This is a genomic window from Streptomyces sp. NPDC037288, assembly GCF_055603265.1.
The window spans coordinates 55,622-109,666 of sequence record NZ_JBVJVY010000029.1 but is presented as its reverse complement, the minus strand read 5'-3'; the positions used below and the strand labels follow the sequence as shown (position 1 = coordinate 109,666).

56 protein-coding genes and 1 riboswitch (2 of these 57 only partly in view) are annotated in these 54,045 nt (G+C 72.2%); of the genes, 26 read left to right on the top strand and 30 right to left on the bottom strand.

The genetic code is table 11. The annotated features are described in order from the left end of the window. Positions 1-1,077, top strand: the 3' portion of a protein-coding gene (locus tag ACZ7GZ_RS28545; protein WP_471028507.1) for an S-adenosylmethionine:tRNA ribosyltransferase-isomerase. 21 nt of this gene lie to the left of the window's left edge; only the last 1,077 of its 1,098 coding nucleotides appear in the window; its start codon lies beyond the left edge, outside the window; the stop codon is at positions 1,075-1,077. 316 nt (positions 1,078-1,393) lie between these two features. After that, a complete protein-coding gene (locus ACZ7GZ_RS28540; protein WP_471028504.1) occupies positions 1,394-2,140 on the top strand; it encodes a transglycosylase SLT domain-containing protein in 747 nt (248 codons plus the stop codon). Between the two features lie 81 nt (positions 2,141-2,221). On the opposite strand, the gene ACZ7GZ_RS28535 is transcribed toward ACZ7GZ_RS28540, so the two are convergent. Beyond that, complete coding sequence (locus tag ACZ7GZ_RS28535; RefSeq protein ID WP_471028502.1) at positions 2,222-4,828, bottom strand: ABC transporter ATP-binding protein/permease; 2,607 nt, start codon at positions 4,826-4,828, stop codon at positions 2,222-2,224. A gap of 819 nt (positions 4,829-5,647) precedes the next feature. Between ACZ7GZ_RS28535 and ACZ7GZ_RS28530 the strand changes: the two genes are divergently transcribed. Both ACZ7GZ_RS28530 and serB read left to right on the top strand, forming a co-directional pair. Further along, positions 5,648-5,884, top strand: coding sequence for a hypothetical protein (locus ACZ7GZ_RS28530; protein WP_471028500.1), 237 nt, complete (start codon positions 5,648-5,650; stop codon positions 5,882-5,884). Positions 5,885-6,079: 195 nt separating this feature from the next. Then, entirely contained in the window at positions 6,080-7,303 is a 1,224-nt protein-coding gene (gene serB / locus ACZ7GZ_RS28525) for a phosphoserine phosphatase SerB (RefSeq protein WP_471028497.1), read from the top strand. A gap of 72 nt (positions 7,304-7,375) precedes the next feature. Here serB and ACZ7GZ_RS28520 read toward each other — a convergent pair whose 3' ends face one another. The 4 genes from ACZ7GZ_RS28520 to ACZ7GZ_RS28505 form a co-directional block, all read right to left on the bottom strand. Beyond that, positions 7,376-7,894 (bottom strand): SixA phosphatase family protein, encoded by a 519-nt coding sequence (locus ACZ7GZ_RS28520; RefSeq protein ID WP_471028496.1) that lies wholly within the window; start codon positions 7,892-7,894, stop codon positions 7,376-7,378. Between the two features lie 78 nt (positions 7,895-7,972). Then, the gene (locus ACZ7GZ_RS28515; RefSeq protein WP_471028494.1) at positions 7,973-8,179 is read right to left on the bottom strand and encodes a hypothetical protein; all 207 of its coding nucleotides are present in this window, start codon (positions 8,177-8,179) and stop codon (positions 7,973-7,975) included. Positions 8,180-8,372: 193 nt separating this feature from the next. Beyond that, positions 8,373-8,492, bottom strand: coding sequence for an SGM_5486 family transporter-associated protein (locus tag ACZ7GZ_RS28510; protein WP_471028493.1), 120 nt, complete (start codon positions 8,490-8,492; stop codon positions 8,373-8,375). Between the two features lie 44 nt (positions 8,493-8,536). Continuing rightward, on the bottom strand, positions 8,537-9,862 hold the full coding sequence (locus ACZ7GZ_RS28505; protein ID WP_471028492.1) for a CynX/NimT family MFS transporter: 1,326 nt from the start codon (positions 9,860-9,862) through the stop codon (positions 8,537-8,539). A gap of 70 nt (positions 9,863-9,932) precedes the next feature. On the opposite strand from ACZ7GZ_RS28505, the gene ACZ7GZ_RS28500 reads away from it, so the two are divergent. Beyond that, the gene (locus ACZ7GZ_RS28500; protein ID WP_471028491.1) at positions 9,933-10,625 is read left to right on the top strand and encodes a FadR/GntR family transcriptional regulator; all 693 of its coding nucleotides are present in this window, start codon (positions 9,933-9,935) and stop codon (positions 10,623-10,625) included. A 10-nt stretch (positions 10,626-10,635) separates the two neighbouring features. On the opposite strand, the gene ACZ7GZ_RS28495 is transcribed toward ACZ7GZ_RS28500, so the two are convergent. From ACZ7GZ_RS28495 to fabG, 3 genes are all read right to left on the bottom strand, one after another. Next, a complete protein-coding gene (locus ACZ7GZ_RS28495) occupies positions 10,636-10,986 on the bottom strand; it encodes a hypothetical protein (protein ID WP_471028489.1) in 351 nt (116 codons plus the stop codon). 194 nt (positions 10,987-11,180) lie between these two features. Next, entirely contained in the window at positions 11,181-11,948 is a 768-nt protein-coding gene (gene fabI, locus ACZ7GZ_RS28490; protein ID WP_471028487.1) for an enoyl-ACP reductase FabI, read from the bottom strand. 5 nt (positions 11,949-11,953) lie between these two features. Beyond that, complete coding sequence (fabG, locus tag ACZ7GZ_RS28485) at positions 11,954-12,658, bottom strand: 3-oxoacyl-[acyl-carrier-protein] reductase (RefSeq protein WP_471028485.1); 705 nt, start codon at positions 12,656-12,658, stop codon at positions 11,954-11,956. A 240-nt stretch (positions 12,659-12,898) separates the two neighbouring features. Between fabG and ACZ7GZ_RS28480 the strand changes: the two genes are divergently transcribed. From ACZ7GZ_RS28480 to tyrS, 3 genes are all read left to right on the top strand, one after another. Further along, complete coding sequence (locus tag ACZ7GZ_RS28480; protein ID WP_471028484.1) at positions 12,899-14,422, top strand: TldD/PmbA family protein; 1,524 nt, start codon at positions 12,899-12,901, stop codon at positions 14,420-14,422. Beyond that, positions 14,419-15,813, top strand: a complete 1,395-nt coding sequence (locus tag ACZ7GZ_RS28475; protein ID WP_471028482.1) for a metallopeptidase TldD-related protein — start codon at positions 14,419-14,421, stop codon at positions 15,811-15,813. Before ACZ7GZ_RS28480 ends, ACZ7GZ_RS28475 begins: the two co-directional genes overlap by 4 nt. Positions 15,814-15,878: 65 nt before the next feature. Further along, positions 15,879-17,147: a tyrosine--tRNA ligase gene (gene tyrS / locus ACZ7GZ_RS28470; RefSeq protein ID WP_471028481.1), complete on the top strand. Its 1,269-nt coding sequence runs from the start codon at positions 15,879-15,881 to the stop codon at positions 17,145-17,147. Positions 17,148-17,246: 99 nt separating this feature from the next. On the opposite strand, the gene ACZ7GZ_RS28465 is transcribed toward tyrS, so the two are convergent. Further along, the gene (locus tag ACZ7GZ_RS28465; RefSeq protein ID WP_471028479.1) at positions 17,247-17,534 is read right to left on the bottom strand and encodes a GlsB/YeaQ/YmgE family stress response membrane protein; all 288 of its coding nucleotides are present in this window, start codon (positions 17,532-17,534) and stop codon (positions 17,247-17,249) included. A gap of 202 nt (positions 17,535-17,736) precedes the next feature. On the opposite strand from ACZ7GZ_RS28465, the gene ACZ7GZ_RS28460 reads away from it, so the two are divergent. After that, complete coding sequence (locus ACZ7GZ_RS28460) at positions 17,737-18,129, top strand: DUF3099 domain-containing protein (protein WP_471028477.1); 393 nt, start codon at positions 17,737-17,739, stop codon at positions 18,127-18,129. A gap of 226 nt (positions 18,130-18,355) precedes the next feature. After that, positions 18,356-18,574, top strand: a complete 219-nt coding sequence (locus ACZ7GZ_RS28455) for a hypothetical protein (protein WP_471028476.1) — start codon at positions 18,356-18,358, stop codon at positions 18,572-18,574. On the opposite strand, the gene moaA is transcribed toward ACZ7GZ_RS28455, so the two are convergent. The 3 genes from moaA to ACZ7GZ_RS28440 form a co-directional block, all read right to left on the bottom strand. Beyond that, entirely contained in the window at positions 18,571-19,560 is a 990-nt protein-coding gene (gene moaA / locus ACZ7GZ_RS28450; RefSeq protein WP_471028473.1) for a GTP 3',8-cyclase MoaA, read from the bottom strand. The two genes, ACZ7GZ_RS28455 and moaA, sit on opposite strands and share 4 nt — an antisense overlap. 171 nt (positions 19,561-19,731) lie before the next feature. Beyond that, on the bottom strand, positions 19,732-21,357 hold the full coding sequence (locus ACZ7GZ_RS28445; RefSeq protein ID WP_471028471.1) for a solute symporter family protein: 1,626 nt from the start codon (positions 21,355-21,357) through the stop codon (positions 19,732-19,734). Next, positions 21,354-21,710, bottom strand: a complete 357-nt coding sequence (locus ACZ7GZ_RS28440) for a DUF485 domain-containing protein (RefSeq protein ID WP_471028470.1) — start codon at positions 21,708-21,710, stop codon at positions 21,354-21,356. Before ACZ7GZ_RS28440 ends, ACZ7GZ_RS28445 begins: the two co-directional genes overlap by 4 nt. A gap of 260 nt (positions 21,711-21,970) precedes the next feature. Here ACZ7GZ_RS28440 and ACZ7GZ_RS28435 point away from each other — a divergent pair, with 260 nt between their 5' ends. From ACZ7GZ_RS28435 to ACZ7GZ_RS28425, 3 genes are all read left to right on the top strand, one after another. Continuing rightward, on the top strand, positions 21,971-23,500 hold the full coding sequence (locus ACZ7GZ_RS28435) for a S8 family peptidase (protein WP_471028467.1): 1,530 nt from the start codon (positions 21,971-21,973) through the stop codon (positions 23,498-23,500). A 76-nt stretch (positions 23,501-23,576) separates the two neighbouring features. Further along, positions 23,577-24,953, top strand: a complete 1,377-nt coding sequence (locus tag ACZ7GZ_RS28430; RefSeq protein ID WP_471028465.1) for a CoA transferase — start codon at positions 23,577-23,579, stop codon at positions 24,951-24,953. Between the two features lie 100 nt (positions 24,954-25,053). Then, the gene (locus ACZ7GZ_RS28425; protein ID WP_471028464.1) at positions 25,054-26,058 is read left to right on the top strand and encodes a CopD family protein; all 1,005 of its coding nucleotides are present in this window, start codon (positions 25,054-25,056) and stop codon (positions 26,056-26,058) included. 14 nt (positions 26,059-26,072) lie between these two features. Here ACZ7GZ_RS28425 and ACZ7GZ_RS28420 read toward each other — a convergent pair whose 3' ends face one another. The 6 genes from ACZ7GZ_RS28420 to ACZ7GZ_RS28395 all read right to left on the bottom strand — a co-directional run bounded on the left by ACZ7GZ_RS28420 (position 26,073) and on the right by ACZ7GZ_RS28395 (position 32,192). Further along, a complete protein-coding gene (locus ACZ7GZ_RS28420; protein ID WP_471028462.1) occupies positions 26,073-27,122 on the bottom strand; it encodes a zinc-dependent alcohol dehydrogenase family protein in 1,050 nt (349 codons plus the stop codon). Between the two features lie 124 nt (positions 27,123-27,246). Next, the gene (locus tag ACZ7GZ_RS28415) at positions 27,247-27,957 is read right to left on the bottom strand and encodes a VIT1/CCC1 transporter family protein (protein ID WP_471028460.1); all 711 of its coding nucleotides are present in this window, start codon (positions 27,955-27,957) and stop codon (positions 27,247-27,249) included. 25 nt (positions 27,958-27,982) lie between these two features. Beyond that, positions 27,983-29,212 carry an amidohydrolase family protein gene (locus ACZ7GZ_RS28410; protein ID WP_471028459.1) on the bottom strand — a complete coding sequence of 410 codons (1,230 nt, stop codon included), beginning with the start codon at positions 29,210-29,212 and terminating at the stop codon, positions 27,983-27,985. Further along, on the bottom strand, positions 29,209-30,495 hold the full coding sequence (locus tag ACZ7GZ_RS28405) for an amidohydrolase family protein (RefSeq protein WP_471028457.1): 1,287 nt from the start codon (positions 30,493-30,495) through the stop codon (positions 29,209-29,211). Before ACZ7GZ_RS28405 ends, ACZ7GZ_RS28410 begins: the two co-directional genes overlap by 4 nt. Positions 30,496-30,507: 12 nt before the next feature. Next, positions 30,508-31,392 carry an SDR family NAD(P)-dependent oxidoreductase gene (locus ACZ7GZ_RS28400; protein ID WP_471028456.1) on the bottom strand — a complete coding sequence of 295 codons (885 nt, stop codon included), beginning with the start codon at positions 31,390-31,392 and terminating at the stop codon, positions 30,508-30,510. Positions 31,393-31,397: 5 nt separating this feature from the next. Beyond that, a complete protein-coding gene (locus ACZ7GZ_RS28395; RefSeq protein WP_471028454.1) occupies positions 31,398-32,192 on the bottom strand; it encodes an acetoacetate decarboxylase family protein in 795 nt (264 codons plus the stop codon). Positions 32,193-32,295: 103 nt separating this feature from the next. Here ACZ7GZ_RS28395 and ACZ7GZ_RS28390 point away from each other — a divergent pair, with 103 nt between their 5' ends. The 6 genes from ACZ7GZ_RS28390 to ACZ7GZ_RS28365 all read left to right on the top strand — a co-directional run bounded on the left by ACZ7GZ_RS28390 (position 32,296) and on the right by ACZ7GZ_RS28365 (position 38,051). Beyond that, positions 32,296-32,955 (top strand): TetR/AcrR family transcriptional regulator, encoded by a 660-nt coding sequence (locus ACZ7GZ_RS28390; protein WP_471028452.1) that lies wholly within the window; start codon positions 32,296-32,298, stop codon positions 32,953-32,955. Positions 32,956-33,273: 318 nt separating this feature from the next. Then, positions 33,274-34,266, top strand: a complete 993-nt coding sequence (locus ACZ7GZ_RS28385) for a DEDDh family exonuclease (protein ID WP_471028451.1) — start codon at positions 33,274-33,276, stop codon at positions 34,264-34,266. A 79-nt stretch (positions 34,267-34,345) separates the two neighbouring features. Continuing rightward, positions 34,346-34,579 (top strand): hypothetical protein, encoded by a 234-nt coding sequence (locus ACZ7GZ_RS28380; protein WP_471028449.1) that lies wholly within the window; start codon positions 34,346-34,348, stop codon positions 34,577-34,579. 49 nt (positions 34,580-34,628) lie between these two features. Continuing rightward, positions 34,629-35,426, top strand: a complete 798-nt coding sequence (locus ACZ7GZ_RS28375) for an SURF1 family cytochrome oxidase biogenesis protein (protein WP_471028448.1) — start codon at positions 34,629-34,631, stop codon at positions 35,424-35,426. 80 nt (positions 35,427-35,506) lie between these two features. Next, positions 35,507-37,291 (top strand): glycoside hydrolase family 15 protein, encoded by a 1,785-nt coding sequence (locus tag ACZ7GZ_RS28370; protein ID WP_471028447.1) that lies wholly within the window; start codon positions 35,507-35,509, stop codon positions 37,289-37,291. Between the two features lie 4 nt (positions 37,292-37,295). Further along, positions 37,296-38,051, top strand: coding sequence for an SDR family oxidoreductase (locus ACZ7GZ_RS28365; protein WP_471028446.1), 756 nt, complete (start codon positions 37,296-37,298; stop codon positions 38,049-38,051). A 23-nt stretch (positions 38,052-38,074) separates the two neighbouring features. On the opposite strand, the gene amaP is transcribed toward ACZ7GZ_RS28365, so the two are convergent. The 5 genes from amaP to ACZ7GZ_RS28340 are packed head-to-tail and all read right to left on the bottom strand — an operon-like array spanning position 38,075 to position 40,355. Beyond that, on the bottom strand, positions 38,075-38,656 hold the full coding sequence (gene amaP / locus ACZ7GZ_RS28360; RefSeq protein ID WP_471028444.1) for an alkaline shock response membrane anchor protein AmaP: 582 nt from the start codon (positions 38,654-38,656) through the stop codon (positions 38,075-38,077). 5 nt (positions 38,657-38,661) lie between these two features. Continuing rightward, on the bottom strand, positions 38,662-39,276 hold the full coding sequence (locus ACZ7GZ_RS28355; protein WP_471028443.1) for a DUF6286 domain-containing protein: 615 nt from the start codon (positions 39,274-39,276) through the stop codon (positions 38,662-38,664). Further along, on the bottom strand, positions 39,276-39,632 hold the full coding sequence (locus ACZ7GZ_RS28350; protein WP_471028441.1) for an Asp23/Gls24 family envelope stress response protein: 357 nt from the start codon (positions 39,630-39,632) through the stop codon (positions 39,276-39,278). Before ACZ7GZ_RS28350 ends, ACZ7GZ_RS28355 begins: the two co-directional genes overlap by 1 nt. A 6-nt stretch (positions 39,633-39,638) precedes the next feature. After that, positions 39,639-39,833, bottom strand: coding sequence for a hypothetical protein (locus ACZ7GZ_RS28345; protein WP_471028440.1), 195 nt, complete (start codon positions 39,831-39,833; stop codon positions 39,639-39,641). Between the two features lie 48 nt (positions 39,834-39,881). Beyond that, positions 39,882-40,355: an Asp23/Gls24 family envelope stress response protein gene (locus ACZ7GZ_RS28340; protein ID WP_471028439.1), complete on the bottom strand. Its 474-nt coding sequence runs from the start codon at positions 40,353-40,355 to the stop codon at positions 39,882-39,884. A 101-nt stretch (positions 40,356-40,456) separates the two neighbouring features. On the opposite strand from ACZ7GZ_RS28340, the gene ACZ7GZ_RS28335 reads away from it, so the two are divergent. Then, positions 40,457-41,197, top strand: coding sequence for a nucleopolyhedrovirus P10 family protein (locus ACZ7GZ_RS28335; protein ID WP_471028437.1), 741 nt, complete (start codon positions 40,457-40,459; stop codon positions 41,195-41,197). Between the two features lie 56 nt (positions 41,198-41,253). Here the strand turns inward: ACZ7GZ_RS28335 and ACZ7GZ_RS28330 are convergent, their stop codons facing one another. The 4 genes from ACZ7GZ_RS28330 to ACZ7GZ_RS28315 form a co-directional block, all read right to left on the bottom strand. Further along, entirely contained in the window at positions 41,254-42,057 is an 804-nt protein-coding gene (locus ACZ7GZ_RS28330) for an enoyl-CoA hydratase/isomerase family protein (protein WP_471028436.1), read from the bottom strand. A 128-nt stretch (positions 42,058-42,185) separates the two neighbouring features. Further along, complete coding sequence (locus ACZ7GZ_RS28325) at positions 42,186-42,407, bottom strand: helix-turn-helix domain-containing protein (RefSeq protein ID WP_004002281.1); 222 nt, start codon at positions 42,405-42,407, stop codon at positions 42,186-42,188. Positions 42,408-42,730: 323 nt separating this feature from the next. Beyond that, positions 42,731-44,329, bottom strand: a complete 1,599-nt coding sequence (locus ACZ7GZ_RS28320; protein WP_471028434.1) for an ABC-F family ATP-binding cassette domain-containing protein — start codon at positions 44,327-44,329, stop codon at positions 42,731-42,733. 118 nt (positions 44,330-44,447) lie between these two features. Next, positions 44,448-45,104, bottom strand: coding sequence for a PQQ-binding-like beta-propeller repeat protein (locus ACZ7GZ_RS28315; protein WP_471028433.1), 657 nt, complete (start codon positions 45,102-45,104; stop codon positions 44,448-44,450). A gap of 496 nt (positions 45,105-45,600) precedes the next feature. Here ACZ7GZ_RS28315 and ACZ7GZ_RS28310 point away from each other — a divergent pair, with 496 nt between their 5' ends. After that, positions 45,601-46,014 (top strand): VOC family protein, encoded by a 414-nt coding sequence (locus tag ACZ7GZ_RS28310; protein ID WP_471028432.1) that lies wholly within the window; start codon positions 45,601-45,603, stop codon positions 46,012-46,014. 28 nt (positions 46,015-46,042) lie between these two features. Here the strand turns inward: ACZ7GZ_RS28310 and ACZ7GZ_RS28305 are convergent, their stop codons facing one another. The 3 genes from ACZ7GZ_RS28305 to ACZ7GZ_RS28295 form a co-directional block, all read right to left on the bottom strand. Continuing rightward, positions 46,043-47,458 (bottom strand): hypothetical protein, encoded by a 1,416-nt coding sequence (locus tag ACZ7GZ_RS28305; RefSeq protein ID WP_471028430.1) that lies wholly within the window; start codon positions 47,456-47,458, stop codon positions 46,043-46,045. Between the two features lie 339 nt (positions 47,459-47,797). Beyond that, entirely contained in the window at positions 47,798-48,925 is a 1,128-nt protein-coding gene (locus tag ACZ7GZ_RS28300; RefSeq protein ID WP_471028429.1) for an alpha/beta hydrolase, read from the bottom strand. A 223-nt stretch (positions 48,926-49,148) separates the two neighbouring features. Further along, positions 49,149-49,811 (bottom strand): class II aldolase/adducin family protein, encoded by a 663-nt coding sequence (locus ACZ7GZ_RS28295; RefSeq protein WP_471028427.1) that lies wholly within the window; start codon positions 49,809-49,811, stop codon positions 49,149-49,151. Between the two features lie 189 nt (positions 49,812-50,000). Here ACZ7GZ_RS28295 and ACZ7GZ_RS28290 point away from each other — a divergent pair, with 189 nt between their 5' ends. The 5 genes from ACZ7GZ_RS28290 to ACZ7GZ_RS28270 form a co-directional block, all read left to right on the top strand. Next, the gene (locus ACZ7GZ_RS28290; protein ID WP_471028426.1) at positions 50,001-50,753 is read left to right on the top strand and encodes a lysozyme; all 753 of its coding nucleotides are present in this window, start codon (positions 50,001-50,003) and stop codon (positions 50,751-50,753) included. Between the two features lie 143 nt (positions 50,754-50,896). After that, positions 50,897-52,147 carry an inorganic phosphate transporter gene (locus ACZ7GZ_RS28285; RefSeq protein WP_471028424.1) on the top strand — a complete coding sequence of 417 codons (1,251 nt, stop codon included), beginning with the start codon at positions 50,897-50,899 and terminating at the stop codon, positions 52,145-52,147. 32 nt (positions 52,148-52,179) lie between these two features. Then, complete coding sequence (locus ACZ7GZ_RS28280) at positions 52,180-52,407, top strand: hypothetical protein (protein ID WP_471028422.1); 228 nt, start codon at positions 52,180-52,182, stop codon at positions 52,405-52,407. 121 nt (positions 52,408-52,528) lie between these two features. Next, positions 52,529-52,670, top strand: a riboswitch (cobalamin riboswitch). A 104-nt stretch (positions 52,671-52,774) separates the two neighbouring features. Next, positions 52,775-53,728 carry a cobalamin biosynthesis protein gene (locus tag ACZ7GZ_RS28275; RefSeq protein WP_471028421.1) on the top strand — a complete coding sequence of 318 codons (954 nt, stop codon included), beginning with the start codon at positions 52,775-52,777 and terminating at the stop codon, positions 53,726-53,728. Further along, positions 53,725-54,045 carry the beginning of a cobyric acid synthase gene (locus tag ACZ7GZ_RS28270; protein WP_471028420.1) on the top strand. It continues 1,188 nt past the right edge of the window, so the window shows 321 of its 1,509 coding nt (coding positions 1-321); its start codon is at positions 53,725-53,727; its stop codon lies off the right edge, out of view. The genes ACZ7GZ_RS28275 and ACZ7GZ_RS28270 overlap by 4 nt, the downstream gene beginning before the upstream one ends.

The following is a 54,045-nucleotide window of genomic DNA, read 5'->3' as shown; positions in this document are numbered from 1 at the left end:
TCGCGCGAGCCGGGTCGAGCGTGGGGGAAGGTTCCGCCGGAGCTGTCGGCGCGCGTGCCCGCCGAGCAGCGCGGTGCCGGGCTGGACCGGGACGCCGTACGGCTGCTGGTGTCGCGCGGTCCACAGGTGACGCATCACGCCTTCCCGGAGTTGCCGCTGCTGCTGCGGGCCGGGGACGTGCTGCTGGTGAACACCTCCCCCACGCTCGCCGCGGCGGTGGACGGGCGGATCGGGCACGCGCGCGTGGTGGTGCATTTCTCCACGCGCGGGGACGACGGCCGATGGGCGGTCGAGGTGCGGGAACCGGACGGGCGGGGCACTACCCGCACGCGTACGGGCACGCGTGCGGGTACGGAGGTGGTGCTGCCGGAGGCGGGGCGGCTGGTACTGGAGGAGCCGCTCAGTCCGCGTGGGGAGCGGCTGTGGTGGGCCCGGACGGACGGGGACGCCCTGGAGACGCTGCGCGTCTGCGGGCGGCCCATTCGCTACTCCTATACGGAGCGCGACCAGCCGCTGTCGGCGTACCAGACGGTGTTCGCGCTGCCGTCGCCGGACGGGCAGGGCAGTGCGGAGATGCCGAGTGCGGCGCGGCCTTTCACCGCGCGCCTGGTGGTGGAGCTGGTGAGCAGGGGGGTGCGGTTCGCACCGATCACGCTGCACACGGGGGTGGCGTCGGCGGAGGCGCACGAGCCGCCGTATCCGGAGCGGTTCGTGGTGCCGGAGGCGTCGGCGCGGCTGATCAACGCCGTGCGGGCGGGTGAGGGAAGGGTGATCGCGGTCGGTACGACGGCCGTGCGGGCCGTGGAGTCGGCGGCCGGGCCGGACGGGGTGGTGCGGGCGGCCGAGGGGTGGACGGACCTGGTCGTGACGCCCGAGCGCGGGGTACGGGTGGTGGACGGGCTGCTGACCGGGCTGCACGAGCCGGAGGCCTCTCATCTGCTGATGCTGGAGGCGGTCGCGGGCCGCGGGGCGGTCGACCGTGCCTACGACGAGGCGCTGCGGGGGCTCTACCTGTGGCACGAGTTCGGCGACGTGCATCTCATCCTCCCGGAGGAGGGTCCTCACGCAGCGCGTTGAGGTGGCGACTCATGGTGAGACTGTTACGTCTCCGATGTGAGCCCGCGCATAGGGCCCACATCACGTACGAACGGGCATAGGAGATAAACCCCCCCAGATGAACGGGACAGACGGTCCAGTCTGTCCCGTTTTGCCCTTCCCTGATCCACTATCGGGGATCGTACGTCACACCTTTGCCTGGGCATTTTGTGCCCGCTAAGAATTGCTCTCGTCGCTCAGCGCCGCGGCTACCAGCCCGCGGCGTTCGTGCGGGAGGAGCCGATTCCCCCGGCGGACGCAGGAGCGACCTCCGCGCAAACGAAGAGGTCCATCAGCCATGCCCAAGAACATCCTCACCCGTGCTCATAGTCGTGTCCTGACCAAGCAGCACAAGATCGCCGTCGCCGGTGTCGCCGCTCTCGGCACCGCCGCCATCGCTCTCTCCGCCGTACCCGGTCACGCGGACACCGTCACCACCGGCGCCCCGGTCACCACCGCCCAGGTCGCCTCCGCCACCACGCTGAAGAACGTCAAGGGCACGGTCACCGACCAGCTCGCCACCGAGACGGTCAAGCTGGACACGCTCGCCGCGCAGAAGAAGGCCGCCGACGAGGCCGCCGCCAAGCAGCGCGCCGAGGCCGCCGCGAAGAAGGCCGCCGCCGACGCCGCCGCGAAGAAGGCCGCGCAGGACCGCGCCGTCAAGGCCGCCGCGAGCCGCTCCGCGCAGCGCGTCCCGATGCAGCCGGTCGCCGCGAAGACCTACGCGAACAACCTCGACGGCTGGATCCGGCAGGCGCTGGACATCATGAAGCAGCACGACATCCCGGGCTCGTACAGCGGCCTACACCGCAACATCATGCGTGAGTCCTCGGGCAACCCGATGGCCATCAACAACTGGGACATCAACGCCATCAACGGCATCCCGTCCAAGGGCCTGCTGCAGGTGATCCAGCCCACCTTCAACATCTACCACGTGCCGGGCACGTCCTCGAACATCTACAACCCGGTCGCCAACATCACCGCCGCCGCCAACTACGCGGCCCACCGGTACGGCTCGATCGACAACGTCAACAGCGCGTACTGAGGTCGGCGCGGACCTCTCGAAGACGCGAAAGGGCGGCACCCCGTGCGGGGTGCCGCCCTTCGGCGTCCGCGCAGGACGCGGTTACTTCCGCATGACCTCGGGCTCGTGCCGGCGCAGGAAGCGGGCCACGAAGAAGCCGCAGATCACGCCGAGCACGATCAGCGCGATCATGTCCCCGGTCCAGGCCCCCGCCGTGTGGTTCCACAACGGGTCGTTGTCGCCGGCGGTCTCCGGCGGGCTGATCCGGTTGAAGTCCAGCGTGGCGCCGGCCGCGGCGACCGCCCAGCGTGACGGCATCAGGTACGAGAACTCGTTGACGCCGACCGTGCCGTGCAGGGCGAACAGGCAGCCGGTGAAGACGACCTGGATGATCGCGAACATCACCAGCAGCGGCATGGTCTTCTCGGCGGTCTTCACCAGCGAGGAGATGATCAGGCCGAACATCATCGCGGTGAAGCCGAGCCCCATGATCGGCAGGCACAGCTCCAGCAGCGAGGCGTGGCCGAGGATGAGGCCCTGGTCCGGGATCTCGCGCTTGGCGAAGCCGATCACGCCGACCAGCAGCCCCTGGAGAACGGTGATCATGCCGAGCACGAACACCTTCGACATCAGGTACGCCGACCTGGACAGGCCGGTCGCGCGCTCCCGCTCGTAGATCACCCGTTCCTTGATCAGCTCGCGGACGGAGTTGGCGGCACCGGAGAAGCAGGCGCCGACGGCGAGGATCAGCAGCACGGTGGTGGCCGTGCCGTTGGGCACGATCTGCCCGGTCTGCGGATTGGCGCCGTTGGGCAGCAGGCCCCGGTCGGGGTGGATCAGCAGGCTGACCGCGCCGATGACGGCCGGCAGCAGCACCATCAGGGCCAGGAAGCCGCGGTCGGAGACGATGACCGACACATAGCGCCGCACCAGGGTGACGAACTGGGAGAACCAGCCCTGCGGCTTGGGCGGCCTGATCGCCTGCATCGGCGGCATCTGGACCGCCTGCGGGGCGACCGAGTCGACGTCCGCGGCGTACAGCTGGTAGTGCTGCGAGCCCTTCCAGCGGCCCGCCCAGTCGTAGTCGCGGTAGTTCTCGAAGGCGGAGAAGACATCGGCCCAGCTGTCGTAGCCGAAGAAGTTCAGCGCCTCCTCCGGCGGGCCGAAGTAGGCGACCGCCCCGCCCGGCGCCATCACCAGCAGCTTGTCGCACAGGGCCAGCTCGGCCACCGAGTGGGTGACCACGAGGACCGTACGGCCGTCGTCGGCGAGGCCGCGCAGCAGCTGCATGACATCGCGGTCCATGCCCGGGTCGAGACCGGAGGTCGGCTCGTCCAGGAAGATCAGCGACGGCTTGGTGAGCAGCTCCAGGGCCACCGAGACGCGCTTGCGCTGACCGCCGGAGAGGGAGGTGACCTTCTTGTCCTTGTGGATGTCGAGCTTCAGCTCGCGCAGCACCTCGTCGATACGGGCGTCGCGCTCGGCCGCGGTGGTGTCCGCCGGGAAGCGCAACTTGGCCGCGTACTTCAGGGCCTTCTTGACGGTCAGCTCCTTGTGCAGGATGTCGTCCTGCGGGACCAGACCGATGCGCTGGCGCAGCTCGGCGAACTGCTTGTACAGGTTCCGGTTGTCGTACAGCACCTCGCCCTGGTTGGCGGGCCGGTAGCCGGTGAGGGCCTTGAGCAGGGTCGACTTGCCGGAGCCGGACGGGCCGATGACCGCGATCAGCGACTTCTCCGGGACACCGAAGGAGACGTCCCTCAGGATCTGCTTGCCGCCGTCGACCGTGACGGTCAGATGGCGCGCGGAGAAGGAGACCTCACCGGTGTCGACGAACTCCTCGAGGCGGTCGCCGACGACCCGGAAGGTGGAGTGGCCGACGCCGACGATGTCGGCGGGGCCCAGCTGCACCGAGCCGCCCTTGGGGATCGGCTGGCCGTTGACGTAGGTGCCGTTGTGCGAGCCGAGGTCGCGGATCTCCAGACGGCCGTCGGGCGTGGCGTGGAACTCGGCATGGTGCCGGGAGACCTGCAGGTCGGAGACGACCAGCTCGTTCTCCAGGGCACGGCCGATGCGCATCACGCGGTCGAGCGCGAACTGGTGGAACGTGGTCGGGCTGCGGTCGCCGTAGACCGGCGGCGCCCCCGCGCCACCACCGGGTGCCTGCTGCAGGTACTGGTCGGCGGGAGCCGCCTGCTGCTGCGGAAACGCGGGTGCCTGCTGCTGCCAGGCGGGCTGCGGGGCCTGCTGCTGCGCGGGCGCCTGGTGCGGTACGGCCGGCTGGACGGCCGGTGCCTGGGGCTGCGCGGCGCCAGCTTGCGGCTGTGCGGCGGCCTGGTGTTCCGCGCCCGGCTGGGCCCAGCCGGGCGCGCCGGCGCCCTGCGCGGCGTACGGCGCCGACTGCTGCTGTCCGACCGCGGCCCCGGACAGGTTCAGCCGCGGTCCGTCGGTCGCGTTGCCGAGGTGCAGCGACACACCCGGCCCGATCTCCGTCTGCTGGACCCGCCGGCCCTGCACGAACGTGCCGTTGGTGCTGCCGTGGTCCTCGATGACCCAACTGCGGCCGTCGAAGCTGACCGTGGCGTGACGCCAGGACACCCTGGCGTCGTCGAAGACGATGTCACCCTGCGGATCGCGGCCGAGGGTGTAGGGCCTGGACGGGTCCAACGTCCAGGTCCGTCCGTTTGATTCCAGTACGAGTTCCGGCACTCCATGCCCCACTGAGTTGTCCCCCGAGTTTCCCCCATCGCAGGGAGTCTAGGGATGTCGAACATCGTGGGGAACTATTTCAGGCTCAGCCCCGTGACCGAAACCCGGGCCTTGTCACGAGCGCCTGCACGCGCTCCGACTCGCCGCGTTGTCCCGGTTGGCCGGGTTGAAACCGGGCTGGAGAGCGGCAAACCCGACGAGGAGGACAAATAAGTGTGGCCATGGCGGCGTTCGGCGGATGTCGGTCACACCGCCATCGAGATCACGCCACTCGGAGTGAGCCTGGTCGGTGCGCTGCCGCTGTCGTGGTTCCTTCAACGGCCCCTGTCCGCAGCCGGAGTTGCCGTCGCTCCGGCCGAACTCCTCTCCTCCGCGGGCACGGTGACCACGCTCTTCGTGACGATGCCGGGCGGTCCCGTGCCAGCAGGGGCCGCGGCCTGCTCCCCCTGGACACGGCGGTCACGCTGCTCAGCGGGCGCGGACGGTGTGCTGATGGTCCCGTTGATCACCCTGTCCACCTCCCGGCGGCCTCCCCCGCCGCCCGGCCGGGGTCCGCCGTGCACCGAGCGGTACGGCGGCGGGGCCGGCCGTCGTGAGCCGCATCCTGGTGGCCGTGGCGGCGGGGCTCGGCGACAGAGCCGGCCGCCGACATGGCGGCGGGGCCGGCCGCCGAACGCGGACAGGCGTCTAGGCTCGGCCGTCACCGGGGACGAGCGCGAAGAGCAGCGCCATGGTCATGTGATCGGCCGTGCCGCCCTTCGGGTGAGTATGCGGGGCCGGGAAGCGGGAACTGATGGCGTGAGGCGATGGGAGGCAGTGATGGCGAACTTTCTCGACCGGGCCAGGGAACAGGCTCAGAGCGCACTGAACCAGGGCAAGCAGAAGGTGGACGAGCTCCAGCAGCATCGGGCAGGAAACGATCTGCTGAAGCAGCTCGGGGCGGCGTACTACGCCGAGCGGCGCGGTTCCGGTTCGGCGGAGTCCACTCAGCAGGCCCTGTCCGCTTTGGAGGCCCACATCTCCGCTCACGGAGACGGCTTCCTGCGCGGAACCTGAGTCGGCGGGCCCCCGGCCCTGCCCGGCAGGGCATTTCGTGGCACAGTCGAGGTGGAGCCGGGGACTGACGTGTGCGGGGGCAGGGTGTCTCCCGGTGGCAAGGTCCCTGACACCGGTGCGTCATCCATTGTTCCGTGTCCGTCAGGCGGACCTCGGCGGCGGACGGCACTGGGTGCCGGATACGGTGGTGACACCATGAGCGCTTCGCAGACCTCCGCTTCGCAGACCCCCGAGGTCCCTACCCTCCTTGTCAAGATCTTCGGCAAGGACAGGCCGGGCATCACGGCCGGCCTCTTCGACACCCTCGCCGCCTTCCTCGTCGACGTGGTCGACATCGAGCAGGTCGTCACCCGGGGCCGCCTGGTGCTGTGCGCGCTGGTCACCCAGCCGCCGGCCGGCCTGGAGGGTGATCTGAGGGCCACCGTGCACAGCTGGGCCGAGTCCATGAAGATGCAGGCGGAGATCATCTCGGGGCACGGCGACAACCAGCCGCGCGGCCTCGGGCGTTCCCTGGTCACCGTCCTCGGCCATCCGCTGACCTCCGAGTCGACGGCCGCCATCGCCGCCCGGATCGCGAAGGCCGGCGGCAACATCGACCGTATCTTCCGGCTGGCCAAGTACCCGGTGACGGCAGTGGAGTTCGCCGTCTCCGGTGTCGAGACCGAGCCGCTGCGCACGGCCCTGGCCTCCGACGCGGCGGCACTGGGTGTCGACGTCGCGGTGGTCTCGGCCGGTCTGCACCGGCGCGCTCAGCGCCTGGTGGTCATGGACGTGGACTCCACCCTGATCCAGGACGAGGTCATCGAGCTGTTCGCGGCGCACGCAGGCTGCGAGGACAAGGTCGCCGAGGTGACGGCGGCGGCGATGCGCGGGGAGCTGGACTTCGAGCAGTCGCTGCACGCGCGCGTGGCGCTGCTGGAGGGGCTGGACGCCTCCGTGGTGGAGAAGGTGCGCAACGAGGTCCGGCTGACGCCGGGCGCGCGCACCCTGATCCGCACGCTGAAGCGGCTCGGTTACCAGGTCGGTGTCGTCTCCGGTGGCTTCACGCAGGTCACGGACGATCTGAGGGAACGGTTGGGCCTGGACTTCGCGCAGGCCAACACACTGGAGATCGTCGACGGCAGGCTCACCGGCCGGGTCACCGGCGAGATCGTGGACCGCGCCGGCAAGGCGCGGCTGCTGCGCCGGTTCGCCGCGGAGGCCGGGGTGCCGCTGTCGCAGACGGTGGCGATCGGCGACGGCGCCAACGACCTGGACATGCTGAACGCGGCCGGTCTGGGCGTCGCCTTCAACGCCAAGCCGGTGGTCCGCGAGGCCGCGCACACGGCGGTGAACTTCCCCTTCCTCGACACGGTGCTCTACCTGCTGGGCGTCACCCGCGAAGAGGTCGAGGCGGCCGACACGCACGACGAGGGCTGAGCCGGTCCGGCCGGCCCGGATGCGGCAGGGTCCGGCACCGCGCGGGTGCCGGACCCTCGCGTCCGTGTGAGGTCACTCGGCGGGCGCCCAGTAGTCCATGAGGGTGGTCACGCCCGGCTCCAGGGCCTTCCAGTCGCCGTCGAAGGACAGCACCGCGAAACCGGCCGCCGGGAAGCCGCGGCGGTTCATCCGCTCACGGGCGTCGCCCTCGGCCCCGCCGGACAGAATGTCGGCCAAGCCGTGGACGCCCGGGTTGTGGCCGATCAGGATCACGTTCCGCACGTCCTCCGGAGTCTCGTTGAGCACGGCGATCAGTTCGCCGGGCGAGGCCTCGTAGACCCGCTCCTCGTAGACGGTCTTCGGCCGGTGTGCCAGCTCGTGGACGGCGAGCTTCCAGGTCTCGCGGGTCCGGGTCGCGGTGGAGCACAGGGCCAGGTCGAAGGTGATACCGGTGTCGGCCAGCTTGCGTCCGGCGACCACGGCGTCCTTGCGGCCCCGCTCGGCGAGCGGGCGCTCATGGTCGGACACCTGTGGCCAGTCGGCCTTCGCATGCCGGAGGAGGACGATCCTGCGAGGTTCTGCGGCGCTCATGGGAACCAGCTTCGCATGAAACAGGCCAGGGGGCGCAGGGAGTTGACATGGGGATTCACCGCGCGTGGAGGCGCCACGTCAGCGCGTGAGGAGTTGCTGGGCGCGCTCGAAGAGGTGCGTGATCGCCGGGTCGCTGCTCGCCGCGTGCGCGTCCGACGGGTTCAGTATCAGGACGAGGAGGGCGATGAAGGCGAGCGCGGGCAGGGCGAGGGCCCACCAGGGCAGCCGGATGTCGACGCCGCCCGTGGTCGCCGGGTGGGGCCGGGAAGGGGTGCGGGCCGACATGATCGCCTCCGTGGGTCTTCGAGCGGGTCCCTGACCGTGTCGTGCGGTCACCTCTCGAAGCTACGGAATCCAGGGCCGCCAACCCATCCGGACTTCCACCCAGTTGACCCTGACCCTTGCCCCCTAGGGGATGTGGGGCTACCCCCACCATCCGCCGTCGGACGCGGGCCGGGAGACCGCCCGGCCTCGCCCGTTACGGGGAGGCGATGACGGCGATGACGGCGATGACTGCGAAGATGGCGAAGAACGAGCCGAAGACGAGCAGCATCTTCTTCTGACCGTTCTGCGGGTTCGGGTCGAGCACAGGCTGCATGCGCCCAGTCTCGCACTTTTCCTCCGGATCTCCTCCGCGGGGGGTCAGTGCGCGGCGGCCTCGTCCTCGACCGTGCGGTCGCGGCCCGCCAGGAAGCCCACCATGATCTGCGGCACCATCAGGCCCGTCATGAGGGCGATCGGCAGTCCCCAGCCGCCGCTGTGCTGGTAGAGCACGCCGACCAGCAGCGGGCCGGGAATGGAGATCAGATAGCCGGTGCTCTGCGCGAACGCGGACAGCTGGGCCACACCCTGGCCGCTCCTGGCCCGCATGCCGACCATGGTGAGGGCCAGCGGGAAGGCGCAGTTGGAGACGCCGAGCAGCAGCGCCCAGGCCCAGGCTCCGGCCGCCGGCGCGAGGTACAGGCCGGCGTATCCGGCGAGCCCGCACACGCCCAGGACCAGGGCGATCGGTCCCTGGTGGGGCAGCCGGGTGGCGACCCGCGGGATGACGAAGGCCAGCGGCACGCCCATCACCATGGTGACGGCGAGCAGCACGCCCGCGGTGCCCGCCGGGACGCCGGCGTCCCGGAAGATCTGCGGCATCCAGCCCATGGTGACGTAGGCGGCGGTGGCCTGCAGACCGAAGAAGACGGCGAGCGCCCAGGCGGTGCGGCTGCGGGTGATGCGCAGCGGCGCGTGCTGTTCCGCCGCCGCAGGCTCCTGCGGCTGGGCGGGCGCGGTGCCGTGCTCCCGTACGAGCGGCAGCCAGGGCAGGACGGCGGCGCCGGCGATGGCGGCCCACACGGCGAGGCCGGACTGCCAGCTGCCGCCCAAGGCGTCCGTCAGGGGCACGGTGACCGCCGCGGCCAGGGAGGTGCCGAGGGCGAGGGCCATCGAGTACAGGCCGGTCATGGAGCCGACCCGGTCGGGGAACCAGCGCTTGACGATGACCGGCATGAGCACGTTGCTGACGGCGATGCCCATCAGGGCGAGCGCGCTGGCGGCCAGGAAGCCGGCCGTGCTGCCGAGATACGGCCGTATCAGCAGGCCCGCGGTGATGGCGGCCATGCCGGTGCACACCACCGCGGCCGGCCCGAAGCGGCGGGCCAGACGGGGGGCGGTGACACCGAAGACCGCGAAGCACAGCGGGGGCACGGAGGTGAGCAGGCCGGCCACGCTTCCGCTCATCCCGAGCCCGTCGCGGACCTCCTCCAGGAGCGCGCCGAGACTCGTGATGGCCGGACGGAGGTTCAGCGCGGACAGCACGATGCCGACCACGACCAGGCGGGTCGCCCACGCGCGCGTGCGGCCCGCGCCGGGTGGCGTCTCGGGGGTGCTGGTCGCGGCGGCGGTACCGCGTTCGGTCGGGGACATCGCCGTACGGGTCTCCACTGTCCGGGTTTCCTCACATGCCATGAGACTCATCATAGAATCATGGGATGATTGGTTGTCCACTCCCGGGAACTCCGAGCCCGGGACCGTCGTGCGAAGGTGGGCCATGCCCCTGAGCCACCCGCGCCGTTCGGCGCTGTCCGAGCAGGTCATCGCGGAACTGCGCAACCAGATCACTTCCGGTGAGTGGCCGGTCGGCTCGCGCATCCCGACGGAGCCGGAACTGGTCGAGCAGCTCGGCGTCGCCCGCAACACGGTCCGCGAGGCCGTCCGCGCGCTCGCCCACAACGGTCTGCTGGACATCCGGCAGGGCTCCGGCACCTATGTGGTGGCGACGAGCGAGCTGGCCGGCGTGATGCACCGCCGGTTCGCCGGCGCCGACCCCCGGCACATCGCGGAGCTGCGCGCCGCGCTGGAGTCGGCGGCGGCGAGGCTGGCCGCCGAGCGGCGCACCGAGAAGGACCTCAAGCAGCTGGACGCGCTGCTGGAGCGGCGCGAGGCGGCCTGGGAGGCGGGCGAGGCGGAACCCTTCGTCACCGCCGACGCCACCTTCCACCTGGCCGTCGTGGCCGCCTCGCACAACGACGTGATGACGGCGATGTACGCCGATCTGGGCGAGGTGCTGCGGGACTGGCTGCGCGCGGACGTGGGGGCGGAGCTGACACCGGAGACGCACATGGAGCACACACGCCTGGTGGACGCGATCCGCGCCGGGGACGCGGAGGCGGCGGCGGCCGAGGCCGCGAGCTATCCGTTCCTGTGCCGCCCGGGCCGGTTCGGCGCGCCTTCCGGCGGCTGATCCAGCCGGTTCAGCGCTCCCTCTGGTGGCTGATCCAGACCGACCGGACTTCCTTCCAGCACCGGCCGGCGAGCCGTACGGTCATGGCGGGCTCGGTGCCCACCGGTGCGCTGTCGGTGTCGATGTCCCACCAGCGGGCGCACTCGATGTGCAGACGCACGCGATCGGTGTCGACATAGGGGTTGTGGCAGTAGGCCACCACATGGGAGCCGCGGACGGTCGTCCGGCAGACGGCCCCGAAGAGGTTCGGCGCGGGCGGCTTTCCGTCGTCCACGCGCGCGTAGGGCATCGCCTCGTACGGCAGGCAGAGCACGAGGGCCACGGCCACGGTCACCGGGGCCAGGCTGCGGGACAGGCGCACAAGGGGACCTCCTCGGCCGGGCTGCGGAGGGACGCGTGGGTGAACGCGTAATCCAGGGTGCGCCGCCCGGGCCGGTGGTCGCCCGGCCGGTGGGCCGAACGGGTGACACCCCGCGCCCGGTCACGCTACGGCCGAGGCCCGCGCCCCCGAAGGGGTGCGGGCCTCGGCCGTACGTCACGCCGGAGCGGCAGCGGTCACGCGCCGATCGCGTGCAGACCGCCGTCCACGTGGATGATCTCGCCCGTGGTCTTCGGGAACCAGTCGCTCAGCAGCGCGACGACACCCTTGCCGGCCGGCTCCGGGTCCTTCAGGTCCCACTCCAGCGGGGCACGGGTGTCCCACACGGAGGCCAGCTCGGCGAAGCCCGGAATGGACTTGGCGGCCATGGAGCCGATCGGACCCGCCGAGATGAGGTTGCAGCGGATGTTCTGCTTGCCCAGGTCGCGGGCCATGTAGCGGCTGGTCGCCTCCAGGGCGGCCTTGGCCGGACCCATCCAGTCGTACTGCGGCCAGGCGTACTGCGCGTCGAAGGTCAGGCCGACGACCGAGCCGCCGTTCTGCATCAGCGGCAGGCAGGCCATGGTGAGCGACTTCAGGGAGTACGCCGAGACGTGCATGGCCGTGGCGACCGACTCGAACGGCGTGTTGAGGAAGTTGCCGCCGAGCGCGTCCTGCGGGGCGAAACCGATGGAGTGGACGACGCCGTCCAGGCCGCCCAGCTCCTCGCCGACGACGTCGGCCAGCCGCCCGAGGTGCTCGTCGTTGGTGACGTCCAGCTCGATGACCTTGGTGGGCTTGGGCAGCTTCTTGGCGATGCGCTCGGTCAGGGTGGGCCGCGGGAACGCCGTCAGGATGATCTCCGCGCCCTGCTCCTGGGCCAGCTTGGCCGTGTGGAAGGCGATGGAGGACTCCATCAGCACACCGGTGATCAGGACGCGCTTGCCCTCGAGGATTCCGCTCATGGTGATCAGTGACCCATTCCCAGTCCGCCGTCAACGGGGATGACGGCTCCAGTGATGTACGAGGCGTCGTCCGAGGCGAGGAACCGCACCGTCGCGGCGACCTCCTCAGGCTGCGCGTAACGGCCGAGCGGCACCTGCGAGACGATGTTCTGGCGCTGCTCGTCGGTGAGCGCCTTGGTCATGTCGGTGTCGACGAAACCGGGCGCGACGACGTTGAAGGTGAGGTTGCGCGAGCCCAGCTCACGGGCGAGGGAGCGCGCGAAGCCGACCAGGGCGGCCTTGGAGGCGGCGTAGTTCGCCTGGCCCGCCGAGCCGAGCAGGCCGACCACGGACGAGATCAGGATGACGCGGCCCTTCTTGGCGCGCAGCATGCCGCGGTTGGCGCGCTTGACGACGCGGAAGGTGCCGGTGAGATTGGTGTCGATGACCGAGGTGAAGTCCTCCTCGGACATGCGCATCAGGAGCTGGTCCCTGGTCACGCCGGCGTTGGCGATCAGGACCTCGACCGGACCGTGCTGGTCCTCGATCTCCTTGTAGGCCTGCTCCACCTGCTCCGGGTCGGTGATGTCGCACTTGACGGCGAGGAAGCCGGCCGGCGGCTCACCCGAGCGGTACGTGATCGCGACCTTGTCGCCGGCGTCGGCGAACGCGCGGGCGATGGCGAGGCCGATGCCCCGGTTTCCTCCGGTGACGAGAACCGAGCGGCTCAACGGATCACCCTTTCGATAGCGGTCTGCAGATGTCCGACAACCCGCCCGATGACAGGCGGCTTCATCGAAAACCTATCGGTCGCGCCGCGCGCGTGGGCAATCGGGCACCGACAGTGGCGCGGGGGTGTCACTGTCGGATCCCTACAGAACACCCCGGGTCCGGGCCTGAAACATGTGGTCCGCCGGGCCGCTCCCACGACATGATCGGACCCGACAGGCCACGACAGCAGGGAGACCTCCGTGCCCCATTCCATCGACGAAGCCTTCACGGCGCTTCCCCTACGGGCCCTCGCCGACGCCGCCCTGGCACGCGCGCGTGCGCTCGGGGCCGAGCACGCGGACTTCCGTCTCGAGCGAGTGCGCAGCGCGTCCTGGCGGCTGCGCGACGCCAAGCCCGCCGGATCGTCGGACACCACCGATCTCGGGTATGCGGTGCGGGTCGTGCACGGCGGTACGTGGGGCTTCGCGTCCGGGGTGGACCTGACCCTTGACGCGGCGGCCAAGGTCGCCTCGCAGGCGGTGGCGATGGCGAAGCTGTCCGCGCAGGTGATCAGGGCGGCGGGCTCCGACGAGCGCGTGGAACTGGCCGCCGAACCGGTGCACGCCGACAAGACGTGGATCTCGTCGTACGAGATCGACCCGTTCTCCGTGCCCGACGAGGAGAAGGCGGCGCTGCTCACGGAGTGGAGCACACGACTGCTGGCCGCGAACGGCGTCAGTCACGTGGACGCCTCGCTGCTCACCGTGCACGAGAACAAGTTCTACGCCGACACCGCCGGGACCGTGACGACCCAGCAGCGGGTGCGGCTGCATCCGGAGCTGACCGCCGTGTCGGTCGACGAGTCGAGCGGGGAGTTCGACTCCATGCGGACCGTCGCCCCGCCCGTGGGGCGCGGCTGGGAGTACCTGACCGGCACCGGCTGGGACTGGGACGCCGAGCTGGAGCGGATCCCGGAGCTGCTCGCCGAGAAGATGCGGGCGCCGAGTGTGGAGCCGGGCCTGTACGACCTGGTGGTCGACCCGTCCAACCTGTGGCTGACCATCCACGAGTCCATCGGCCACGCCACCGAACTGGACCGCGCGCTCGGCTACGAGGCCGCCTACGCCGGCACCTCGTTCGCCACCTTCGACCAGCTGGGCAAGCTGAGGTACGGCTCCGAGCTGATGAACGTCACCGGGGACCGCACCGCCGAGCACGGACTCGCGACCATCGGGTACGACGACGAGGGCGTCGCGGCGCAGTCCTGGGACCTGGTGAAGGACGGCACGCTGGTCGGCTACCAGCTGGACCGGCGGATCGCGCGGCTCACCGGCTTCGACCGGTCCAACGGGTGCGCGTTCGCCGACTCCCCCGCCCATGTGCCGGTGCAGCGCATGGCCAACGTGTCCCTGCAGCCGGACCCGGCCGGGTTGTCCACGGAGGACCTGATCGGGGGTGTCGACCGGGGCATCTACGTCGTCGGCGACCGGTCCTGGTCGATCGACATGCAGCGGTACAACTTCCAGTTCACCGGACAGCGCTTCTTCAAGATCGAGAACGGGCGGATCACCGGGCAGCTGAAGGACGTGGCCTACCAGGCGACCACGACCGACTTCTGGGGTTCGATGGCCGCCGTGGGCGGTCCGCAGACCTATGTCCTCGGCGGCGCCTTCAACTGCGGCAAGGCCCAGCCCGGACAGGTGGCCGCCGTGTCGCACGGGTGCCCCTCCGCCCTCTTCAAGGGCGTCAACATTCTGAACACCACCGAGGAGGCCGGTCGATGAGCGCCCGTACCCACAAGCCGCACGAGGTCGTCGAGCAGGCGCTCGCGCTGTCCCGGGCCGACGGCTGCGTCGTCATCGCCGACGAGCACTCCACCGCCAACCTGCGCTGGGCGGGCAACGCGCTCACCACGAACGGTGTGACACGCGGTCGTACGCTCACCGTGATCGCGACCGTGGACGGCAAGGAGGGCACCGCCTCCGGTGTCGTGTCGCGTTCGGCGGTCACCGCTCAGGAACTGGAGCCGCTGGTGCGCGCCGCCGAGGCCGCCGCGCGGGGTGCGGGGCCCGCCGAGGACGCGCAGCCGCTGGTCGGTGATGTGCCGCAGTCGCCGGACTTCACGGACGCGCCGGCCGAGACCTCCTCCGCGGTGTTCGCCGACTTCGCGCCGGCCCTCGGCGAGGCGTTCGCACGCGCGCGTGCGGGCGGCCGTGAGCTGTACGGCTTCGCCAACCACGAGCTGGTGTCGACGTATCTGGGCACGTCCACCGGGCTGCGCCTGCGGCACGACCAGCCCACCGGCACGCTGGAACTGAACGCCAAGTCGCCCGACCGTACGCGCTCGGCCTGGGCGGGCCGCGCCACGCGGGACTTCAAGGACATCGACCCCGGCGCGCTCGACGCCGAACTGGCCGTACGGCTCGGCTGGGCGGAGCGGCGCGTGGAGCTGCCCGCCGGCCGGTACGAGACGCTGCTGCCGCCGAGCGCGGTCGCGGACCTGATGATCTACCAGCTGTGGTCGGCATCGGGCCGCGACGCCGCCGAGGGCCGGACGGTGTTCTCCAAGCCGGGCGGCGGCACGCGTGTCGGCGAGAGGCTCAGCGAGCTGCCGCTGACCCTGCGCAGCGACCCGAACGAGCCGGGCCTGGAGTGCCCGCCCTTCGTGGTCGCCCACTCCTCCGGCGGCGACCAGTCCGTGTTCGACAACGGTCTGCCGACCCGCACCACCGAGTGGATCAGCGAGGGTGTGCTCAAGCACCTGACCACCACCCGGCACAGTGCGGGCCTGACCGGGCTGCCGGTCGCCCCGGTCCTCGGGAACCTGATCCTGGACGGCGGGGACGACCGCTCGCTTCAGGAGATGGTCGCGGGCACCGGGCGCGGGCTGCTGCTGACCTGCCTGTGGTACATCCGCGAGGTCGACCCGGCGACGCTGCTGCTCACCGGCCTGACCCGGGACGGCGTCTACCTCGTCGAGAACGGCGAGGTGACCGGGCAGGTGAACAACTTCCGGTTCAACGAGTCGCCGGTGAACCTGCTGCGGCGGGCCACGGAGGCGGGCCGTACGGAGAAGACGCTGCCGCGCGAGTGGAGCGACTGGTTCACCCGGGCCGCGATGCCCGCGCTGCGGATCCCGGATTTCAACATGAGCTCTGTCAGTCAGGGCGTATAACCTCGTAGCGTTCGTGGTCGGGTGTCACCCGACTGCCCGAAGATCACCGAGGAGACACGAGAACCGTGACGGACATCGTCGACGAGCTGAAGTGGCGGGGGCTGTTCGCCCTGTCCACTGACGAGGACGCTTTGCGCAAGGCGCTCGCGGACGGTCCCGTCACGTTCTATTGCGGTTTCGACCCGACAGCGCCGTCACTGCACGTGGGGCACCTGGTGCAGGTCCTCACGGTGCGCCGGCTCCAGCAGGCCGGGCACCGGCCGCTGGCCCTGGTGGGCGGCGCGACGGGCCTGATCGGCGACCCGCGCCCGACGGCGGAGCGCACGCTGAACGATCCGGAGACGGTGGCCGGCTGGGTCGGCAAGCTGCGCGCCCAGATCGAGCCGTTCCTCTCCTTCGAGGGCGAGAACGCGGCCGTCATGGTCAACAACCTCGACTGGACCGCGAACCTCTCCGCGATCGAGTTCCTGCGGGACATCGGCAAGCACTTCCGGGTCAACAAGATGCTGACGAAGGACTCCGTGGCCCGCCGTCTGGAGTCGGACCAGGGCATCAGCTACACGGAGTTCAGCTACCAGATCCTGCAGGGCATGGACTTCCTGCAGCTGTACCGGCGGTACGGCTGCACGCTCCAGCAGGGCGGCAGCGACCAGTGGGGCAACCTCACGGCGGGTCTCGACCTGATCCACCGGCTGGAGCCGGGCGCCGAGGCGCACGCCCTGGCCACCCCGCTGATGACCAAGGCGGACGGCACCAAGTTCGGCAAGACCGAGAGCGGCGCCGTCTGGCTCGACCCGGAGATGACCACGCCGTACGCGTTCTACCAGTTCTGGCTGAACGTGGACGACCGGGACATCTCGAAGTACATGCGGATCCTGTCCTTCAAGTCCCGCGAGGAGCTGGAGGAGCTGGAGCGGCAGACCGAGGAGCGTCCGCAGGCCCGAGCGGCGCAGCGGGCGCTCGCCGAGGAGCTGACGACCCTGGTGCACGGTGCCGGGCAGACCGCCGCGGTCATCGCCGCGTCCCGCGCCCTGTTCGGGCAGGGCGAGCTGGCGGAGCTGGACGGCCGGACGCTGGCGGCGGCGCTGTCCGAGGTGCCGCACATCCAGGTCGCCGAGCTGGGTCCGGTGGTCGACCTGTTCGCCGAGGTCGGTCTCGTCGCCAGCAAGTCCGCTGCGCGGCGGACGGTGAAGGAGGGCGGTGCCTACGTGAACAACGTCAAGGTCGCCTCCGAGGATGCCGTCCCGGGCAAGGAGGATCTGCTGGACGGGCGGTGGCTGGTGCTGCGGCGGGGGAAGAAGAACCTTGCGGCGGTGGAGGTTGTTGCCGGGTAGCGCCGTGGGGGCGTGGGGTCTTCTGCGGGCTGCGGCTTCGTCGTGGCCTGTGGCGCAGTTCTCCGCGCCCCTTTCGGGGTGCTTCCCTTCAGGGGGTGGTCAGACTCTGACCCGCTGCTGCTTCCTCTTGCCCAGCGTCGCCATGTAGAGGGCGTCGACCGCCGCGACGATGATGATCGCCGCGACCAGCTGGAAGATGTGCCGGCTCCAGTCGATGCCGCGGGTCGCCTCGACCCCGAGGGCGCGGGCGAGCGCGTTGCCGACGATGGCGCCGAGCATGCCGCAGATGGTGGTCAGCCACAGCGGGCTGTGCTGCTTTCCCGGGATGACCGCCTTGGCGATGATGCCCAGCACGAATCCCACGATGATCGCCCACAACCAGCCCATGGCTGCCTCCTCGTACGGCTCGACGTGAGCATTACGGCAAGTGTGGGCCGGTGGGCCGTACGGCGCATGTCGGGTTCCCCCGTGCGCGGCAGGGCCGGCGACGGCACCGCGGGCAGTGGGCCACCCGGTCTCGTAGGCGGCGTGGCCGCGGCGTAACGTGGGAGGTCGGGCAGGGTCCGATGCGGGCGGATGGTGGAATGTGATGCGGAAACAGCACGATGGCGGCGTCCAGGTGTTCCGGATCACCGGAGCCCGGACGGGACTCGCGGAGGATGTGCGGGGCCGGCAGCGGCGGTACGTCATCTCGATGACGATCCGCACGGCGTCGGTGATTCTCGCCGTCTCGCTGTGGAACGTCGAGCGTCACGTCGCGCTCGTGGCGCTCGTGCTCGGCGCGGTGCTCCCCTATATCGCCGTGGTGATCGCGAACGCGGGCCGGGAGCGCCCGCCGTCCCTTCCGTCGACGTTCGTCGCCGCGCCGATGCGGCCGATGATCACTCCGTCGCGGGCGGAGGCGGCGCAGGAGGAGTCCGTTCCACAGGACTCGGCGGCTCGTCCGACGGGGGCGCGCGGTGAGCGTCCCGGCCCCGCGTGACCACAGCGGCAGCGGCGGAAGCGGAATGGAGCCGCCCGTCAATCTCAAGAAAAGCTCAGATCAATCATGCAGTTCCAGTGCCGGTGGGTGGGGTACCCGTGACATACTGCGTACGCGCTCCGCATCCCCCGTCGGAGCGACGGACCGACGCCGGGCAGCTCCCCCCGTGGCTGCTCGGCGTCGCCTTGTTTGCGCCCCTTCTGTGAGACGAACCAGAGACGAACCTGTGAGTGACGAGACCCCGGTCTGCTCCGCCAAGGGCTGCCGCGCCGACGCGGTGTGGGTGCTGGCGTGGAACAACCCGAAGATCCACACGCCGGAGCGGCGCAAGACATGGCTCGCCTGCGAGGAGCACCGCGAGCATCTGTCGCAGTTCCTCGGCGTGCGGGGCTTCCTGAAGGACGTGGTGGAGTTCGCGGACTGGCAGGAGCCCGGAGGGTCCTAGCCGCCGATCGCCGACATCGGTCGGTCCGGCTGGACGAAGGACGGGTCGTCCAGGCCCGCTCCCGCCTTCTTGCCCCACATCGCCAGTTTCCAGATGCCCGCGATCTCCTCGTCCGGGGCGCCGGAGCGCAGGGCCGCGCGGAGATCGGTCTCCTCGGTCGCGAACAGGCAGGTGCGTATCTGGCCGTCGGCCGTGAGGCGGGTACGGTCGCAGGCCGCGCAGAAGGGGCGGGTGACCGAGGCGATGACGCCGACCCGGTGCGGGCCGCCGTTCACCAGCCAGCGCTCCGCCGGGGCCGAGCCGCGTGTGTCGGAGCCCTCGGGGGTGAGGTCGAAGCGGGTGCGCAGGGAGGCGAGGATGTCCCCGGCGGTGACCATGCTGTCCCGTTTCCAGCCGTGCTGGGCGTCCAGGGGCATCTGCTCGATGAACCGGAGTTCGTAGTCGTGCTCCACGGCCCAGGCCAGCAGGTCGGGGGCCTCGTCCTCGTTCAGGCCCGGCATCAGGACCGTGTTGACCTTGACCGGGGTCAGACCGGCATCGCGGGCGGCCTGGAGGCCTTCGAGGACGTCCTTGTGGCGGTCGCGCCGGGTCAGGGTCTTGAAGACGTCCGGGCGGAGGGTGTCCAGGGAGACGTTGACCCGGTCGAGGCCTGCGGCCTTCAGGGCGGTCGCGGTGCGCCTGAGGCCGATGCCGTTGGTGGTGAGGGACATCTGGGGGCGCGGGGCGAGGGCCGCGACGCGCTCGACGATGCCCACCAGACCGGGGCGCAGCAGGGGCTCGCCGCCGGTGAAGCGGACCTCCTCGACGCCGAGCAGCCGCACGGCGATGTCGATGAGGCGGACTATCTCGTCGTCCGTGAGCAGGTCGGGCTTGGCCAGCCACTGCAGGCCCTCCTCGGGCATGCAGTACGTGCAGCGCAGATTGCAGCGGTCGGTCAGCGAGACCCTCAGGTCGGTGGCCACTCGGCCGTAGGTGTCGATGAGCACGTGGGCCCCCTCCCGCGAATCCCGAAGCTGTTGTCTTCCGTCACTTGCGAGCCTACGCGACACCACCGACAACGACAGCGACCCGATCCGACGAGGTACGGCGAGGCCGCGTCGTAGGACTGTACAGTCCCGTCACGACGCGGCCGTCGTACGAACGTCAGGGCACTCCCGTCAGTGTGCTCCGGTGCCGGTCAGGGACCGGACCTCCAGTTCGGCGTACTTGCCGGCGTCCGGGACCTCCTTCGAGAGCAGGGTGCCCACGGCGCCGAGCAGGAATCCGACGGGGATGGAGATGATGCCGGGGTTCTCCAGCGGGAACCAGTGGAAGTCGACGTCGGGGAACATCGAGGCCGGCTTGCCGGAGACCACCGGCGAGAACAGCACCAGGCCGACCGCGGTGACCAGGCCGCCGTAGATCGACCACAGGGCTCCGGAGGTGGTGAACCGCTTCCAGAACAGGCTGTAGAGGATGGTCGGCAGGTTGGCGGAGGCGGCGACCGCGAAGGCGAGGGCCACCAGGCCGGCCACGTTCAGATCGCGGGCCAGGGCGCCGAGGACGATCGAGACCGCGCCGATGCCGACGGTCGCCCAGCGGGCCGCGCCGATCTCCTGCTTCTCGGTGGCCTGGCCCTTCTTGATGACGTTGGCGTAGATGTCGTGCGCGAAGGAGGACGACGAGGCCAGGGTCAGGCCCGCGACGACCGCGAGGATGGTGGCGAAGGCGACGGCGGAGATGCTGGCGAGCAGGACGGCGCCCCAGGTGGAGTGGGCGCCGCCCAGATGCAGTGCCAGGAGCGGGGCGGCGGTGTTGCCGGCCTTGTTGGAGGCGATGATCTCGTCCGGCTTGATGAGGGCCGCCGCGCCGAAGCCGAGGGCGAGGGTCATCAGGTAGAAGGCGCCGATCAGGCCGATCGCCCAGATGACGGACTTACGGGCGGCCTTCGCCGTCGGCACGGTGTAGAAGCGGATCAGGATGTGCGGCAGGCCCGCGGTGCCGAGGACCAGGGCGATGCCGAGCGAGATGAAGTCCAGTTTGGTGGTGCCGGTGGCGCCGTACTTCAGGCCCGGCTCGAGGAAGGCCCCGCCCTTGCCGCTGTTGTCGGCGGCCCTGCCGAGCAGATCGGAGATGTTGAAGTGGAACTTCAGCAGGACCAGGAAGGTCAGCAGCAGGGCGCCGGCGATCAGCAGCACCGCCTTGACCATCTGGACCCAGGTGGTGCCCTTCATGCCGCCGATGGTGACGTACACGATCATCAGGACGCCGACCAGGGCGACGATTCCGATCTTGCCGCCGTCGCTGGTGATGCCCAGCAGCAGCGAGACGAGGACCCCGGCGCCCGCCATCTGGGCCAGCAGGTAGAAGATCGAGACGACGATCGTGGAGGTGCCGGCGGCCGTGCGGACGGGGCGTTGGCGCATGCGGTAGGCCAGGACGTCGCCCATGGTGTAGCGGCCGGAGTTGCGCAGCGGCTCGGCGACCAGGAGCAGGGCGACGAGCCAGGCGACGAGGAAGCCGATGGAGTACAGGAAGCCGTCGTATCCGAACAGGGCGATGGCGCCCGCGATGCCGAGGAAGGACGCGGCGGACATGTAATCGCCGGAGACGGCGAGGCCGTTCTGGAAGCCGGTGAACTGGCGTCCGCCCGCGTAGAAGTCGGCGGCGTCCTTGGTCTGGCGGCCGGCCCAGACGGTGATGACGAGGGTGGCGGCGACGAACACCGCGAACAGGGTGATGATCAGCGTCCGGTGCTCGCCGGCCTCACCGGCGGCCAGCAGGGTGTGCTGTGCGGGGCTCATGCGCCGCCCTCCATCCGGGACTTGATGGCCTTGGCCCTGGGGTCGAGTTGGGCGGCGGCGTGCCGGGCGTACCACCAGGCGATGAGGAAGGTGGTGAGGAACTGGGCGAGGCCCAGGACGAGGGCCACGTTGATGTTGCCGGCCACCTTGGTGCCCATGAAGCCGCCCGCGTAGTTGGACAGCAGGACGTACAGCAGGTACCAGGCGGTGAAGGCGACGGTCAGCGGGAAGGCGAAGGAGCGGTGGGCGCGGCGCAGTTCACCGAACTCCGCGCTCTGCTGCACATCGGCGAACTCCTCGGTGGAGGGAAGGGGCGCCCCCGGTGTCGCGGGGGGCGGTGTCTCGGTGGCCACGGGGTCTCCTCGCGTTGCGGATGCGGTGAGTGGACGGGGCTCGATGGTGCTCGCGCTCCCTGTCCGAGGTCCACGGCGCCACGCGAGGACGGGTTCAAGTCCTATGAGTTCTTTCGCAAGCGTTCCTGGCGAGTCATTGCCGAGTCATTGCTGAGCGGCGAGGCGGGGGGATAGCTTCTGCCTGCAACACCCGTCATGTACCTGCCCGAGCACCGATCTGTGTCTCGGGCGGTTCTGTATCCGGATGATGTGGAGATCCCATGGCTCATCTGCGCTCCAGACGCCGGCTCGCGCTCGCCGTGCCGGTCGTGCTGTCGCTGACCGCCTCGCTCGGTTTCCTGCCGGCGACGGCCTCGGCGGCACCGGCCGCGGCCCCGGCGGCGCGGGCGGCGGACGACGGACCGAATCTCGCGTACGTGGTCAACACCCGTACGGATCACCGCACGATCGAGTCGGTGCAGCGCGAGATCACCCGCAACGGCGGCACCGTCGTGGCCCGTTACGACCGGATCGGCGTGATCGTCGTGCACTCGGCGAACCCCGACTTCGGGGCCCGGATGCGCGCGGTGCGCGGGGTCGACTCGGCGGGCGCCACGCGTACGGCGCCGCTGAGCGCCGCGGGGACGACCGACGAGGGCGCCGTGCAGGTCCTGTCGAAGGCGGAGGCCGCGAAGCTCGCCGGCAGCGCCGCAGCGGGCGAGGAGCCCCTGGAGGCGGACCAGTGGGATCTGCGGGCGATCGGCGCCGACAAGGCCGCGCGGATCAACCCGGGCAGCCCGAGCGTGACCGTCGGTGTCATCGACACGGGCGTCGACGACACCCACCCGGACATAGCCCCGAACTTCTCCGCGTCCCAGTCGGCGAACTGTGTGAGCGGCAAGGCGGACACGACGTACGGCGCGTGGCGGCCGGCGGACGCCGATCACTACCACGGCACCCACGTGGCCGGCGAGATAGCCGCGGCCCGCAACGGCACAGGCGTGGCGGGCGTGGCGCCGGGCGTGAAGGTCGCGAGCATCACGGTGGCCCAGCCGGACGCGACCTCGCTGTTCTATCCGGAGAGCGTGGTCTGCGCGTTCGTGTTCGCCGCGGACCATGGCATCCAGATCACCAACAACAGCTACTACGTTGATCCATGGCTGTACAACTGCATGGATGATCCCGATCAACGTGCCATCGTTGACGCGGTCAACAGGGCCCAGTCGTATGCACAGCGCAAGGGCACGCTCAATGTGGCCGCCGCGGGTAACTCCAACGACGACCTGGACGCGGACGCCCTCACGGACGGCTCCAGCCCCGACGACTCGACCGCCACCACCCGCTCGGTCGACCCGCACGAGTGCTTCGACGTGCCGACCCAGCTGCCCGGCGTGGTGACCGTGAGCGCGGTGGGCGTGAAGGGTGCCAAGTCGTACTACTCCAGCTACGGCCAGGGGGTGATCGACGTGGCGGGGCCGGGCGGCGACAAGTACCAGGTCCCGGACACGCCGTCGAAGAACGGACGCATCCTGTCCACGCTGCCGAACGACCAGTACGGATTCCTGCAGGGCACCTCGATGGCGTCCCCGCACGTGGCCGCGGTCGCCGCGCTGCTGAAGTCGGCGCATCCCTACGCCACTCCGGCCCAGCTGCAGGCCCTCCTGAAGGCGGAGGCGGACAACCCGGGCTGCCCGAGCGGGCCCTACGACGGGAACGGGGACGGAGTCGTGGACGCGACCTGCGTCGGCGGCACGCGCGTCAACGGCTTCTACGGCTTCGGCGTCGTCGACGCGCTGCGCGCGGTCGAGTAGCAAGGCAGGCGGCAGCTTGCAGCAAGGCCGGCAGCCGCTCAACCTATTGATTCAGTCAATACTGCATAGTGCAGTCATGACTGGAATCAAGTTCGCGTGGTCCGCCCTGGGCGGCGATCCCGCCGCTGTCGCGCGGGTCACCACCGTGCCGCGGGAAGGCGCGCTCCAGGCGCGCCTTCCCGTGCGGGAACTCGCCCGCGCCTGTGTCGGTACCTGCGCGCTGGCCGCCGCGGAGCTGGCGGCCCGCCGGGCGCGCCTCACCGAGGTGCCCCGCGTCCGGGTCGACGACGGCGCCGTCGCGGCCGCCTTCCACAGTGAACGGCATCTGCTGGTCGACGGGCGGCCGCCGGTCGCCTTCGCGCCGCTGTCGCGGTTCTGGCGGACGGCCGACGGCTGGGTGCGCACCCACGCCAACTACCCCCATCACCGGGCCCGGCTGCTCGGCGCGCTCGGTCTGCCGGCGGACGCCTCGGTGGAGGCGGTGGCCGCCCGGCTCGCCGAACACTCGGCGCTGGAGGCCGAGGAGGCGGTCTACGGCGCCGGCGGCCTCGCCGTGGCCCTGCGCACCCCGAAGGAGTGGCAGGCGCACGAGCAGGCCGCCGAGGTGGCCGCACGGCCGCTGGTCGAACGCGAGCGGCCCACCACGGCACCCGCGCGCGTGCTCGCACCCCTGGACCCGGCCGCCGCTTCACTGCTGCCCGCAGCCGGGCTGCGCGTACTGGATCTCACCCGGGTCCTCGCCGGCCCGGTCGCCACGCGCACCCTGGCCCTGCTGGGCGCGGACGTGCTCCGCCTGGACGCCCCCTGGCTGCCCGAGCTCCCCGACCAGCACGCCGACACGGGCTTCGGGAAGCGGTCCGCCACGCTCGACCTGGGCACCGACCGGGACACCTTCGAGGAACTGCTGGCCTCGGCCGACGTCGTCGTCACCGGCTACCGGCCGGGCGCACTCGACCGGTTCGGGCTCTCCCCGCAGGCGCTGTTCGCGCGCCGGCCCGGGCTGGTCGTCGCGCAGGTCTCCGCGTGGGGCGCGTACGGCCCCTGGGGCGGGCGGCGCGGCTTCGACAGCCTGGTGCAGGTAGCGACCGGTATCGCGACGACCGAGGGTTCGGCCGCCCAGCCCGGTGCGCTGCCCGCTCAGGCCCTGGACCACGGCACCGGCCATCTGCTGGCGGCGGCCGTCCTGCGGGCGCTGACCGAGCAGTCGTACGACGGCGGCGGCCGGTGGGTGCGGCTCGCGCTGGCCCGGACCGCGCTCTGGCTGACGGACGGGATCCGGCCGACCGCGGCCACGGGCGCGCCGTACGAGGGGCCGCAGGCCTGGCTGGCCGAGACCGGCAGCCCGCTCGGCCGGCTGCGGCACGCGCTGCCACCGGTGTCCTTCACGGGCGGCCCCGCCGACTGGGCTCGCCCTCCGGTGCCCTGGGGGTCGGACAGCGCCCGCTGGCGGTGAGTGCGCGGACGGCCGGAAACGTACGTACGCGTGGAATGCCGTACCGCCGGTTGTTTTCCGGGACTTGCCCCGTTCTGCGGCGCCTGGCGAGGATCACGGAGTGAGCTTGATACGACCGTCCGCCGAGGTGAGCGACGAAGACGGCCGCACCCGGCGGCCCGGCACCGGCCGGGCCGCCGCCCTGCTGGCCCTGGTGGCACTGGGCGCTCTGATCCCACTGCTCGGGCCGTCGGCGGCCCTGCACGGCACCGGGGAGGCCGCCGCTCCGGGGGCCGGTGGCATCGGGCTGCTGCGCACGGTGCTGTTCGCCGCGCTCAGCGTTCCCCTCGGTGAGCTGTTCGTGCACCGGCTCGCCCGGCGTCTGCCCGCCGTCCCGCCCCAACGGCCGCGCAGCTGGGCGCCGTTCGCCTGTGTCGCCGGTTTCGTCGCCGCGCTGGCGCTCGCCTCGGTGGTGTCCGCCGGCAATCTGATCCCGCACCGCCTCGGCCAGATCGACGTCGGCGGCCTGTACGGCTCCCGTGACGGCGAACTGGCCCTGCTGGAGGTCAACGCCTTCCTCCTGGCGGCGGTGCTCGCGCGGCGCCCGGCGGCCCAGGTGTGGCCCCTGGCCGCGGTCGTGGTCGCGGAGGCGCTGCGGGCCCATCCCACGACCGAACAGAGCCCGCTGACCGGCTCGGGGCTGACGCTGGTGCACCTGACGTGCGCCGCGCTGTGGGCCGGCGGCCTGCTGCACGCCGTGCGGCTGCTCAGGCTGTGGCGCGGCGACCCGGCCGGGGCCGCGCTGCTTTGCCGGTACGCGCGCGTGGCGGCCGTTCTGCTCGCGGCGATCACCGCGACGGGCGTGTGCAGTTCGCTGCGCCGCATGCCGTCGGCCACGGTCCTGGACCAGTTGACGACGACGGCGTACGGACGCACCCTGCTGGCCAAGGTCACCCTGGTCGCCGCCGTCGCGCTGCTCGCCCTGTGGGCGCGGATCCGGCTGCGCCGCGCCGCCGACCCGCTGAGCGCGTACGCCCCCGCGCGGGCCGAGCTGGTCGCACTGGGCGCGGTCGTCGCGGTCTCGGGCCTGCTCACCGCGCTGCCGCTGCCGATCCGCTGGAGCTGACCGGCCGTGACCGGCTACTGGTCGTTGGTGACGAGCACCTTGAGGGCGGTGCGCTCGTCCATGGCCTTGTAGCCGTCGGGGACCCCCTCGACGCCGACGGTCATGTCGAACACCGGGGAGGGGTCGATCGTGCCGTCGAGGACGTCCGGCAGCAGGTCCGGGATGTAGGCGCGGACCGGGGCGACACCGCCGCGCAGGGCGATGTTCCGGTCGAACATGACGCCGAGGTCGAGGCCGGTGCCGCTGCCGTGCGGCACGCCCACGAAGCCGATCGCACCGCCGTCGCGGGTGATGCCGACGGCCGTCCGCATGGACTGCTCGGTGCCGACGGCCTCGACAACGGCGTGCGCGCCCTGGCCGCGGGTGAGTTCACGGACGGCGTCGACGGCCGCGTCCCCGCGCTCGGCGACGACGTCGGTGGCGCCGAAGCGGCGCGCGATGTCGGTACGGATCTCGTGCCGGCCCAGCGCGATGATCCGCTCGGCGCCGAGCCGCTTGGCGGCCAGGACGGCGCACAGGCCGACCGCGCCGTCACCGACGACGGCGACCGTGGCACCGGGGCGGGCGCCCGCGCCGAGAGCGGCGTGGTGGCCGGTGCCCAGGACGTCGGAGAGGGTCAGCAGGGCGGACAGCAGGTGGTCGTCGGAGGCCGCGTCCTTGGGGAGCTGGACGAGGGTGCCGTCGGCGAAGGGCACGCGCACGGCCTCTCCCTGGCCGCCGTCGTAGCCGACGGAGCCCCAGAAGCCGCCGTGCTCGCAGGACGTCGTCAGGCCCTCGCGGCAGTAGTCGCAGACTCCGTCGGACCACATGAACGGCGCGACCACCAGGTCACCGGGCCTGACGGTGCTCACCTCGGAACCGGTCGCCTCGACGACCCCGAGGAACTCGTGCCCGATGCGCTGGCCCGGCTGCCGGGCCGCCTCGCCACGGTAGGCCCACAGGTCGCTGCCGCAGATGCAGGCGCGCAGCACCCGCACCACGGCGTCGGTGGGCAACTGCACCACGGGCTCGGGGACGTCCTCCACGCGCATGTCGTACGGGGCGTGGATGGTGGTGGCGCGCATGGCGAGGGTCCTTCTCGTGCGGGGTCGTACGGTGCGCTCAGGGGGTGGTCGAGCGCACCTCACGGTACGACGTCGGGTGCGGGGGCCGCTCGCCCCGGGTGCCGTGGAACCCGGACGGGGGCGCTCACGCGCCTGCCGCGCCCAGCAGGCTGCCCGCCGCGTACGTCACCCCCATCGCGAGCGCCCCGCCCAGCACGTTCCGCAGCAACGCGCGCTTGGGGTCGGCCGCTCCCAGCCGGGCGCTGCTCCACCCGGTGAGGACGAGCGCGGCCAGTACGGACGCCACAGTGACCGGGAGCCGCCAGGCGGCCGGGGGCAGCACGATGGCCAGCAGGGGCAGCAGCGCGCCCACGGTGAAGGCCAGGAAACTCGCCCAGGCCGCGTGCCAGGGGTCGGTCAGCTCGTCCGGGTCGATGCCGAGCTCCACGCGCGCGTGGGCTTTCAGCGCGTCCCGCGCGGTGAGCTGCTCTGCGGCTTCCCGGGCGACCTCCTGGGACAGCCCGCGCTGCCGAAGCAGCCCGGTCAGCTCCTCCAGCTCCATCTCCGGCTGCTCGCGCAGCTCGCGCCGTTCCAGGGCCAGTGCGGCCATCTCCGAATCCCGCTGGGTCGACACGGACACGTACTCGCCCGCCGCCATCGACATCGACCCGGCGAGCAGGCCGGCCAGCCCCGCCGTGAGCAGGGCGGCGCGGGAGTCCGTCGCACCGGCCACGCCGACGACGAGTCCGGCGGTGGACACGATGCCGTCGTTCGCCCCGAGGACGGCCGCCCGCAGCCAGTTCAGGCGGGAGCCCAGCGCACCGACGTGCGCCTCGTCATGGGTTGGTTCCGTCACAGCAGGGAGGATCGCACCCCCGCCGTCACCACACCCGCACCGACGCCCCCCGTGCGAACACCGGGCTGGTCGCGTCCGCCGGGGGTCGCGTCAGCGGTTCGGCGATCTCGGCCGCCGTCGGGCCCACCTTCGCGGCGATGGGGTCGAGGAGGCCGAGGTCGAAGCCGTAGACGCGGGCCGCGTTGCCGCCGAGCATCGCCGTGAGCTCGTCGTGGGGGACGCCCGCGTAGGCGAAGCGGAGGGCCTCGCGGGTGTAGGGATGGGTGCCCTCGTCGTGCGGGTAGTCGCTGCCCCACATGATCTTGTCGACGCCGATGCGGTCGCGCAGCGGCACCTCGTGCGGGCGCATGAAGCTGGCGCCGACGAAGCAGTGGTCCCGCCAGACCCGGGAGGGCGGCGCGCCCATACCGTCGGCCAGTCCGGCGCCGAACTTGGCCTCCGCGGTGTCCGCCCGCGTGGCCGCGGCGACCAGGCGGCCGTGGTAGTAGTCCAGCATGCCGAGCACCCCGGGGATCCAGCCGGAGCCCTGTTCGGTGAGGACCAGTCTCAGGTCCGGGTGACGGCGGAAGGCGCCGCCGAACACCAGGTGCCACAGGGCGCGGTGGGAGAACCAGGTCGTCTCCACCATGAACACCGCGCGGGCGGCGGGTTCCTCGCCGAGCGGCGGGGAGGCCGAGCCGGCGTGGTGGTTGACGGGGACGCCGAGTTCCGCGCAGGCGGCCCAGACCGGGTCGTAGGTGCGCGAGTACAGCTCGGGCAGGCCGGAGCCGGGCGGGGTGCCGGGCAGCATCAGGCCGCCCTTCAGGCCCGCCGACGCGGCCCACCGGATCTCCTTGACGGCCTCCTCGACGTCCCCGAGCAGGATCTGGAAGACGCCGGCCCGGCGGCCCGGCGCTGCCGCGCAGAAGTCCGCGAGCCAGCGGTTGTGGGCGCGCAGTCCGGCCCAGCGCCGCTCGAAGTCCTCGGCGCCCGGCGGCGGGGCCATGAGCGAGCCGGACGGGAAGAACGGCGGGATGGTGTTCGGGAAGATCACCTCCGCCACGATCCCGTCCGCCTCCAGCTCCGCGAGGCGCCGCTCGGAGTTCCAGTTGCGGTCGGCGGAGTCGGCGAGCAGGTCCTCGTAGGGGTTGACGTAGGTGGCCGCCCAGACGTCGAAGTCGTCGTGGTACCGCTTCTCCAGGTACGGCTTGTAGTCCAGGAGATCCGCTCCCGCGTGGCAGTCGGCGGAGATCACGGTGTAGCGGGTGTCGTTCACCGGGTCACCCCCAGAAACGGGAAGTCCTCGTCGGTCAGCCAGTGCCGGCCCGTCTCGCGTGAACGCGCCCAGGACTCCTCCACGGCCGCCTGGCCGGCCGGCTGTCCGAGGTCGGCGGGGGTCGGACCGATGCGGCGGGCGAGCGGCGCCAGCTTCTCGACGTCGAAGCCGAAGACCTCCGCCGCCGCGAGGCCCAGCATCCGGCGGGTCTCGCCCACCGGGATGTCGTGGAAGGTACGGCGCAGCCACGCGCGCGTGTCGGGCCAGGTGCCCTCGGGGTGCGGGAAGTCGCTGCCCCAGAGGATGTTGTCGACGCCGATCTCGTACCGCTGGGCCAGTTCGCGCCGCTTGGTGTTGGTGGCGCAGACGAACACCTGCCGGTCGAGGTACTCGTGCGGCGGGCGCTTCAGCTCCTCGAACGGGGAGAGCTTCTTGCCGCCGTGCGCGCCGAGGTAGAGGCGGTCCATGAACCACAGCAGGTTCGGCAGCCACCAGCAGCCGGACTCGGCGACGCCGAAGCGCAGACCCGGGTGGCGCTCGAAGACGCCGGACCAGAGCAGGAACCACAGCGGCCGGGCCGGCCACCAGGTCACCTCGCTCACAAAGATGCCGAGGTGGTCGCCGTACTCCGCACGCGGGGCGGCACCGGAGTGGGTGAGTACCGGCATGCCGCACTCGGCGGCGGCCGCCCACACCGGGTCGTAACGGCGGTCGTGGTACGGCTCCCTGCCGGCCCACATCGCCGGGATCATCAGCGCGCCGAGGCCGGACTCCCTGGCCCGGTGGATCTCGGCGACGGCCTCGGTCACCTCGCCGGTGACCGGCAACAGGGCGACCCCGCAGTGCCGTTCGGGGTGCTCGGACACGAACTCCGCGAGCCAGCGGTTGTGCGCCCGCGCGCCCGCCATGCCCAGGTGCGGATCCTGGTCGCCGGTCAGGCCGAGGCCCACGCCGAAGGGCGCGGCGGTGCGGCTGTCGACGGCGTCGGCGTCGGGGAAGACCACCTCGGCGGCCACGCCGTCCCCGTCCAGTTCCTTCAGGCGCTGCGCGGTGTCCCAGCCGCCGCGCAGGCCCTCCTCGTGGTCGCGGAACCACTGGTCGGCGAAGGCCTCGTTGCGGATGCCGAGCCGGGTCATCTCCTCGCGGCGCCGGCCCTGGCCCGCGAGGAACTCGTCGAAGTCCCGGTGGAAACGGCTTTCCAGATAGGGCCGGTACTCCTCGGTGGGGAGTCCGGCGTGGCAGTCGGAGGAGATGATCAGATAGGGGTCGTCGTATGCGCTCACCAGGGCCTCCGCTCAGTCCAGGACGAAGCTTTCGAGGTACGACGGGTTCGCCCGGTCCAGCATCGACCGGGCCCGCCCGCGGATCTGGGCGTCGCTGTGCTCGCTCGCCGGAAGCAGCCAGAAGCGGTCCGCCCGGATGCCGGTCACGACGAGGTCGGCGACCTCCTCGACGGGCGTGAAGCGGACCTCCTGGCCGGCCGCGCGCATCGCCGCCTCCCACTGCTCGAGGCTGCGGTAGGGGGTCCTGCGCGGGCGCTGCTTGGCGTAGCGGGCGGGGCGGTTGCGGTGCGACTCCCACAGGCCGGTGCGCAGCATGTGCGGGCCCGGGAAGAGCACCGAGGCGCCCACGCGCGCGTGCTCGGCCTTCAGGTGCGCGTACAGGGACTCGGTCAGGGTGACGACGGCCGCCTTGGTGACCGCGTACACGGAGGCCGTCGGCAGCGGTGCTATGCCGCCGTCACCGGAGGATGTATTGACCACGTGACCGGGCTGACCCGACTTGATCATCCTGGGCACGAACGCCTGGACGCCATGGAAGACCCCCCACACATTGACGGCGAAGGCCCACCGCCAGTCGTTCGGGTCGTGCTCCCACATCCGGCCCTCGGCGCCCGAGCCGACGCCCGCGTTGTTGCACAGGACGTGCACGGCGCCGTAGGTGTCGTACGCCGCCTCGGCCAGCTCCATGACCTGGGCGCGTTCGCCGACGTCGGCCACGCGCGCGTGCACGTCGGCGCCCTCGGCGCGCAGGGCGGCCGCGGCCTTGTCGAGTGCCGCCTCCTCGACGTCGGCGAGGACCACCTTCAGGCCCTCGGCGGCGAACCGGCGGGCCATCGCGAGCCCGACCCCGCTCGCCGCCCCGGTGACGACGGCGACCTGTCCGGCTTGCAGGTCCATGCGGCTCAGCCCCTTTCCGGCGGGGCGTCGAGGATCTGCAGCGGATCGTCGTAGCGCTGGTGGACGTACGGGAGCAGCGCCTGGGCGTCGACCCGTTCGACGACCCGGCCGCTCTGGTCGCCGGTCTTCTCGCCCAGGGTGATCTCGCGCAGGCGCAGCACCGGAAGGTCGGCCACGGGGTCGTACGCCGACTCGCGCAGGACGACCTCCCCGGTGACGCGCTCCAGCCGGCGCGCCTTCTCGTGGCGCACGCAGTGCACCAGTACCGGGTCGGTGTCGAATCCCGAACCGTCCACGGCGGGGAGGAACTTGAAGTAGAAGTCGGTCCTGCGGATCGGCTCCGGCAGGGGCAGTTCGCCGCCGACCGTGCCGCGCACCTCCACGAACGCGATGCCGTGCCGGGCCAGAACCGCGCGTACGCCGCCTCCGTCGCGCTCGACCGTCACCTCGCCGAGCTTCTTGGGCTCGCCGAAGACCTCGCGCCCGCCGGTGAGGGCACGCTCGTGGGTCATCGGCATGACCAGCGGGTACCAGCCCTCGGCCGTGCCGTGCGCGGCGGCGACCGCGAACGAGCCCGCGCCGAGGGGGTATCCCGGGAGGTCGACCTTGCTGATGGTCACCCGCACGAGCGGGCTGCCGGTGGGTTTGAGGGGTGGTGGCAGGACCGCGGCGACCGCGTCCGGGTCGGTCTCCCAGACAGCCACCACGCCGGTGGACCAGATGTCGGGAATCCGCGCGCTCGTGGCGCGTGCCGCGGCGATCTCCCGCTCGGTCCGTGCGCCGTACCGTACGCGTGCCATACGCCGTACCACCTCTCTCCTGACGGATCGTCAGCTGTAACACAGTTACAGCAGACTCCGTGCGGGGTAAAGGCACGTGCAGGCAATGGGGTTGGGGGCGATCATGGCGAGTGGCCCGAGAGGTGCGCTGAGCCGCCAGACGGTGCTGGACGCCGCCACGGGGCTGGTGCGGCAGCACGGCCCGGACGCCCTGACCATGCGCAAGCTGGCCGCCGAGCTGGGCACCGCCGTGACGTCGATCTACTGGCACGTCGGGGGCCGCGAGGCGCTGCTCGACGCGCTCGTGGAGCGGACCGTGGCCGACCTCGGCGAGATCCGGCCGGTGGGCCGCACGCCGGAGCAGCGCGTGGTGTCCGTCGCGCGGGCGCTGCGCCGCCGGCTGCGCGACCACCCGCATCTGGTGGCCCTGGTGCACGAACGAGGCCTGACCGAGCGGATGTTCCTGCCCGCGCAGCAGGTCCTGGTGCGCGAGGCGCACGCGGCCGGGTTGCGTGGCGCGCGGGCCGCCGAGTTCGTCCGCGCGGTGCAGTTCCAGGCCGTCGGGCATGTGCTGGTGGAGCGCAACCGCGAGCGGGCGCCGGCAGAGCATCCCGGCGAGGAGGAACTGTGGCGTGCGGTATCGGCGGGGGACGACCCGGCGCTGGCGCGTGCGCTGGCCCGCCCGGTGGACACCGAGCGGCTGTTCGTGACGGCCGTACGAGCGCTGGTGCGGTCCCTGCTGCCACCGGCCTCTCCCACCCGCCCACCCGACTCGGCCGGCTGAGGGGCTCAGGGCGGGCGCGCATGCGCGGCGGCGACTTCACGGCACCCGTCAACCTGCCGCCGCGCCGCACGCGCGCGTGTGCGACGGGTTCGCCGGCCAGGGCGCGGGCCCGGCACGAACGGCGCCCACCGGGCCGCTCCGGCGCGGTCGGCCGAGAAGCGCGGGCCGACGCCCTCGGGCTGCGCTTTCCGTCTGACAGGGGGTGAGCCGGGCGGCACGCTCATGTGTGCGGCGGTCGAGCGGCCGGGCGGGGAACCGGCTGTCCCGGCGCCACCTGTGGGACCCCGTTGTCAGTCGTGGCCCGTATCCTCAATGACCATGCTCGAAGACCGTGCGACCGCAGTGTCCTCCCCCACCCAGTGGCCGGCCGCGTATCCGAAGGGATACGCGGTCGTTGACGTGGAGACCACCGGCCTGGCCCGGGACGACCGGATCATCTCGGCGGCCGTCTACCGGCTGGACGGGCGCGGCGAGGTCGAGGACCACTGGTACACGCTGGTCAACCCGGAGCGCGATCCGGGACCGGTGTGGATACACGGTCTGACGAGCGAGGTGCTGGAAGGGGCGCCGCTCTTCTCGGACGTCGCCGAGGAGTTCGCGGCCCGGCTGGACGGCCGGGTGCTGGTCGCGCACAACGCCGTCTTCGACTGGCAGATGATCGCGCGCGAGTACGCGCGCGCGAAGCGCGAGGCGCCGGTGCGTCAGCGGCTGTGCACCATCGCGCTGTCGAAGGAGCTGGCGCTGCCGCTGCCCAACTTCAAGCTGGAGTCGCTGGCGGCGCACTACGGAGTCGTACAGCAGCGGGCGCACCACGCGCTGGACGACGCGCGCGTGCTGGCGGAGGCGTTCCGGCCCAGTCTGCGGGCCGCGGCGGCGGGCGGTGTACGGCTGCCGCTGCTGGAGTGCCGGCCGCTGACGGAGTGGTCGGACCGTCCGGTGCCCCGGCAGTCGTCCGGTGGATCCGGGGGCTACGGCGGCTACCGGTCCGGCAGTTGGCGCCCCTCCCGCAAAAGACCCGCATGCCCCCACCCCAACCCAGGGCGCTACGAAGACGGCAAACGCCTCAAACAGGGCATGCGGGTGGCGTTCTCCGGAGACACGTCCGTCGAGCGCGAGCTGCTGGAGGACCGGGCCACCGAGGCCGGCCTGCACGTGGCGTCCAGCATCTCCCGGCTGACCAGCCTGCTGGTGACCAACGACCCCGACTCGGGCACGTCCAAGGTGGTCAAGGCACGCCAGTTCGGCACGCCGGTCGTCGACGAGGCCGCGTTCGGGCAGCTGCTGCGGGACGTCGAGCCCGCCGACGAGTGATCGTACGGATGAGTGATTGGCACACGACTCACCCGCAACCCGCTCGCCCTGGCCGCGACGACGACTCACTCTGTGGCGCATGGCGAAATGTGAAGTCTGCGGCAATGACTACGGCATGACCTTCGAGGTCCACGCACAGGGCGCGGTGCATGTCTTCGACTGCTTCTCCTGCGCGATCCACCGTATGGCCCCCATCTGCGAGCACTGCCGGGTGCAGATCATCGGCCAGGGCGTGGAGGCCGACGACAAGTGGTACTGCGGCGCCCACTGCGCCCGGGCAGAGGGCAAGACGGGCATCGTCGACCGGGTGTGACCCGGTACCCGCCTGAATGCACCCCACGGCTCGGAGGTACCGTCGTGGGGTGCACCGCTACCGCTTCCTGTTGTCCCGCCAGTGGGTCATCCTCACGCTCGTCGCGATCGCGCTGATCCCGACGATGATCAGGCTGGGCTTCTGGCAGCACCACCGGTACCTGGAGCGCACCGCCCGCAACGACCTGGTCTCCTCGGCACTGCACGCGAAGCCGGTCCCGGTCGAGCGGCTGACCTCCCCCGGGCACGCCGTGACCCGCACCGAGAGGTACCGCACGGTCACCGCGACCGGCACCTTCGACACCGCCAAGGAGGTCGTGGTCCGGCGCCGGACCAACTCCGACGGCGAGGTCGGCTTCCACGTGCTCACCCCGTTCGTCCTGACCGACGGCAAGGTGCTGCTCGTCAACCGCGGCTGGATCCCCGCGGGCGGTGTCCAGACCGCCTTCCCGAAGATCCCCGCCCCGCCTGCCGGCCGCATCACCGTCACCGGGCGGCTGATGGCCGACGAGACGACCGCAGCCAGCGGCATCAAGAACGTCAAGGGGCTCCCCGACCGGCAGATCATGCTGATCAACAGCGCGGAGGAGGCGCACCGGCTCGGTGCGCAGGTGCTGGGCGGCTATGTCGAGCAGACGGCGCCCACGGCCAGGGGCGGCTCCCCGGAGCAGATCTCCGACCCCGGCAGCGAGGACGCCCCGCTGAACTACGCGTACATGATCCAGTGGTGGCTGTTCGCCGCGGCCGTCCCGGTCGGCTGGTGGTGCCTGGTGCGGCGGGAGATCCGCGACCAGGAGGAGGCCGCGGCGGAGGCGAAGCCGGAGGAGCCGGCACCGGCCGCGGTGTGACCGCGGGTTTCCCGGGGACGGCTTCACTCCCCCGGCGCACCCCCTGATTGGCCCCCTGGTCCGCCGGGAAGCCGCATCCCGTGGACGCGCGCATCGAGGACTACGCCCTCATCGGTGACGAACAGACCGCCGCGCTGGTCGGCAGGGACGGCTCGATCGACTGGCTGTGCCTGCCGCGCTTCGACTCCGGCGCCTGCTTCGCGAAGCTGCTGGGCGACGAGGACCACGGCTACTGGCGGATCGCCCCCCAGGGAGCGGACACCTGCACGCGCCGCGCCTACCGCTCCGACACCCTCGTCCTGGACACCGAGTGGGAGACCGACGACGGCACGGTCCGGGTCACCGACCTGATGCCCCAGCGCGACCGCGCCCCCGACGTCGTACGCATCGTCGAGGGGGTCAGCGGCCGGGTCACCGTCCGCAGCACCCTCCGTCTCCGCTTCGACTACGGCTCGATCACGCCGTGGGTGCGCCGCTCGGACGGGCACCGGGTGGCCGTCGCGGGGCCGGACTCGGCCTGGCTGCGCTCCGAGCCGGCCGTGCGCACCTGGGGCGAGGACTACGGCACCCATTCCGAGTGCGCCCTCGGCGAAGGCGATCGGGTCGCGTTCGTGCTCACCTGGCACCCCTCGCACGAGCGCCGGCCGCCGCTCGTCGACCCTTACGAGGCCCTGGAGAGCAGCGTCTCCGGCTGGCGGCGCTGGGCCCGCCAGTGCCGCTACGACGGCCCCTACCGGGACGTGGTCGTGCGGTCCCTGATCACTCTGAAAGCCCTCACCTACGCCCCGACCGGCGGGATCGTCGCCGCGGCCACCACCTCGCTGCCCGAGCAGCCCGGCGGCGTGCGCAACTGGGACTACCGGTACTGCTGGCTGCGCGACTCGACCCTCACCCTCGGCGCGCTGCTCACCGCCGGCTACCACAAGGAGGCCGAGGCCTGGCGCAACTGGCTGCTGCGCGCGGTCGCGGGCGACCCGGCCGAACTGCAGATCATGTACGGCGTCGCGGGCGAGCGGCGGCTGCCGGAGACGGAACTGCCCTGGCTGCCCGGCCTGGCCGGTTCCTCCCCCGTGCGCGTCGGCAACGGCGCCGTCGACCAGCTCCAGCTCGACGTGTACGGCGAGGTGATGGACTCGCTGTCGCTGGCCCGTGCGTCGGGCCTGCCGACCCGGCCGCACATGTGGGCCCTGCAGCGCTGCCTGATGCAGTTCCTGGAGTCGGCGTGGCGGCAGCCGGACGAGGGCCTGTGGGAGGTGCGCGGCGGCCGGCGCCAGTTCGTGCACTCCAAGGTGATGGTGTGGGTGGCCGCCGACCGGGCCGTGAGGACGCTGGAGCAGCACAAGGAGCTGGACGGCGACCTGGACGGCTGGCGCAGACTCCGCGACGAGGTCCACCAGGAGGTGTGCGAGAAGGGCTTCGACCCCGAGCGCACCACCTTCACGCAGTCCTACGGCTCCCGCGAACTCGACGCGGCGCTGCTGCTCATCCCGCGCGTCGGCTTCCTGCCGGCCGACGACCCGCGGGTGGTCGGCACGGTCGACGCGATCCGCGACGACCTCGGGCACGGCGGCTTCCTGCGCCGCTACGACACCGAGGACTCGACGGTCGACGGACTGCCGAGCGGCGAGGGCGCCTTCCTGGCCTGCTCGTTCTGGCTGGCCGACGCGCTGCACATGACCGGCCGGACGAAGGAGGCACGGGAGCTGTTCGAGCGGCTGGCGGGCCTGGTCAACGACGTGGGGCTGCTGGCCGAGGAGTACGACCCCGTCCGCGGCTGCCAGCTGGGCAACTTCCCGCAGGCCTTCAGCCACATCGCGCTGGTGAACACCGCGCTCACGCTGTTCGGCGACGACCGGGCAGGATAGGGCCATGGATCTTGGACTGAAGGACCGGGTGTACGTCGTCACCGGGGCGACCCGCGGGCTGGGCAACGCCGCCGCGCGGGAACTCGTCGCCGACGGGGCGAAGGTCGTGATCAGCGGACGGGACGAGAAGCGGGTGGCCGACACCGCCGCCGAACTGGGCGCGAACGCGGTCGGCGTCGCCGTGGACAACGCCGACGCGCAGGCTCCGGAGCGGCTGATCGCGGCCGCGCGTGAGCGCTTCGGCGCGTTCCACGGCGTGCTGGTGAGCGTGGGCGGGCCGGCGCCGGGGTTCGTCGCGGACAACACCGACGAGCAGTGGCGGGACGCGTTCGAGTCGGTGTTCCTCGGTGCGGTGAGGATCGCGCGCGCGGCGGCGGCCGAACTGGAGCCGGGCGGGGTCATCGGGTTCGTGCTGTCCGCGTCGGTGCACGAGCCGATTCCGGGGTTGACCATCTCCAACGGGCTGCGGCCGGGACTCGCCGGGTTCGCCAAGTCCCTCGCGGACGAGCTGGGGCCGCGCGGGATCCGGGTGCTGGGGCTGCTGCCGTCGCGTATCGACACGGATCGCGTGCGGGAGCTGGACGGGTTGTCGGCGGATCCTGAGGCCACCCGGGCTGCGAACGAGTCCAGGATTCCGTTGCGGAGGTATGGGGCGCCGGAGGAGTTCGGGAAGGTGGCGGCGTTCTTGCTGTCTCCGGCCGCGTCCTACCTGAGCGGAGTCATGTTGCCCGTGGATGGCGGGATGCGGCACGGTTTCTGACGGCCGTCAGGTGAGCAGGGTCCTCAAGTAACCCTCTGCGCACGGTGCTTGACCGCCCTCAGCCGCACCTCCGCCGGAAGTGACGCCAGGCCCGCCGAGCGGCGTGCGTGAGCCCATGCCCGGGTCGTGAACCCGGTCAGGACCGCCGCCGGGTCCGCCCCCGGCTCAAGGTGGAGCCGGCCCCTCGTCGTGGGCCTCGTACGGCGGCCTCGCAGCAGGATCTCGGCGTGGGCCACGCCCTCCTGCTGGACGGCGTCCTGGGCCAGGGCCGACTCCAGGGCCCTGGCGCGCAGGAGGGCGCGGCCGCCGTCGCCGGTGTCGACCAGGATCTCGGTCAGCCGGCGGCGGCGCAGGGCCGTCGTGAGCCACCACAGGGCGAGCAGGACGACGAGGGTCAGGCCGCCGACGACCGTGGCCCACCACCAGTCGGTACCCCGCCAGCGGGTGCGTTCGGCCCGGGTGAGCAGGACGTCGTGCGGGCCGGTGTGGATCCACCAGGAAGGCGGCGGGGCGCCCAGGCCGACGGCCAGCACGGCGCCGCCGAGCGCGAGCAGGAGCAGGCCGAGGAGGGCCAGCACGAGGCGGTGCGGGCCGATCCCGCGCATCGACGTCACCCCTTTCGTCCGGGCCGGGTCACCTGTACGGACAGCGTGAGCGGCCGGGTCAGGCCGAGACCCCGGACCGCGTCCGTGAGGACGGTGACCAGGTCGGCGCGTACGTCGTCCACATCGCGGAAATGAGATACGGCACGGACGCCGGCCTTCTTGCGACGCACCCGCACGCGGACGGCGCGGACCCCGGACACGTCCATGGCCCGGTCGCGCAGCAGGAGCGCCGCCGCGTCGCGCCGGAGTGCGGCGCGGACCTCGGGGTGCGGGCGCCGCATGGGCAGCAGACCGCGCAGGCCGGGGGTGACCGCGAGGACGATCAGCCACAGGCCGAGAACGGCGACGACGGCCGCGCCGGTCAGCACCCAGGTGTCGTCCAGGGGCCGTTCGGCCAGTTGCCGGGCCAGGGCGCGCCGCCAGTGCATGGCGGGGTGGTGGGCTCGTACGGCGGCGATGTCGTACAGCAGGAGCCCGGCGCCGGCCAGCAGCAGGACCGCTGCGACGGCGGCCGGGACGCGGCGCGGCGACCAGAAGCGGCCGCTGCCTTCCCCGGGGGCGGGCGGGCTGGTTCCGGGGTCCTTGTCGAGGGTCGGGGTGGTCGTCCGGGGCTCGCTCATCACGCCCTCCCGTGCGGTGCCGGGTGCAGCCGCTCGACCTGGACGGTGACCTCGGGCACCGTCATGTCCACCAACGCACCTACCCGCTCGGCGACCTGGCGACGCACGGCAGCGCAGTGGGCGCCGATGTCGCACGGATAGCCGAGTTCGAGATGGACGCGTACCCGCGCCGCCTCGCGGTGGACGACGACCGTGGCGTGCGGGGCCGCCGCGTCGGCGGGCAGCGGCGGCAGCGCCTCGCGGGCCGCCTGCGTGGCGATCTTCGCCACGACCCGGTCGGCGATCCGGGTGGAGCCGCGCTCACCTGGCGGCACGAGGGCCGACGCCGTGCGCGTCACGCCGGTCTCGGCGGCCACCGCCGGTCACCGCCGCCGGTCGCGCCGGTCGACGCGGGTGCGGAAGAACTCACCCAGGTCCAGGTCGCCGTCCGCGAACCGGCCGAGGACGAACCCGAGCGCACCCAGGGCCGCCACCAGCAGGAAGGCGGCGAAGCCGCCGAAGTACCCGGCGAAGCCCAGCGCCATTCCGGCGATCATGCCGATCACTGCCATGCTCATGCGGCGCTCCTCAGCTCGTCGGGTGTGCGGGACCGGGTCGCCGGCGCGTCACTGGATGCGCGGCGGCTCGGGCTCCTCTTCCTCTTCTTCGGGCAGTTTGACGTCGCTGACCGCGATGTTGACCTCGACCACCTCGAGTCCGGTCATGCGTTCCACGCCGGCGATCACGTTCTCCCGTACGGCGCGGGCGACATCGGTGATCGACACGCCGTAGTCCACGACGATCTCCAGGTCCAGCGCGGTCTGCACCTCGCCGACCTCGGCCTTCACGCCCCGCGTCACCGACTTGGAGCCGCCCGGCACCCGGTCGCGCACGGCGCCGAAGGTGCGGGCCAGGCCGCTGCCCAGGGCGTGGACGCCGACCACGTCGCGGGCCGCGAGACCGGCGATCTTCTCCACGACGCCGTCGGCGATCGTCGTCCGTCCGCGCGCCGCCGGATCGCCGCCACCGCGCCGGGTGGCCTTACGGGTCGTCACCTGCGGTTCCTGGTCGCCCTCGGGGGTCGTCGTCATGTCGGTCATCGCCGTCCGTCCCTTTCGGTCGTCACCCCCCTGTTCGTCCCCTGCGACCACCGTATGCAAGGTTCCCCGGTCGCGCGCCGGTGATACGGCAGGCTGGTGGAATGACGGCGGAGCGATGGACACAGGCCGCACAGGCCGCACAGGCCGTACGGCATCAAGGGGCGCTGGGCCGGCTGCTGCCGCTCGGTGGGCCGCATGACGGCGCCTGGATCGCGGAGGGCGCGGCCGGGGCGGTACTGGAACGTGCGGTGGCGGCCGGGGTACCGGGGGTGCGGCTGGGGGCGCTGCGGATCACGCTCGCCGACGAGGGGGAGACGCGCGAGCCCGTCGTACCGGCTCCGCCGGGCGCGCTGCCGCCGGGCGCGCTGCGGCTGACGGCGGACTTCGCCGCGCCGGCGGACGAGCCGCTGCCGGCGGTGGCGTCCCGCGTGCGGCTGGCCCTGGCGACGGCCGCGGCGGAGCGGCTCGGGCTCGCGGTGACGGAGGTGGACCTGCGGGTGACCGACCTGCTGGAGACGGAGGAGGCGGCCCCCAAGCCGCGGGCGCCACGGCCGGCACCCGCGCGGCGGCCCACGGACCCGGAGGAGGCCCGGGTGGCCGGGGCCGCACTGACCGTCCCCGGGGTGACCGGTCTGACGGGCTCCCTGGGCGGTCTCGGCCGGGCGGTACGTCTTGAGGAGCGCACGACCGGTACGGCGCTACCGCACCGGCACGTGCGCGTGGAGGTGACGACCGGCCCGGACCACCGGGCCGTGGAGGTGGCCCGGCGGGTCCGCGAGGTCGTCCGGGACGTGCTGGAGGACCGCCCGACGGTAGCGGTGCTGATCACGGCAGTGGACTAGCGGGCCGCCGCCGCTGCGGGCCGCCGCCTCGCAGGGGGCCCGTACCAGCGCAGGGCTCATTCGCCGACGCCGGCCAGGTCCCGCAGTCGCCGAGCCTGAGCAGCCCGCTCGGCCGCACGCTGCTCGTCGTACGTACGGTCAACGGCACCACGGAGCAACGCCTTGGTCTCCACCACCGCATCCCGCGGCGCGGCCAACAGCGCTGCCGCCAAGTCCCGCACCGCGTCGTCCAGTTGACCACCCGGCACGGCGACGTTGGCCAGGCCCGACGCCACCGCCTCCGCCGCCCCGACGAACCGCCCGGTCGCGCAGATCTCCAGCGCGCGGGCATACCCGACGAGACCGACCAGCGGGTGCGTGCCGGTCAGGTCGGGTACGAGGCCGAGGCTGGTCTCGCGCATGGCGAACTGCACGTCGTCCGCGACGACCCGCAGGTCGCAGGCGAGCGCGAGCTGGAAGCCGGCCCCGATGGCGTGCCCTTGGACGGCGGCGATGGACACGATGTCGTTGCGCCGCCACCAGGTGAACGCCTCCTGGAACTCGGCGATGCTCGCGTCGAGCCCGGCGTCGTCACGGCGTGCCAGGTCGATGAAGTTCGGCTCGCCCGGGATCCCCTCCGGGGTGAACATCTGCCGGTCGAGACCGGCGGAGAAGGACCTGCCCTCACCACGCACCACGACGACACGGACGGACCCCGGCAGCAGCCGCCCGGCCTCGGTGAGCGCCCGCCACAGGGCGGGGCTCTGCGCGTTGCGCTTGGCCGGGTTGGTCAGCGTCACCGTGGCGAGCGCGTCGTCGACGGTGAGCCGTACGCCGTCCTTGTCGAGTACAGGAGCGAGGTCCTGGTCGGGCGAAGCCATGGGGCGCCTCCGATGGGTGCGGTCATCCGGGCATGCCGGGGGCATGCTTAAGTGACTGCACAGTAACCACCCGGCCGATCAGATCGCCGACCGGGTGGCCACCATCGAAGCCGGTGGGCCGCCCGGAGTCAGGACGAAGCGGCCTTCTTGCCCCGGGTCGCTCCGCCACGCCCACGGAGCGTGACGCCCGACTCGCTGAGCATCCGGTGTACGAAGCCATACGAGCGGCCGGTCTCCTCGGCCAGCGCCCGGATGCTCGCACCGGAGTCGTACTTCTTCTTCAGGTCTGCCGCGAGCTTGTCGCGCGCGGCGCCGGTCACCCGGCTGCCCTTCTTCAGAGTCTCGGCCACCCGTGCCTCCTCATGGGAAGTGCGCTCTGGTCTCCTCATGATCACCCCTCTTGGGCGTGATGGCCACCCATTCGGCAAGGTCCGTAAGACATCGTTGTGACGACAGGAGCCGATCCCCACAAGCGGAACACGCAATTCCATGGAGTGGTGTCCGCACGGCCGAACGGGTGGATTCGCGAAGTACCAGGTCAGCGACGCGAAGCGGCCGACCCCTTGGCGCGCAGGGGATCGGCCGCGAAATCCGTGTACGACACACCCCGATACGAGGAGATCTCACACAGATGATGGATCACGGATCGGCCGAATGATCCATACGCAGTGGATCACGCCAGGGCGACAAGGTCCGCGTAGTCGGAGCCCCACAGATCCTCGACGCCGTCCGGCAGCAGGATGATCCGCTCGGGCTGCAGCGCCTCGACGGCGCCCTCGTCGTGGGTGACGAGGACGACCGCGCCCTTGTAGGTGCGCAGGGCGCCGAGGATCTCCTCACGGCTCGCCGGGTCGAGGTTGTTGGTGGGCTCGTCGAGGAGGAGCACGTTCGCCGAGGAGACGACGAGGGTGGCCAGGGCGAGACGGGTCTTCTCACCGCCCGAGAGGACACCGGCCGGCTTGTCGACGTCGTCGCCGGAGAACAGGAACGATCCCAGCACCTTGCGGACCTCGACCAGGTCCATGTCGGGAGCGGCCGAGCGCATGTTCTCCAGGACCGTGCGGTCGGCGTCGAGGGTCTCGTGCTCCTGGGCGTAGTAGCCGAGCTTGAGGCCGTGACCGGCGACGACCTGGCCGGTGTCGGGCTTCTCGACGCCGCCGAGGAGGCGCAGAAGGGTGGTCTTGCCGGCGCCGTTGAGGCCGAGGATGACGACCCGCGAGCCCTTGTCGATGGCGAGGTCGACGTCGGTGAAGATCTCCAGCGAGCCGTACGACTTCGACAGGCCCTCGGCCGTCAGCGGGGTCTTGCCGCAGGGCGCGGGCTCCGGGAAGCGCAGCTTGGCGACCTTGTCGGACATCCGGACCTCGTCGAGGCCGGAGAGCAGCTTCTCGGCCCGGCGGGCCATGTTCTGCGCGGCGACCGTCTTGGTGGCCTTGGCACGCATCTTGTCGGCCTGGGCGTTGAGGGCGGCGGCCTTCTTCTCGGCGTTGGCGCGCTCCCGCTTGCGGCGCTTCTCGTCGGCCTCGCGCTGCTGCTGGTAGAGCTTCCAGCCCATGTTGTAGACGTCGATCATGGAGCGGTTCGCGTCCAGGTAGAACACCTTGTTGACGACCGTCTCGACCAGGTCGACGTCGTGGGAGATCACGATGAAGCCGCCGCGGTACGTCTTCAGGTAGTCCCGCAGCCAGATGATCGAGTCGGCGTCGAGGTGGTTGGTCGGCTCGTCGAGGAGCAGGGTGTCCGCGTCGGAGAACAGGATGCGGGCCAGCTCGATACGGCGGCGCTGACCACCGGAGAGGGTGTGCAGCGGCTGACCGAGGACGCGGTCGGGCAGGTTCAGCGCGGCGGCGATGGTGGCGGCCTCGGCCTCGGCGGCGTACCCGCCCTTGGTGAGGAACTCCGTCTCCTGGCGCTCGTACTGCTTGAGGGCCTTCTCGCGGGTGGCGCCCTTGCCGTTGGCGATGCGCTCCTCGTTCTCGCGCATCTTGCGGATGAGCACGTCGAGCCCGCGCGCGGACAGCACCCGGTCCCGGGCGAGGACGTCCAGGTCGCCGGTACGGGGGTCCTGCGGGAGGTAGCCGACCTCGCCGGAGCGGGTGATCTGGCCGGCGGCGGGGATGCCCTCGCCCGCGAGGCACTTGGTGAGGGTGGTCTTGCCCGCGCCGTTGCGGCCGACGAGACCGATGCGGTCGCCCTTGGCGACACGGAAGGTGGCGTTCTCGATGAGGACGCGCGCACCGGCGCGCAGCTCGATACCGGAGGCGGAGATCAAGGACAGACTCCAGGGCGTACAGGGGTTGGCGGGTGGGCGGCTGAGGACGTTCCCGCCGTCTAATGCGCGAGGAGAATGGCCATGGGATAAGTCTAACGGGGCCGTGCAAGCGGTTTTTCTACGTCCGCGCGTTCGGACCGGGCCGCGGAAGATCGTTGCCGAGGGGCGTGCGGTCGGGGGTGATCCGCCCGAGGTCGTCCAGGGCCACGAGCTGCCCGGTCCAGGCGCCTCGCAGGCAGGGCTGGGCGATCAGCAGGGCCGCACCGCGCCGTACGGCGCCCTCCGGCCGGAACGCGCAGTCGGCGCGGGCGGGCAACACCCAGCGCAGATCGCCGTCGGCGAGGCGGTACGCGGAGACGCGGTGCGGGGTGACGACCGCGAGGATGCCGTGGCCGAGGGGGCGCAGGACACCGGTGCCGCCCTGGGCGGGGAGCCACTCGGCCGCGTCGGGCAGCGCCCGGTGCCAGCGGACCGAGCGGCCGTCCGTGCCGGTGAGCAGCCCGTCCTCCCACAGCGCGATCGCCTTCTCGCCGGCGGTCAGCACGGCGACCGGCCGATGCCCCACGCGCGCGTACCGCCAGCGCGGCACGCCGGTGCGGGTGTCGTAGGCGACCACGACGGCACCCCGCGCACGGGACGTCCACGCTCCGGCCTCCGGCTGCAGCTGCCCGGGCGCGGCCGGCACGAAGCGGTCTGCGTACGGGACCGGCCGGACGTGATGAGCGACACCGAGCAGAGCGACGGCGAGGAGGACGCCACAGAGCACAGCGCACACACGGCGCACAGGACGCGCAGGACGCACAGGGCGCACATCGAGCACGTGACGCACGCGCGCGGTACGGCCGTGAGGCGTTGCGCGGCGTGGGGTGTCCGGGGTGGCGCGGGGCGTTGCGCGCAGTGGCCCGGCGGGGGTGTGAGGCGGGTGGTTGGCGGGTGGTGGGGTGGCCACCTGTCCCCCTTCGGTGTCCTCGGCCGCGGAATCAGGCGCAGAGCGTAGTCGCGGGCGGCGGGTGGGGGCCGGTGCCGGAGCGGACGGGGGCGGGAAGTCGCCCGTTCGGGTGTGGGTCCGGGGGTGCGGCGGTACGGCGGTGCAGACGGCGCAGGCTTCGGACGGTGCGCGCCGGTGTGGGCAGGGGACGAAGCGGCAGCCGGATCCCGGGCACCGCGAGGTCTGTCCGGACCTGGGTTCGGCAGCGGCAGCAGGCGTTGTCAGTGGCGGCTGCGAGACTGAACGAGACGCCACGGAACCGACGCACGAAGGAGTGATCGGCATGGCAGGTACGGGCGGCGGACGGCCGAGCCTCTTCCCCACAGTGCTGTACGCGGACGCCAAGGCGGCGATACGGCAGCTCACGGAGGCCCTCGGCTTCACCGAACTGTCGGTGTTCGAGACGCAGGACGGCAAGGTGATGCACGCCGAGCTGGTCCAGGGCAACGGCGCGGTGATGATCGGCTCCAAGGGGCGGGGCGGCCTGTTCGACACGGCGATGAAGGACGCGGGCCCCGCCGGGGTGTACGTCGTCGTGGACGACGTGGACGCCCACCACCAGCGGGCCCTGGAGCACGGCGTGGAGATCCTCATGCCCCCGACCGACCAGGACTACGGCTCGCGTGACTACATGGCCCGCGACGCCGAGGGCAACATCTGGAGCTTCGGGACGTACGCCCCGGAGCTCGGCGCCTGACCTCCGGGCGGCCCGGCCCGGGGCCGGCTCACCCTCCGGTGTGCACCTGGAAAGCGGCGCGGCGCACGGCCTTGGCGAGGGCCGGGTCGGGGTGTGCGGCGGCGAGCGCGACCAGGACCTGCACGGTGCGGGGGTGCCCGACGGCGCGGACCTCGTCGAGCAGCCGGGGGACCGTCGGCTGCACCGCGGACTCCAGATGCCGGACCAGCATCGGCGCCTCACCGTGGTCGGCGACGGCCGCGGCGGTGTCCACCCACAGCCAGGTCGCCTCCTCACGGGTCAGGACCTCATGGGCGTCCTCCGGGTCGGCGCCGTCGTGCTCGGCGAGCCACAACAGGGCGTACGGCCGGACCGCGGGCTCGTCCACGACGGCGCGTACGTCGGGCTCGGCAGGGGCGCCGACGACGCGCAGCGCCTCGAAGGCCAGGCCGCGCAGCAGGGCGTCCTCCCCGCGTGCGGCCTGGATCAGCTCGGTGACGGCGCTGCCGACGGGGCGGGCGGCGAGCCAGGCGCGGTATTCGGCGCGGGCGGCGTTGGGGCGCAGCTGGGCGCAGCCGCGGAGCATGTCCTCGGCGGACTGCTCGATGTTGCCGGCCGGGCTCTGCGCGGCCACGCAGATCTGCTCCAGCTTGACCCAGACCGCCCAGCTGCCCAGCGGGGTGAGGGTGGCCTGCCCGCCGCCGTAGGTCAGCGCGCCCACGGCGGCGAGGGCCCGCAGCGCCCAGTCGAGGAGCGGGGCGAGCGGGGTGGATGCGCCGGCGGCTGCGCGGTCGCCCGGGCTCGGGGCCACCACCGGCTGCCCGGGCCCGTACGCGGCCGGCTGCCCGGATCCGTGCGTGACCGGCTGCCCGGTGCCGGGCTCGGCCGGCTGCACGGGAACCGGCTCGGCCGGCTGCCGGGCTCCCGGGACCGCCGGCCGCACGGGGCCGGAGCCGGTGGGGTGGTGGGTGCCGGGCTCGTAGGGGACCTCACAGCGCTCGGTGCGTAGTTCGGTGACCCGCTGCTGGAGCAGGTCGAGCAACTGCTCGACCGGCACGGGGCCGGCGGACAGCTGGAGGAAGGAGAGCACCTGCGGCATGGCCGAGACGACCTCGGCGACGGCGGACGGCTCGTACTCCTCGGGTTCCGGGGAGGCGAGCGACCAGGCGTCGAAGAGGGCGACCCAGCCGCGCAGCACGGCGCTGTCGTCGCGGTCCCAGGCGCGCAGCCGCCAGCCGGGGCGCGCGCTGTCGCCGTGCACCTCGACGAGTCCGGCGAGGCGTGCGGTGTCCCAGTCGGCGCGGACCTGAGCGGCGCTCAGGCCCAGGTCGGCGGCGGCGCGCTCGGCGGTGACGGCGGAGAGGGTGGCCTTGCCGTCGGCGGTGGCGGCGTCGCTGCCGGGGCCGAGTGCGGCGTCGGCCCAGCGGGCTACACGGACCGGGCCGGCCAGCCCGGTGCGTGCCATTCTCGCCAGTTCGGCGGGGGCGGGCGTGCCCTCCGGCGGCCGGGGTGCGGGGCGGCGCGGGCGCCGCTGGTTCACAGCTCTGGGGGCGGCGGCCAGGGGTCGCGGTCGGACGAGTCGGAGCCTGGAGTCGCGCGGGATACGGGACGTCACGGGTGCAGTCTTCCGGTTGACGGTCCGAAAACCCAAACGGAATGTCACTGGGGGCGACGGGGGTGGCCAAGGCACGGGGTTCGGTCAGGGGCGAGGTGGGGTGATCAAGCCAGTCGTACGACCTTAAACGGAATGCCCCGCACCGGGCGGGCCGCGAGTCCGCAGGCCCGCGTCCGGGGATCAGGAGCCTCACATCAGAGGGGTCAGGAAGCGGCGCAGCCGCTCCTCGTACTCCTTCGGGTCGGCGTTCCACATCGCCGCGTGCGGAGCCTTGGCCACGGTGTTCAGGGCGACCAGATCGGCGCGGCGGTGGGCGAGCCGGCGGGAGAACTCCCAGGGGGCCACCTGGTCGTCGGGACCGTGGAAGACCAGGGTCGGTACGGCGAGCCGGTCGGGGTCGGTGATCTCGACCACCCGGTCGGTGTGCAGGCCGGCCCGGCCCTGTGCGGCCCGCACGGCGAGCGGCAGCAGCGGCTGCGGGGTGTGGCGCGCCTGGGCGAGGGCGCGCAGCGTGGCCTCCCAGCTGAGAACCGGGGAGTCCAGGACCAGTCCGACGATGCGCTCGCGCACCACGGAGTACTCGGCGGCGCGCAGGGCCATGGTCGCGCCGGTGGACCAGCCGAACAGGACGACCCGGCGGGCGCCGTAGCGGACGGCGTAGCGGATGGCCGCGTCCAGGTCCCGCCACTCGGTCTCGCCGAGGTGGTTCAGGCCGTCCGGCGGGCGCGGGGCACCGAGGTCGCCCCGGTAGGCGAGGGCGAGGACCGGGAGCCTGCGGGCGTGCAGGAAGCCCATGACGTTCATGGCCTGTTCCCGGGTGGCGCCCAGGCCGTGCACGGCGATCACCCAGGTGTCCCGCCGGCCGGGTACGAACCAGGCGGGCAGTTCGCCGAGTTCGCCGGGCACGTCGATGTCGGCGTGGTCGAGGCCGAGGGCGGCGGACGGATTGCCGATGTACAGGTTCGGGGTGAGCCACACCGCGTCGCCGGGGGCGAACGTGCCGTGCGTGACGCGTTCCAGGCGGCGTACGACGGTGTCGGCCGCGTGCCCGGCCGCCTCCAGGACGGGGCCGACGACCGCGTGGGAGCCGTCGCCGGACAGGCCGTAGGTGCCGGGGCGCAGCGCTGCCAGGTCGCGGGTGAGCGTGATCTGGCCGGCGGCCGTGCCGTGCACGGTGAGGCGGGGCTCGGTGGGCAGCGGGCGGCCCGGGGGCGCCTTCAGCGCTGCGTCGCTGGCGAGCCGGCCCACGGCCACGGAGGCCAGGCCGGCGGCAAGAGCCGCGGTGAGTGCGGTGGCGGTCGCTGTGACGGGACGCACGCGTCCAGTGTCGTGGGGGTTGCCGCCACCGGCCAGCCGGCAGGCGGGGCCAGGTGAGGGGCGTCGGGGGGTGGGTGGGTTCGGTACCTCCCCCACTGCCTTCAGGGACCCCCGGGGGGTTCGCCGTGGCTGGGCGCGGCCGCGGCGGACGACAGGGACCGGGGCGAGCAGCCGGGCGAGTCGACCGGAAAGGCGTGGGAGCGAAGAGCTGGGCGGCACTGGGTCACCTCCGTTGGCCATACTCCTTCAAGCGTTCCCCGGCTTCGCTCAGTTGTGCCTCGGTCAGCAGGGACGGGGTGAGGCCCGGCACCGAGGACGCCGTCAGCCACAGGCGGCACATCCACTCCAGCTGGGCGGTGCGGTCGTAGGCCTGGTCGAGGCCGGCGCCGTAGGTGAGCGTGCCGTGGTTCTGCAGCAGGCAGCCGGAGCGGCCCGCCAGGGCGCGGAGCATGTTCTCGGCCAGCTCGTCGGTGCCGTAGGTGGCATAGGGGGCGACACGGACGGGGCCGCCGAGGACGCCGGCCATGTAGTGGACCAGCGGCAGCTCGGGCACGAGCGTGGAGACCGCCGTCGCGTGCACGGCGTGGGTGTGGACGATCGCGCGGGCGTCGGTGGTGCGGTAGACGGCGAGGTGCAGGGGCAGCTCGCTGGTCGGCACCAGTGTGCCGAGCACCTGGCGTCCGGCGAGGTCGACGCCGGTGAGGTCGTCCGGGGTGAGCCGGTCGTACGGCACGCCCGACGGGGTGACGAGCACGAGGTCGCCGACGCGTGCCGAGACGTTTCCGGAGGTGCCGACCACCAGCCCGTCGGCTACGGTCCGCCGCGCCGTCGCGACCAGTTCCGCCCAGATACGTTCCCGTTCCGCGTCCCGCCGCTGTTCAGCCATGCCGTGATCCTGCCAGCCGCGCCCGCGCAAAGGGGGGTGGCGGTCGCTTCGGGCCGGAAGTGCGCACCCCCGAACGGGTGGAAATCAGAGGGAATCGCCGCACATGAGGCGCTGATTCGATGATCGCCGGGCCTTCAATGTCTGCCTTGCCCGCCGGACGTTCCGCCGTCCGCCGACCCGGGGAGACACATGGCCCGTGAACGCACTCGCCTCCGTCGCCGCGCCGGTGTCCTCGTGGCGGCCACGGCGGCGCTCGCCCTCGTGGGCACCGCGCCCGCGGCGGCCGGCCCCTGGGCACCGGCCGCGGCCAAGCCCCGCGGACACGACGTCTCGTCGCACCAGAAGCGGGTCGACTGGCCGGCCGCCCGGTCCAAGGGCGCGCGGTTCGTCTACGTCAAGGCGACGGAGTCCACGGACTACCGCAATCCCTACTTCTCCCAGCAGTACGACGGCGCGCGCAAGGCGGGCCTGGTCCGGGGCGCCTACCACTTCGCCCGGCCGGACAAGTCCTCCGGCGCCAAGCAGGCCGCGTACTTCGTGCGGCACGGCGGCGGCTGGCGGGCGGACGGCTGGACGCTGCCACCCGCGCTCGACATCGAGTACAACCCGTACGACAAGAAGCACAAGTGCTACGGGATGGGCAAGAAGCGGATGGTCCGCTGGATCCGGTCCTTCAGCAACGAGGTCAGGCGGAAGACCGGCCGCCGCCCGGTGATCTACACGACCACCCAGTGGTGGAAACTGTGCACCGGCAACAGCCGCGCGTTCTCCGGCAACCCCCTGTGGATCGCCCGACACGGCACCTCGCGGCCGGGGAAGCTGCCGGGCGGATGGCAGTACTGGACCATCTGGCAGTCCGGCACCAAGGGCCGGCTGCCGGGTGACCAGAATCTCTTCAACGGGTCCACGAGCCGGCTGCGGACCCTCGCGCGGGGCCGGTAGCCATGGGGCGCCTGGGCCGCGGGGGCCGAACGGAACACCACTCCCTCCCTACGGACACCGCGACGCCCGCCTCAGTTCATCTTCCGTTCACCCAGGTTGCCTACGTTCGTCCAGCCAATGACCTCGAACGATTGCCTGGGTAAATGGAAAGCTTCTCGCTGATCCTCGCGATTGTGGTGGTAACCGCACTCGCGTTTGATTTCACGAACGGTTTCCACGACACCGCGAACGCGATGGCCACCACCATCTCCACAGGCGCCCTGAAGCCGAAGATCGCGGTAACCATGTCCGCCGCCCTCAACCTGGTCGGCGCCTTCCTCTCCGTGGAGGTCGCGAACACGATCTCCAAGGGTCTCGTCGACGAGGCCGGCATCCGTCCCGAGGTCATCTTCGCCGCCCTGGTCGGCGCGATCCTCTGGAACCTGCTGACCTGGCTGGTGGGTCTGCCGTCCAGTTCCTCGCACGCCCTGATGGGCGGTCTGATCGGCGCCACCGTCGCCTCCGCCGGCTTCGGTGCCGTGCACGGCGACGTGCTGGTCACCAAGGTGCTGCTGCCCGCGGTCGCCGCGCCGGTCGTGGCGGGCCTGGCGTCGCTGCTGGCCACCCGCTTCTCCTACGGCATCGGTGGCAAGGCCGAGAGCGAGGCCACCCGCAAGGGCTACCGCGCCGGCCAGATCGCCTCCGCCGGCCTGGTCTCGCTCGCCCACGGCACCAACGACGCCCAGAAGACGATGGGCATCATCACCCTCGCGCTGATCGCGGGCGGCGCCATCGCCCCGGGCTCCAACCCTCCCACCTGGGTCATCCTCTCGGCCGGCCTGGCCATCGCGCTCGGCACCTACATCGGCGGCTGGCGCATCATCCGCACCATGGGCACGGGCCTGACCGACCTGGAGCCGCGCCAGGGCTTCGCCGCCCAGACCAGCGCCGCCACCGCGATCCTGGCCTCGTCCCACCTGGGCTTCTCGCTGTCCACCACGCACGTCGTCTCCGGTTCGGTGATGGGCGCGGGCCTCGGCCGCAAGGGCGGGGTGGTCCGCTGGTCCACCGCGACCCGGATGGCCGTCGCCTGGGTGCTCACCCTCCCGGCCGCCGCGCTGGTCGGCGCGGGCGCCGAGTCCGTCACGGACCTCGGTGACTGGGGCACCGCCGCGGTCGCCGTCTTCCTGGTCGCCGCGAGCGCCGCGATCTGGAAGATCTCCCGCCGTGAGGTCGTCGACCACACCAACGTCGCCGCCGACACCGAGGAGCCGGCCGGCGTGGTGACCACCGCCATCGCCGCGGTGACCCCGCCCCCGGCGGGCACGCTCGCCGGCGACCTGACGGCGACGATCGCCTCCCCGGCCGCCGCCGAGCCCGCGACCCCGGCCGCCCCGCCGGCCGCCACCGTCTGACCCCGGTCACCCCGGTTACCGAAGGAAGCATCATGAAGATCGACTGGGCGGCCCTCGGCTCCGTCTTCGGCGTCAGCCTCGCGTTCGCGGTGGGCCTGGTGGCCCTGTTCACCCTCGGCGTGGGCGGTCTGGCCCGGCGCGAGAAGGCCGCGGCCCAGGGCGGTTCCGCCGGCCTCGCCGTCACCGGCGCCTACGTCTGCTTCGCCGCGTGCGCGGCGGCGGTGGCGTACGGCATCTACCTGATCGTGGCCAAGCCCTGACCCACCCTGCGAAGGCCCCCCTCCCGCTCTCCGCGGAAGGGGGGCCTTTCCCATGCCCCGCACGCCCCGCGATGTGGGGATCGGCACACTCTCCCCGTGCAGGTCAACGGCAAGTTGACGGCCGTTCCGGGCGCGTGGTGGACTGCCCAGGCCATCTACGGCGGCAGGAGAGGAAGCCGGTGCGAATCCGGCGCGGTCCCGCCACTGTCACCGGGGAAGAACCCCCGGGAGCCAGGAACTCTCACCGCCGAATCTCGTCGAACCAGGGCGCGGACACCCTGAGTGAGGACACGGATCGCCATGCTCGGCTGCCGAAGGACAAGGACCCGCACCAGGCCCGCTCCTGTACCCACGGCCGGCTGAGCCGATGGGTGCCGATCGCATGTACGCGTACGGCGCCGCCGCCGGCCTTCTCGGTGACCTCCTCCTCGGCGATCCGCGCCGTGGACATCCGGTCGCCGTGTTCGGGCGGGCGGCCGCTGCCGTGGACCGCGCGTTGTGGCACGACCACCGCGGCTGGGGCGCCCTGCACACCGTCGTGTGCGCCGGAGGCGCCGTCGCACTCGGCACGGTGGCCGCAAGCGCCGTACGCCCCTCTCCCACCGCCTCCCTCGCACTGACCGCCGCCGCCACCTGGGCGGTCGTCGGCGGTACGTCGCTCGCCCGCGAGGCCCGCACGATCGGGCGTGCGCTGGAGGCCGGGGACGTCGAGGCGGCGCGGGCGCGGCTGCCTCATCTGTGCGGCCGGGATCCGCAGGCACTGGACGCCGACGGGATCGCCCGGGCGGTGGTCGAGTCGGTCGCCGAGAACACCTCCGACGCCGTCGTGGGGGCGCTGGTGTGGGGGGCCGTGGCCGGGGTTCCGGGGCTGCTCGGGTTCCGGGCGGTCAACACCCTGGACGCGATGGTGGGTCACAGGTCCCGCCGGTACCGGCGCTACGGCTGGGCCTCCGCCCGGCTCGACGACCTGGCCGGCTGGCCGGGGGCGCGGCTGACCGCCGTACTCGCCGCCGCGGCCGGACCCGACCCGCGCGGTGCCCTGCGCGCCTGGAACGCCGACGCCCACCGGCATCCGAGCCCCAACGCCGGGCCCGTGGAGGCCTCCTTCGCGGGCGCCCTCGGCGTACGCCTGGGCGGCACGCTCTCCTACAGCGGCCGGGTCGAACACCGGCCGGTGCTGAACGGGGACACCGGACGGGCCGTCCGGGTCACCGACATCGACCGGGCCGTACGGCTCTCCCGCCGCGTCGGCCTGCTCGCGCTCGGCACCACGGTCGCCGCGCGCCACCTCGTCAAAAGCCTGAAGGGACGTGGCAAGTGAGCGGGGGTCTCCTCGTCGCCGGCACCACCTCCGACGCCGGCAAGAGCGTCGTGACGGCCGGGATCTGCCGGTGGCTGGTGCGCCAGGGCGTGAAGGTCGCGCCGTTCAAGGCGCAGAACATGTCGCTCAACTCCTTCGTGACCCGGGAGGGCGCGGAGATCGGGCGGGCCCAGGCCATGCAGGCCCAGGCCTGCCGGATCGAGCCGACCGCGCTGATGAACCCGGTGCTGCTCAAGCCGGGCGGCGAACGGAGCAGCCAGGTCGTGCTGCTGGGCAAGCCGGTGGGCGAGCTGAGCGCGCGCGGGTACCACGGGGGG

Excerpts from the sequence above, each read along its gene's own strand:
- ACZ7GZ_RS28295 (WP_471028427.1), bottom strand. The coding sequence starts at position 49,811 with ATGGCTGAACAGCGGCGGGACGCGGAACGGGAACGTATCTGGGCGGAA.
- fabI (WP_471028487.1), bottom strand. The coding sequence starts at position 11,948 with ATGAGCGGAATCCTCGAGGGCAAGCGCGTCCTGATCACCGGTGTGCTG.
- ACZ7GZ_RS28390 (WP_471028452.1), top strand. The coding sequence starts at position 32,296 with ATGGCGAGTGGCCCGAGAGGTGCGCTGAGCCGCCAGACGGTGCTGGAC.
- ACZ7GZ_RS28475 (WP_471028482.1), top strand. The coding sequence starts at position 14,419 with ATGAGCGCCCGTACCCACAAGCCGCACGAGGTCGTCGAGCAGGCGCTC.
- ACZ7GZ_RS28345 (WP_471028440.1), bottom strand. The coding sequence starts at position 39,833 with ATGAGCATGGCAGTGATCGGCATGATCGCCGGAATGGCGCTGGGCTTC.
- ACZ7GZ_RS28505 (WP_471028492.1), bottom strand. The coding sequence starts at position 9,862 with ATGATGAGTCTCATGGCATGTGAGGAAACCCGGACAGTGGAGACCCGT.
- ACZ7GZ_RS28500 (WP_471028491.1), top strand. The coding sequence starts at position 9,933 with ATGCCCCTGAGCCACCCGCGCCGTTCGGCGCTGTCCGAGCAGGTCATC.
- ACZ7GZ_RS28465 (WP_471028479.1), bottom strand. The coding sequence starts at position 17,534 with ATGGGCTGGTTGTGGGCGATCATCGTGGGATTCGTGCTGGGCATCATC.
- ACZ7GZ_RS28460 (WP_471028477.1), top strand. The coding sequence starts at position 17,737 with ATGCGGAAACAGCACGATGGCGGCGTCCAGGTGTTCCGGATCACCGGA.
- ACZ7GZ_RS28275 (WP_471028421.1), top strand. The coding sequence starts at position 52,775 with ATGGGTGCCGATCGCATGTACGCGTACGGCGCCGCCGCCGGCCTTCTC.
- ACZ7GZ_RS28395 (WP_471028454.1), bottom strand. The coding sequence starts at position 32,192 with ATGGCACGCGTACGGTACGGCGCACGGACCGAGCGGGAGATCGCCGCG.
- ACZ7GZ_RS28290 (WP_471028426.1), top strand. The coding sequence starts at position 50,001 with ATGGCCCGTGAACGCACTCGCCTCCGTCGCCGCGCCGGTGTCCTCGTG.
- ACZ7GZ_RS28420 (WP_471028462.1), bottom strand. The coding sequence starts at position 27,122 with ATGCGCGCCACCACCATCCACGCCCCGTACGACATGCGCGTGGAGGAC.
- ACZ7GZ_RS28385 (WP_471028451.1), top strand. The coding sequence starts at position 33,274 with ATGCTCGAAGACCGTGCGACCGCAGTGTCCTCCCCCACCCAGTGGCCG.
- ACZ7GZ_RS28530 (WP_471028500.1), top strand. The coding sequence starts at position 5,648 with ATGGCGAACTTTCTCGACCGGGCCAGGGAACAGGCTCAGAGCGCACTG.
- ACZ7GZ_RS28330 (WP_471028436.1), bottom strand. The coding sequence starts at position 42,057 with ATGGCTTCGCCCGACCAGGACCTCGCTCCTGTACTCGACAAGGACGGC.
- ACZ7GZ_RS28430 (WP_471028465.1), top strand. The coding sequence starts at position 23,577 with ATGACTGGAATCAAGTTCGCGTGGTCCGCCCTGGGCGGCGATCCCGCC.
- ACZ7GZ_RS28445 (WP_471028471.1), bottom strand. The coding sequence starts at position 21,357 with ATGAGCCCCGCACAGCACACCCTGCTGGCCGCCGGTGAGGCCGGCGAG.
- ACZ7GZ_RS28335 (WP_471028437.1), top strand. The coding sequence starts at position 40,457 with ATGACGGCGGAGCGATGGACACAGGCCGCACAGGCCGCACAGGCCGTA.
- ACZ7GZ_RS28540 (WP_471028504.1), top strand. The coding sequence starts at position 1,394 with ATGCCCAAGAACATCCTCACCCGTGCTCATAGTCGTGTCCTGACCAAG.
- ACZ7GZ_RS28365 (WP_471028446.1), top strand. The coding sequence starts at position 37,296 with ATGGATCTTGGACTGAAGGACCGGGTGTACGTCGTCACCGGGGCGACC.
- ACZ7GZ_RS28285 (WP_471028424.1), top strand. The coding sequence starts at position 50,897 with ATGGAAAGCTTCTCGCTGATCCTCGCGATTGTGGTGGTAACCGCACTC.
- ACZ7GZ_RS28515 (WP_471028494.1), bottom strand. The coding sequence starts at position 8,179 with ATGTCGGCCCGCACCCCTTCCCGGCCCCACCCGGCGACCACGGGCGGC.
- ACZ7GZ_RS28340 (WP_471028439.1), bottom strand. The coding sequence starts at position 40,355 with ATGACCGACATGACGACGACCCCCGAGGGCGACCAGGAACCGCAGGTG.
- ACZ7GZ_RS28400 (WP_471028456.1), bottom strand. The coding sequence starts at position 31,392 with ATGGACCTGCAAGCCGGACAGGTCGCCGTCGTCACCGGGGCGGCGAGC.
- ACZ7GZ_RS28280 (WP_471028422.1), top strand. The coding sequence starts at position 52,180 with ATGAAGATCGACTGGGCGGCCCTCGGCTCCGTCTTCGGCGTCAGCCTC.
- ACZ7GZ_RS28435 (WP_471028467.1), top strand. The coding sequence starts at position 21,971 with ATGGCTCATCTGCGCTCCAGACGCCGGCTCGCGCTCGCCGTGCCGGTC.
- ACZ7GZ_RS28380 (WP_471028449.1), top strand. The coding sequence starts at position 34,346 with ATGGCGAAATGTGAAGTCTGCGGCAATGACTACGGCATGACCTTCGAG.
- ACZ7GZ_RS28310 (WP_471028432.1), top strand. The coding sequence starts at position 45,601 with ATGGCAGGTACGGGCGGCGGACGGCCGAGCCTCTTCCCCACAGTGCTG.
- amaP (WP_471028444.1), bottom strand. The coding sequence starts at position 38,656 with ATGCGCGGGATCGGCCCGCACCGCCTCGTGCTGGCCCTCCTCGGCCTG.
- ACZ7GZ_RS28355 (WP_471028443.1), bottom strand. The coding sequence starts at position 39,276 with ATGAGCGAGCCCCGGACGACCACCCCGACCCTCGACAAGGACCCCGGA.
- ACZ7GZ_RS28520 (WP_471028496.1), bottom strand. The coding sequence starts at position 7,894 with ATGAGCGCCGCAGAACCTCGCAGGATCGTCCTCCTCCGGCATGCGAAG.
- ACZ7GZ_RS28510 (WP_471028493.1), bottom strand. The coding sequence starts at position 8,492 with ATGCAGCCTGTGCTCGACCCGAACCCGCAGAACGGTCAGAAGAAGATG.
- ACZ7GZ_RS28305 (WP_471028430.1), bottom strand. The coding sequence starts at position 47,458 with ATGGCACGCACCGGGCTGGCCGGCCCGGTCCGTGTAGCCCGCTGGGCC.
- serB (WP_471028497.1), top strand. The coding sequence starts at position 6,080 with ATGAGCGCTTCGCAGACCTCCGCTTCGCAGACCCCCGAGGTCCCTACC.